The organism is Streptomyces sp. NPDC030245 (assembly GCF_055572995.1).
Map to the genome: position 1 here is coordinate 867,875 of NZ_JBVICF010000002.1, position 57,369 is coordinate 925,243.

The 57,369-nt window shown below is 71.3% G+C and carries 46 protein-coding genes and 1 pseudogene (1 of these 47 running past the window's edge); 29 read left to right on the forward strand and 18 right to left on the reverse strand.

The window, feature by feature from the left end:
• Nucleotides 1–513: 513 nt before the first annotated feature.
• Both ACZ4Z4_RS08300 and ACZ4Z4_RS08305 read right to left on the reverse strand, forming a co-directional pair.
• Nucleotides 514–1,314, reverse strand: a complete 801-nt coding sequence (locus ACZ4Z4_RS08300) for a VOC family protein (RefSeq protein WP_468323925.1) — start codon at nt 1,312–1,314, stop codon at nt 514–516.
• Between the two features lie 147 nt (nt 1,315–1,461).
• Nucleotides 1,462–1,824 carry a hypothetical protein gene (locus ACZ4Z4_RS08305; protein WP_468323928.1) on the reverse strand — a complete coding sequence of 121 codons (363 nt, stop codon included), beginning with the start codon at nt 1,822–1,824 and terminating at the stop codon, nt 1,462–1,464.
• 611 nt (nt 1,825–2,435) lie between these two features.
• Between ACZ4Z4_RS08305 and ACZ4Z4_RS08310 the strand changes: the two genes are divergently transcribed.
• Together ACZ4Z4_RS08310 and ACZ4Z4_RS08315 are read left to right on the forward strand one after the other, a co-directional pair.
• Complete coding sequence (locus ACZ4Z4_RS08310; protein ID WP_468324193.1) at nt 2,436–5,672, forward strand: RHS repeat-associated core domain-containing protein; 3,237 nt, start codon at nt 2,436–2,438, stop codon at nt 5,670–5,672.
• 465 nt (nt 5,673–6,137) lie between these two features.
• Nucleotides 6,138–7,382, forward strand: a complete 1,245-nt coding sequence (locus ACZ4Z4_RS08315; protein WP_468323931.1) for a glycoside hydrolase family 64 protein — start codon at nt 6,138–6,140, stop codon at nt 7,380–7,382.
• A gap of 32 nt (nt 7,383–7,414) precedes the next feature.
• Here ACZ4Z4_RS08315 and ACZ4Z4_RS08320 read toward each other — a convergent pair whose 3' ends face one another.
• On the reverse strand, nt 7,415–8,461 hold the full coding sequence (locus ACZ4Z4_RS08320) for a LacI family DNA-binding transcriptional regulator (RefSeq protein ID WP_468323934.1): 1,047 nt from the start codon (nt 8,459–8,461) through the stop codon (nt 7,415–7,417).
• Between the two features lie 184 nt (nt 8,462–8,645).
• Here ACZ4Z4_RS08320 and ACZ4Z4_RS08325 point away from each other — a divergent pair, with 184 nt between their 5' ends.
• Both ACZ4Z4_RS08325 and ACZ4Z4_RS08330 read left to right on the forward strand, forming a co-directional pair.
• On the forward strand, nt 8,646–9,383 hold the full coding sequence (locus ACZ4Z4_RS08325; protein ID WP_468323936.1) for a VOC family protein: 738 nt from the start codon (nt 8,646–8,648) through the stop codon (nt 9,381–9,383).
• Nucleotides 9,384–9,456: 73 nt separating this feature from the next.
• A complete protein-coding gene (locus ACZ4Z4_RS08330) occupies nt 9,457–10,938 on the forward strand; it encodes a hypothetical protein (protein ID WP_468323939.1) in 1,482 nt (493 codons plus the stop codon).
• A 39-nt stretch (nt 10,939–10,977) separates the two neighbouring features.
• On the opposite strand, the gene ACZ4Z4_RS08335 is transcribed toward ACZ4Z4_RS08330, so the two are convergent.
• Nucleotides 10,978–12,069, reverse strand: a complete 1,092-nt coding sequence (locus tag ACZ4Z4_RS08335; protein WP_468323941.1) for a multicopper oxidase domain-containing protein — start codon at nt 12,067–12,069, stop codon at nt 10,978–10,980.
• Nucleotides 12,070–12,268: 199 nt separating this feature from the next.
• Between ACZ4Z4_RS08335 and ACZ4Z4_RS08340 the strand changes: the two genes are divergently transcribed.
• Both ACZ4Z4_RS08340 and ACZ4Z4_RS08345 read left to right on the forward strand, forming a co-directional pair.
• Entirely contained in the window at nt 12,269–14,794 is a 2,526-nt protein-coding gene (locus ACZ4Z4_RS08340) for a ThuA domain-containing protein (protein ID WP_468323944.1), read from the forward strand.
• 86 nt (nt 14,795–14,880) lie between these two features.
• Entirely contained in the window at nt 14,881–17,028 is a 2,148-nt protein-coding gene (locus tag ACZ4Z4_RS08345) for an OmpL47-type beta-barrel domain-containing protein (protein WP_468324195.1), read from the forward strand.
• Nucleotides 17,029–17,049: 21 nt separating this feature from the next.
• On the opposite strand, the gene ligD is transcribed toward ACZ4Z4_RS08345, so the two are convergent.
• Complete coding sequence (gene ligD / locus ACZ4Z4_RS08350) at nt 17,050–18,081, reverse strand: non-homologous end-joining DNA ligase (protein WP_468323947.1); 1,032 nt, start codon at nt 18,079–18,081, stop codon at nt 17,050–17,052.
• A gap of 74 nt (nt 18,082–18,155) precedes the next feature.
• Here ligD and ACZ4Z4_RS08355 point away from each other — a divergent pair, with 74 nt between their 5' ends.
• From ACZ4Z4_RS08355 to ACZ4Z4_RS08365, 3 genes are all read left to right on the forward strand, one after another.
• Entirely contained in the window at nt 18,156–19,229 is a 1,074-nt protein-coding gene (locus ACZ4Z4_RS08355; RefSeq protein WP_468323949.1) for an ATP-dependent DNA ligase, read from the forward strand.
• Between the two features lie 206 nt (nt 19,230–19,435).
• On the forward strand, nt 19,436–21,256 hold the full coding sequence (locus ACZ4Z4_RS08360; RefSeq protein ID WP_468323952.1) for a hydroxysqualene dehydroxylase: 1,821 nt from the start codon (nt 19,436–19,438) through the stop codon (nt 21,254–21,256).
• A 68-nt stretch (nt 21,257–21,324) separates the two neighbouring features.
• Nucleotides 21,325–22,287, forward strand: a complete 963-nt coding sequence (locus ACZ4Z4_RS08365; protein ID WP_468323954.1) for a DUF3048 domain-containing protein — start codon at nt 21,325–21,327, stop codon at nt 22,285–22,287.
• Here ACZ4Z4_RS08365 and ACZ4Z4_RS08370 read toward each other — a convergent pair.
• Nucleotides 22,217–22,732, reverse strand: a complete 516-nt coding sequence (locus tag ACZ4Z4_RS08370) for a MarR family winged helix-turn-helix transcriptional regulator (protein ID WP_468323957.1) — start codon at nt 22,730–22,732, stop codon at nt 22,217–22,219. The two genes, ACZ4Z4_RS08365 and ACZ4Z4_RS08370, sit on opposite strands and share 71 nt — an antisense overlap.
• Nucleotides 22,733–22,921: 189 nt before the next feature.
• On the opposite strand from ACZ4Z4_RS08370, the gene ACZ4Z4_RS08375 reads away from it, so the two are divergent.
• From ACZ4Z4_RS08375 to pcaDC, 6 genes are read left to right on the forward strand one after another with little or no spacing between them, the layout of a single operon-like run.
• Nucleotides 22,922–23,677: a CoA transferase subunit A gene (locus ACZ4Z4_RS08375; RefSeq protein WP_468323958.1), complete on the forward strand. Its 756-nt coding sequence runs from the start codon at nt 22,922–22,924 to the stop codon at nt 23,675–23,677.
• Nucleotides 23,677–24,339 carry a CoA transferase subunit B gene (locus ACZ4Z4_RS08380; RefSeq protein WP_468323960.1) on the forward strand — a complete coding sequence of 221 codons (663 nt, stop codon included), beginning with the start codon at nt 23,677–23,679 and terminating at the stop codon, nt 24,337–24,339. Before ACZ4Z4_RS08375 ends, ACZ4Z4_RS08380 begins: the two co-directional genes overlap by 1 nt.
• Nucleotides 24,336–25,112, forward strand: coding sequence for a protocatechuate 3,4-dioxygenase subunit beta (pcaH, locus tag ACZ4Z4_RS08385; protein WP_468323962.1), 777 nt, complete (start codon nt 24,336–24,338; stop codon nt 25,110–25,112). The genes ACZ4Z4_RS08380 and pcaH overlap by 4 nt, the downstream gene beginning before the upstream one ends.
• Complete coding sequence (gene pcaG, locus ACZ4Z4_RS08390) at nt 25,112–25,720, forward strand: protocatechuate 3,4-dioxygenase subunit alpha (protein ID WP_468323965.1); 609 nt, start codon at nt 25,112–25,114, stop codon at nt 25,718–25,720. The genes pcaH and pcaG overlap by 1 nt, the downstream gene beginning before the upstream one ends.
• Nucleotides 25,717–27,087 carry a 3-carboxy-cis,cis-muconate cycloisomerase gene (pcaB, locus tag ACZ4Z4_RS08395; protein ID WP_468323968.1) on the forward strand — a complete coding sequence of 457 codons (1,371 nt, stop codon included), beginning with the start codon at nt 25,717–25,719 and terminating at the stop codon, nt 27,085–27,087. Before pcaG ends, pcaB begins: the two co-directional genes overlap by 4 nt.
• On the forward strand, nt 27,084–28,268 hold the full coding sequence (pcaDC, locus tag ACZ4Z4_RS08400) for a bifunctional 3-oxoadipate enol-lactonase/4-carboxymuconolactone decarboxylase PcaDC (RefSeq protein WP_468323970.1): 1,185 nt from the start codon (nt 27,084–27,086) through the stop codon (nt 28,266–28,268). Before pcaB ends, pcaDC begins: the two co-directional genes overlap by 4 nt.
• Nucleotides 28,269–28,730: 462 nt before the next feature.
• Here pcaDC and ACZ4Z4_RS08405 read toward each other — a convergent pair whose 3' ends face one another.
• A complete protein-coding gene (locus ACZ4Z4_RS08405; protein ID WP_468323972.1) occupies nt 28,731–29,657 on the reverse strand; it encodes an SDR family oxidoreductase in 927 nt (308 codons plus the stop codon).
• Between the two features lie 59 nt (nt 29,658–29,716).
• Nucleotides 29,717–30,481: an SDR family oxidoreductase gene (locus ACZ4Z4_RS08410; RefSeq protein WP_468323974.1), complete on the reverse strand. Its 765-nt coding sequence runs from the start codon at nt 30,479–30,481 to the stop codon at nt 29,717–29,719.
• 69 nt (nt 30,482–30,550) lie between these two features.
• On the opposite strand from ACZ4Z4_RS08410, the pseudogene ACZ4Z4_RS08415 reads away from it, so the two are divergent.
• Nucleotides 30,551–31,204, forward strand: a pseudogene (locus ACZ4Z4_RS08415) (enoyl-CoA hydratase family protein); the annotation flags it as partial.
• 129 nt (nt 31,205–31,333) lie between these two features.
• On the opposite strand, the gene ACZ4Z4_RS08420 reads toward ACZ4Z4_RS08415, so the two are convergent.
• Complete coding sequence (locus ACZ4Z4_RS08420) at nt 31,334–32,143, reverse strand: SDR family oxidoreductase (protein ID WP_468323976.1); 810 nt, start codon at nt 32,141–32,143, stop codon at nt 31,334–31,336.
• Between the two features lie 124 nt (nt 32,144–32,267).
• On the opposite strand from ACZ4Z4_RS08420, the gene ACZ4Z4_RS08425 reads away from it, so the two are divergent.
• Nucleotides 32,268–32,576, forward strand: a complete 309-nt coding sequence (locus tag ACZ4Z4_RS08425; protein WP_468323979.1) for a hypothetical protein — start codon at nt 32,268–32,270, stop codon at nt 32,574–32,576.
• Between the two features lie 421 nt (nt 32,577–32,997).
• Here ACZ4Z4_RS08425 and ACZ4Z4_RS08430 read toward each other — a convergent pair whose 3' ends face one another.
• The 7 genes from ACZ4Z4_RS08430 to ACZ4Z4_RS08460 all read right to left on the reverse strand — a co-directional run bounded on the left by ACZ4Z4_RS08430 (nt 32,998) and on the right by ACZ4Z4_RS08460 (nt 42,128).
• Nucleotides 32,998–33,489 (reverse strand): DUF5709 domain-containing protein, encoded by a 492-nt coding sequence (locus tag ACZ4Z4_RS08430; protein ID WP_468323981.1) that lies wholly within the window; start codon nt 33,487–33,489, stop codon nt 32,998–33,000.
• Nucleotides 33,490–33,603: 114 nt separating this feature from the next.
• Nucleotides 33,604–33,990, reverse strand: a complete 387-nt coding sequence (locus tag ACZ4Z4_RS08435) for a VOC family protein (protein ID WP_468323982.1) — start codon at nt 33,988–33,990, stop codon at nt 33,604–33,606.
• Between the two features lie 112 nt (nt 33,991–34,102).
• A complete protein-coding gene (locus ACZ4Z4_RS08440) occupies nt 34,103–34,822 on the reverse strand; it encodes a class I SAM-dependent methyltransferase (protein WP_468323985.1) in 720 nt (239 codons plus the stop codon).
• A 181-nt stretch (nt 34,823–35,003) separates the two neighbouring features.
• Nucleotides 35,004–37,502 (reverse strand): SpoIIE family protein phosphatase, encoded by a 2,499-nt coding sequence (locus ACZ4Z4_RS08445; protein WP_468323988.1) that lies wholly within the window; start codon nt 37,500–37,502, stop codon nt 35,004–35,006.
• Between the two features lie 167 nt (nt 37,503–37,669).
• Nucleotides 37,670–40,129 carry an MFS transporter gene (locus ACZ4Z4_RS08450; protein ID WP_468324198.1) on the reverse strand — a complete coding sequence of 820 codons (2,460 nt, stop codon included), beginning with the start codon at nt 40,127–40,129 and terminating at the stop codon, nt 37,670–37,672.
• A 200-nt stretch (nt 40,130–40,329) separates the two neighbouring features.
• Nucleotides 40,330–40,773: an SRPBCC family protein gene (locus ACZ4Z4_RS08455; RefSeq protein WP_468323991.1), complete on the reverse strand. Its 444-nt coding sequence runs from the start codon at nt 40,771–40,773 to the stop codon at nt 40,330–40,332.
• A gap of 95 nt (nt 40,774–40,868) precedes the next feature.
• Entirely contained in the window at nt 40,869–42,128 is a 1,260-nt protein-coding gene (locus ACZ4Z4_RS08460; protein WP_468323994.1) for an SLC13 family permease, read from the reverse strand.
• An 87-nt stretch (nt 42,129–42,215) separates the two neighbouring features.
• On the opposite strand from ACZ4Z4_RS08460, the gene ACZ4Z4_RS08465 reads away from it, so the two are divergent.
• The 3 genes from ACZ4Z4_RS08465 to ACZ4Z4_RS08475 all read left to right on the forward strand — a co-directional run bounded on the left by ACZ4Z4_RS08465 (nt 42,216) and on the right by ACZ4Z4_RS08475 (nt 44,280).
• Entirely contained in the window at nt 42,216–43,259 is a 1,044-nt protein-coding gene (locus ACZ4Z4_RS08465) for an Rv2578c family radical SAM protein (RefSeq protein ID WP_468323996.1), read from the forward strand.
• Between the two features lie 76 nt (nt 43,260–43,335).
• Nucleotides 43,336–43,734, forward strand: coding sequence for a RidA family protein (locus tag ACZ4Z4_RS08470; RefSeq protein ID WP_468323999.1), 399 nt, complete (start codon nt 43,336–43,338; stop codon nt 43,732–43,734).
• Between the two features lie 9 nt (nt 43,735–43,743).
• Nucleotides 43,744–44,280, forward strand: a complete 537-nt coding sequence (locus tag ACZ4Z4_RS08475; protein WP_468324002.1) for a GNAT family N-acetyltransferase — start codon at nt 43,744–43,746, stop codon at nt 44,278–44,280.
• Between the two features lie 27 nt (nt 44,281–44,307).
• On the opposite strand, the gene ACZ4Z4_RS08480 is transcribed toward ACZ4Z4_RS08475, so the two are convergent.
• Nucleotides 44,308–44,877 carry an adenylosuccinate lyase gene (locus tag ACZ4Z4_RS08480; protein WP_362997546.1) on the reverse strand — a complete coding sequence of 190 codons (570 nt, stop codon included), beginning with the start codon at nt 44,875–44,877 and terminating at the stop codon, nt 44,308–44,310.
• Between the two features lie 351 nt (nt 44,878–45,228).
• On the opposite strand from ACZ4Z4_RS08480, the gene ACZ4Z4_RS08485 reads away from it, so the two are divergent.
• The 9 genes from ACZ4Z4_RS08485 to pssA all read left to right on the forward strand — a co-directional run bounded on the left by ACZ4Z4_RS08485 (nt 45,229) and on the right by pssA (nt 56,141).
• On the forward strand, nt 45,229–47,010 hold the full coding sequence (locus ACZ4Z4_RS08485; protein ID WP_468324005.1) for a 3-hydroxyacyl-CoA dehydrogenase family protein: 1,782 nt from the start codon (nt 45,229–45,231) through the stop codon (nt 47,008–47,010).
• Nucleotides 47,011–47,143: 133 nt separating this feature from the next.
• A complete protein-coding gene (locus ACZ4Z4_RS08490) occupies nt 47,144–47,950 on the forward strand; it encodes a TetR family transcriptional regulator (RefSeq protein ID WP_468324008.1) in 807 nt (268 codons plus the stop codon).
• Nucleotides 47,951–48,344: 394 nt separating this feature from the next.
• Nucleotides 48,345–49,706, forward strand: coding sequence for a crotonyl-CoA carboxylase/reductase (gene ccrA, locus ACZ4Z4_RS08495; protein WP_468324010.1), 1,362 nt, complete (start codon nt 48,345–48,347; stop codon nt 49,704–49,706).
• A gap of 36 nt (nt 49,707–49,742) precedes the next feature.
• The gene (locus ACZ4Z4_RS08500; RefSeq protein WP_468324013.1) at nt 49,743–51,770 is read left to right on the forward strand and encodes a methylmalonyl-CoA mutase family protein; all 2,028 of its coding nucleotides are present in this window, start codon (nt 49,743–49,745) and stop codon (nt 51,768–51,770) included.
• Nucleotides 51,767–52,732 (forward strand): HpcH/HpaI aldolase/citrate lyase family protein, encoded by a 966-nt coding sequence (locus ACZ4Z4_RS08505; protein ID WP_468324015.1) that lies wholly within the window; start codon nt 51,767–51,769, stop codon nt 52,730–52,732. Before ACZ4Z4_RS08500 ends, ACZ4Z4_RS08505 begins: the two co-directional genes overlap by 4 nt.
• A gap of 6 nt (nt 52,733–52,738) precedes the next feature.
• Nucleotides 52,739–53,263 (forward strand): MaoC family dehydratase, encoded by a 525-nt coding sequence (locus ACZ4Z4_RS08510; protein ID WP_468324018.1) that lies wholly within the window; start codon nt 52,739–52,741, stop codon nt 53,261–53,263.
• 4 nt (nt 53,264–53,267) lie between these two features.
• Nucleotides 53,268–54,473, forward strand: a complete 1,206-nt coding sequence (locus ACZ4Z4_RS08515; RefSeq protein ID WP_385941628.1) for an acyl-CoA dehydrogenase family protein — start codon at nt 53,268–53,270, stop codon at nt 54,471–54,473.
• 170 nt (nt 54,474–54,643) lie between these two features.
• Nucleotides 54,644–55,300, forward strand: a complete 657-nt coding sequence (locus tag ACZ4Z4_RS08520) for a phosphatidylserine decarboxylase (RefSeq protein ID WP_268774447.1) — start codon at nt 54,644–54,646, stop codon at nt 55,298–55,300.
• On the forward strand, nt 55,287–56,141 hold the full coding sequence (gene pssA, locus ACZ4Z4_RS08525; protein ID WP_362997565.1) for a CDP-diacylglycerol--serine O-phosphatidyltransferase: 855 nt from the start codon (nt 55,287–55,289) through the stop codon (nt 56,139–56,141). Before ACZ4Z4_RS08520 ends, pssA begins: the two co-directional genes overlap by 14 nt.
• Before the next feature lie 100 nt (nt 56,142–56,241).
• Here the strand turns inward: pssA and ACZ4Z4_RS08530 are convergent, their stop codons facing one another.
• Nucleotides 56,242–57,369: the 3' portion of an ABC transporter substrate-binding protein gene (locus ACZ4Z4_RS08530; RefSeq protein WP_468324022.1), read on the reverse strand. The gene runs 150 nt beyond the window's last position; only the last 1,128 of its 1,278 coding nucleotides appear in the window; the start codon falls outside the window, past its right edge; the stop codon is at nt 56,242–56,244.

The window sequence follows — 57,369 nt, forward strand, 5'->3', positions numbered from 1 at the left end:
CCGCGTGCCGCGGGGCGCCGCCCCAGCTGGGCCGCCCGCCGGTGCCCCACTCCGCCTAGCTATGTCCGGGCTGAGGGCTGCCCACGGCCGGGGGGCGGTGACGCGGGGCGCGTCCCACGCCGCATGCCGCGTGCCGCGGGGCGCCGCCCCAGCTGGGCCGCCCGCCGGTGCCCCACTCCGCCTAGCTATGTCCGGGCTGAGGGCTGCCCACGGCCGGGGGGCGGTGACGCGGGGCGGGTCCCACGCCGCATGCCGCGTGCCGCACACCGCGGGATGCCGCCCCGGCTGGGCCTCGGCGTGCCGGGCAGTGCGGCGCCTGCCATGGAGCGGTGTCACGCGGGCAGCGTCGGGCAGGCAGCGGTGCGCGCGCCGCGAGGTGCCGGGCGGGCACGTGTCGCGGGGCGGGGCCGGGCGGGCGCTGTAGCGCGGGCGGCGGGCAGCGCAAGGCCGGCGGTGTGGGGCCCGGGGCCCGCCCGCCGGGCAGGGCCCCGCCCCCTTCGGCGCCGGCGCGCGCTACGTGCCCTGCTCGCCGCCGGGAGGCGACGGCTGGAGGACCGCGAACCGTGCGCCCGCCGGGTCCGCCAGCTTCGCGAAGCGGCCGACGCCCTCCATCGAGACGGGCTCCATCCGGACCTCGCCGCCGCTCTGCCGGGCCCTGGCGACCGCGCTGTCGCAGTCGTCCACCTGGAAGTACGGCAGCCAATAGGGCCGGTCGCCCTCGGAGGGGTCACTGGCCAGCGGCACGACGCCGCCGAACATGTCGTCCGCCGTGCCGTCCGCGGGGTGCACCATCGTGTACGTCCCGCCGGGGAACGTGGCCTCGGTGGTCTGCCAGCCGAACACCGAGCCGTAGAACCGGAGGGCGGCGGGGACGTCCGGGGTGTACAGCTCGGTCCAGACCAGCCCACCCGGTTCGTTCAGGACATCAAGACCCTTGAGCTCCCCCTGCTGCCACACGGAGAACGGCACGCCCGCCGAGTCGGCGAGGCCCGCCATGCGGCCGAGGTCGAGGATGTCCACTGCCTCGAACAGCGTGCCGCCGCCGGCCTGCTCGGCCGACTTCACCGCGGCGTCCACGTCCGGCGTCCGGAAGTACAGCGTCCAGGACGGCGGCGCTTCGTCCGCCGGCATGGCCATCGCACCCGCGGCGGTCCTGCCACCGAGCTGATACTGGCTGTAGCCGCCCACTTCCGCCGGGCCCCGCTGGAGCTCCCAGCCGAACAGCTCCCGATAGAAGGCGCTGACGCCGTCGAGGTCGGGCGCACACGAGTCCACCCAGACGGGGGCTCCCGTGAGAAAACGGTAATTGAGCATGATCGACTCCTTTGTCGAATCTCTCTTCCGCACTCTTGATTCTGGCACCCGCTACCGAGGAAGCGCTTTGCTTCGCGCACCCCCGGAACATGCTCCGCCCCGGCATGTCGCGTCCGCGTCACAGTGGAAACCGGCCGCAGTACCGCATCAGGTTCGGATATGCCACTCCAGGCAACGGTGCCCTGATGCGTCTTCGAAAGGTGTGGGCCAGTAATTAAGGAACGGACCGTCAAATTCCAAGGCGTCCGCCAAGATGCGAAAGAACTGCGTCAGACTGGTTGCCCATAGGGTTCCGTCCAGGTCTCCGGACCCGATGCCCATCTCATACACGTGACCGTACAAAGGTCCGGGGCGGTGATCGACGAAGGCGACCCCGCCATCGTCGGGCAGCGCGAACGGCACGCAGCGATGCACATTCACAGCCAGTGCATCGCCCTCCCACAGGTCGGCGTCGATGTTGTCATTGCCGACATCCACGAGCACGTCATACATCATCGCGATGTCGTCCACACCGCTGAGCCGGTGCCCCGACGGAAGAAACGCACCAGCGGGAAGGCACCTGCGGGAGCCAGCGGAAGGTCCATCTGTGCCATGCGCTGAACATAGACGGTGGCACTGACAGCCAGCCTCCGGACCAGGTTGCCCGGTCCGACCGACGGGGTGCGAAACATCGACAGCGGGTGCCGGCGCGCAGCGACTGGACCACAACTATCCGGCCACCTTGTGGATGTTCCTGTTTGCGCATAGTGCAACAGCGGCGCGAAGGGAGACACGTCCGCGGCTTTTAAGGCCATTTCCACTACTGAAAGGAGGGGCCAGTTCCGCCCCGTGTGGCACGGATGTTCGGGGGCAGTGCCGCGTGATCTGTGGGGGTCGTGTGGCAACTTGTGTGCGCCTCGTGACCACTGGGGTCTGCGAGATGTGTCTTCCTGTGGGGGGAAGCCTTGACGCAACGCACCGTCGGTGCGCGTATTTCGCGTGCCCGCAAGAGAACCAGCTCCATCACCACCGCCGCCGCTCTGGCGGCCGGCGCCCTGACGCTGTCCCTGCTGCCGGCCACGGGCGCTGTCGCGGCCGATGAGCCGGGGTCGGCATGGGGCGAGCACGCCCCGTCGTTCTCGATGCCGCCGGTGAAGGTCGGCACGAACAAGCCGACCGCGCCGCAGGCCGAGGCCAAGCCCTCCGATGAGGTCGCGCGATGGAGAACCGAGCAGAAGAAGCGGGCCCGGAGCGGCGACATACCCACCGCACGTGTCGCCCCTGCCGAGATCCCGTCGCATGTGCCCGAGGGCCAGGGCGACGTGCCGTGGCACCGGATCAGCGACTTCGCGATCACCGACGCGCTGACGGCCCGCATCGACTTCTCCACCGGCAACCTGATGCTGACCGCCACCGACTTCTCCATCGCCGGCGTCGGCCAGGAACTCACCCTGGCGCGCACCTACAACTCGCTGGACGCGCCGTGGGGCAAGGTCTCCCAGCGCTGGTGGCAGCAGTACGAGCGCTACCTCCAGGTCCTCGAAGGCGAGGTGGTGCTGTACGACGCCTCCGGCGACACCCTGCGCTTCAAGAAGGCCGCCGACGGCTCCTTCACCTCCCCCAAGGGCTACTCCAAGGAGCTGAGGAAGAACACCGACGGCACGTACACCGTCACCAACTGGAAGTCGCACACCAAGGACACCTACGACGAGCACGGCACCCTGACCAAAGTCACCGACAAGAACAAGGGCACCATCACCGTCACCCAGCACGACGAGGGCGACGAGCACAAGGGCTTCAAGCTGACCGAAACCCGCTCGGGCCGCTGGATCGACCTGGTCAAGACCGACGCCTCGCAGTGGCAGGCCAAGGACAACTCCGGCCGCACCGCCGTCGTCGACCTCGACCCGGTCGGCAACCTGCACAGGACCACCGACGCCGAGGGCAAGACCACCACCTTCGGCTACGACACCTCCAACCGTCTGACCAAGATCACCACGGCCGAAGGCCGCGTCACCGTCTTCACCTACGACAGTCACAACCGCGTGACCTCGATGCTGCGGGCCACCGAACTCAACGGCTCCGGCCACACCGGCCCCACCTGGACGTACAAGTACAGCGCGGAGTCGCCGACAGCGGCGGGTACGACGACCGTCACGGACCCCGAGCAGCACGCCACGAAGTACCAGCACGACGGCGACGGCCAGGTCACCGACGTGACCGACGCCCTCGACCGGAACCGGAAGACGTCCTTCGACGCGAACCACAACATCGACACGGCCACCGACGCCATGGGCACCGGCACCACGCCAGGCAACGTGACCGACTACGGGTTCAGCACGCGGAACAACCTGGAGAGCGTGCAGGCTCCGACCGGAGGCAAGGGGGTGGCCAGCTGGCAGACGATCGCCGGCGGTGACGTGCCCAAGGAAGCCACCAACGCCGACGGCGAGAAGACCACCTTCACCTACGACACCGCGGGTAACACCAAGTCAGTCGCCCAGACCGGCACCGGTGGTGGCAGCGTCTCCTACACCTACAACCCCGCGTCCCCGACCTGCGGCGGCTTCGAAGGGCAGCGCTGCACCGCAGAGACGAAGATGTCGTCGACCAGGACGGTCAAGACGTCCTTCAGCTACGACGACAAGGGCAACCTCACCAAGGCCGTCCCACCCAAGCCGCTGGGCCAGACCACCTTCACCTACGACAGCCTCGGACGCACCGAGACCCTCACCGACGGCCGCGGCATCAAGAAGGTTTTCACCTACGACAACCTCGACCGGATCAAGACCGTCTCCACCACCAACGACACGGTCCGCTACTGGTACGACGGCGACGGCAACCTGCGCCAGCGCGACGACTCCACCGGCACCATCAAATACACCTTCGACCCGCTCCAGCGAGAGACCGTCCGCACACTCCAGGACGGCTCCCAGACGCTGCTCGCCTACACTCCCGCCGGCAACGTGGACCACTACCAGGACCCGGCAGGGAAGGTCGACTACACCTGGAACGAGGTCAACAAGCTCAAGGAGTTCAAGGACCCGCAGGGCCGGGTGACGACGTACAAGTACGACCGCAACGACGCGCGCACCGAGACCGCCTACCCCGGTGGCACCGTGCAGACCGTCGACGTCGACAAGTCCGGCCGCCCAGAGACGATCAAGGCGACCTCCGGCAAGGGCACCCTGGTCGACCTCGCCTACACCTACGGCTACGGCACCGACGCCAAGACCGACGGCAACAAGATCCGTACCAGGACCGACACCGTCAGCGGCACGGAGACCAGTTACACCTATGACGGCGCCGGGCGATTCTCCTACGCCGAAGAGAAGAAGGGCGCCACGCTCAACTCCTCCTGGCAGTACTGCTACGACCTGGCGGGCAACCTGACCAGCCAGGGCACCGCCGCAGGCTGCCCGCGCGGCACGACGTACACGATCAACGACGCCCAGCAGATCACCGCGAAGGACGACTCCACCACGAACTGGTCGTACGACGCCGACGGCAACGAGACCGCCGGCGCCTCCACCCCGGAGGGCACCCGGACCGGCGAGAAGTGGTCCGATCACAGCCAGCTCACCACACTGACCGTCGCGGGCAAGACGTACGCGGGCCAGTACGGCTCCACCGACCAGAGCGAGCGCGTCAGGCTCGGCGACACCTACTTCCACAACGGTCCCCTCGGTCTCTCCGCCACCTCGACGGGCGGTGTCGACACCGGCTTCAACCGCGAGCCCGGGGGCACTCTCAACTCCATGACCCGGGACGGGAAGACGTACTTCTACCTCACCGACGCGCTCGGTTCCGTCGTCGCGGTCACGGACGAGTCCGGCACCAAGGTCAACACCTACAGCTACAGCCCCCGAGGCGTGGAGCGGTCGACGACCTCGGAGAAGGTCCCCCAGCCCTACCGGTTCGCCGGCGGCTACCAGGACCCCACCGGCCTGTACCATTTCGCGGCCCGCTACTACGACCCCAACATCGGCCGCTTCAACAGCCCCGACCCCTCCGGCCAGGAGAAGAACCCCTACCTCTACGCCGAGGGCGACCCGGTCAACCGCATCGACCCGGGCGGCCTGGCCTCTATCGGCATCAGTGGCGAGGTATGTGCTTTCGGCGGGTGCGTGGGCGGAGGCGTGGCCGTCAACGACGACGGATCCGTACACCCCAGTGTCTCGGCAGGTGTAGGCAGCCCAGGAGTCAGCGGCGGTATTGACGCCAGCAGTAGTGACGCCACGTCCGGCCCGTCCGCCAGCATCGAATGCTCGGCGGGCCCCTACAAGGCGTCGGTCAGCAACGAAGGCGACACCACGGCCGGCATCAGCACCGAATACTCGAGCCCTGGATGCTCTGCGACGGCTCAGTACACCTTCTAAAAGACGGAGGACAGAAAATGGTGACTCTATCCGCAGCGGGCCGTGGCGGTGGATCCGGCTTTCCCGTGTGGGGCCAGGTTCTCATCGTCGTCTTGGTCGTGATCATTGGAGTCGCCATGGCGACCAAACTGATGCGCCAGCGTAGGAAGTGAGCGAAAAGGGTGCGCTGCCGCATGGCAGCGCACCCTCAGCCTCAAGGCCTCTCCGGATCGCGGTGTTGCTGCGGGTGGGCGTCAGGCGGCGCCAGTTCGACGAGTCCGCATCCGTCCCGAGGTTGGACCCGTCGGAGCCGGGCTCCGGTGCTGCCATGACGTGAAGGAACAACATTTCTGAGAGCGCTCTCAGTCACAACTCTTGACGCCGCATTCCGGCGTGGGGACAGTGGTGCACCACCGCGCACCACCCTGCATCACCTCGGGGCGGCGATGCCCCCGCCCCCTCCCCCCACCGCGCAGGAGACCTTCCGTGATATCGCGTCGAACGTTCCTGACCTCCGCAGCCGGTGCCGCCGGCGCCCTCACCTACCCCCTCTGGGGAAGCGCCCTCAGCCCCGGCGCCAGGGCGGGCGAAACGGCCGCCACCGCCCCCGCCACCTGCGAACTCGCCCTCGCCAACAAGTCGCTGCCCGGCCAGGTCCGCGCCTACGTCACCGGACACGAGCAGGGCACCGGCCGTTGGCTGCTGCTCAAGCCGGACGGCGGCGTCTACCGCCCCGAGTCACCCTCGGCGCCGCAGACCCCGCTGCCCGTCGACTGTGCCATCCCGCTCGGCGCCGCGGGCTCGGCGCCCAGAGTGCTGACGCTGCCCCAGATGTATGGCGCGCGCGTCTACTTCGTACGCGACGACAAGCTGGACTTCTTCCTCAACCCGGGCCCCGCGCTGGTCGAGCCGGCCTTCGCCACCCGCGCGGACCCCAACTACGGCCGCACCTGGTCGTTCTGCGAGTTCACCTTCAACCCCCAGCAGCTCTACGCCAACATCAGCTACGTCGACCTCGTCACCGCCCTGCCCATCGGGCTGACCCTGGAGGGCGACGCCAGGCACACCGTCGCCCCGCTGCCGGACGGGGCCGTCGGCAGGATCGCGGCGGACCTCACCGCGCAGGCGGCGAAGGACGGGCAGCCATGGGACAAGCTGGTCATCCGCGGCGACAACGGGGGCGTACTGCGGGTGATCTCGCCGCAGAACCTCATGGCACCGTACTTCGACAGGCCCGATCAGATGCCGTTCCGCGATGTGTGGAGCGGCTACATCGACAGGGTGTGGGACAAGTACCGCGGCACCGACCTCAGGATCGACCTCCAGGGCGGCCGCGGCGTGTTCACCGGGCGTGTCAGCGGCGACGTACTGACGTTCAACGGCGGCCACTCCTTCGCCAAGCCCACCTCGAAGGACATCTTCACCTGCAACCACGGCCCGTTCGCCAACAATCCGAACGACTCCGACGACAAGAAGGGCCTGCTCGCCCGGCTCGCGGCCGGCTTCAACCGCAGCATCATGCTCACCCACCCCCAGCAGCCGAACGGGACGAGCACGGCCGACTACTACCGGGACGCGGTGACCAACCACTGGTCACGCGTGGTGCACGCCAACTCCCCGATCGGGTACGCGTTTCCGTACGACGACGTGCGTCCCGACGGGCAGCCGGACGTGTCGGGGGCGGCGCACGACGGGAACCCGCGGCGGTTCACGGTGAGCGTGGGATCCTGACGCGCCGCCCGCCCCCGCCGCGGGCGGTCCGGTCACGCCGAGGCCCTGCGCACCAGGGATGTCGGCAGGACCACACCGGCCGGTTCTGTGATGGCGGGCTCCACCCCTCCCCTGTCGCGCAGGAGCATCCCGGCCATCAACCGGCCCATCTCCTCTATCTCCTGACGGACCGTCGTCAGCGGCGGATCGGTCTGCTCGGCCACCGGAAGCATGTCGTCGAACCCGACCACCGCCACGTCGTCCGGCACCCTCCTGCCCCGCTCGCGCAGCACGCGGAGGGCGCCGGACGCGGTCAGGTCGCTGGCGGCGAAGACGGCGTCCAAGTCGGGTGTACGGTCCAGGAGTTCATGCATCGCGCGCTCGCCGCCCGCCGGGGTGAAGTCCCCCTCGGCGATCAGCCCCGGATCGGCGTCGCCCAGCACGTCCTCCAGCACGTCGCGGTAGCCGTCGAGCCGGTCGACGGCGGACGTCTGGTCGAGCGCCCCGGTGATGTGCGCGATACGGCCGCGGCCTAGGCCGACCAGGTGGCGCACGGCCTCGCGGGCACCGCCGCGGTTGTCGCAGTCGACGTACGCGACGCCCGGTTCGCCGGGGCCCGCCTGGGGCCACCCGGGCCTCCCCCCGAACACGGTGGGCACCCCGGCGCGCCGGATGATGCCGGGCAGCGGGTCGTCGAGATGCAGCGAGAAGACGAGGGCGCCGTCGACGTGACCGCCCGCGAGATAGCGGCCGACCCGCTCATGATCGTCCCGCCCCTCGGTGAGCAGCAGCACGAGCTGAATGTCGTTGGCCGTCAACTCCTTGCTGATGCCCCGCAGTTGCAGCGCGAAGAACGGGTCGGCGAAGACCCGTGTCTCCGGTTCGGCGATCACCACCGCGACCGCGTCGTGGCGCCGGGTCACCAGGCTGCGGGCGGCGCGGTTGGGGACGTAGCCGAGCTCGTCGACCGCGTGCCGCACCTTCTCGGCAAGCACCTCCCGCACCCCTGGGTCGCCGTTGACGACACGCGAGACGGTGGCCCTGGAAACCCCGGCACGGGCCGCCACGGCCTCCAGGGTCGGGCGCGGTTCCTCGGTCACCTCGGTCACTCCTCCCTGACGATGTTCAGGAGGCATCTTCCCGTATCGGCTCCCGGGCTGCCGGGCGAGGGTGAAGTCGCCGCCTGCTTCCTCCGGTTGGCCTGCCCGTCCGCGTGGTGTCCTTTGCCTGGCGTCGAGCGGTGCGCCCGCCGCATGCACGCGTCGCCGCCATAGGATCGGCGGCATGGTGACACGGCTCGTACAGATTTCGATGAAGGCCCGGGACAACTCCGCGCTCGGCCGGTTCTGGGCCGCGGCGCTCGGCTGGGAGGTCACCGGCGACGAACCCGCCGGGACCTGCGTCGACCCAGCGGGCGTCACCTATCCCGACCCCACCGCCGTCTGCATCGACCTCCTCGCCGTCCCGGAGCCGAAGACGGTGAAGAACCGCGTGCACATCGACCTCGCCACCACTTCCGAGGCCCACCGGGCCGACCTGGTCGCGCGCCTCCGCGGACTCGGCGCGGCGCCCGTCGACGTGGGCCAGGGCAAGGCCCCGTGGACGGTCCTCGCCGACCCGGAGGGCAACGAGTTCTGCGTGCTGGAGCCCCGGGCGGTCTACCGCGGCACCGGGCCCATGGCCGCGGTGGTGGTCGACTGCGCCGACCCGCGGGCCATGGCCCGGTTCTGGGGCGGTGCGATGGCCTGGACCGTGCACGAAGTGACCGACGAGCACGCGAGGCTGCGCTCCGCCGACGGTGTCGGCCCGTATCTCGAGTTCCTCCGCACACCCGACGCGAAGACCGGGCGGAACCGCGTCCACCTCGACCTCCGGCCCCGGCCCGGTGACGATCAGGCGGCGGAGGTGGCCCGGTTGCGGGCCCTCGGCGCCACCGACCTCGACGTCGGCCAGGGCGATGTGTCGTGGGCGGTCCTCGCGGACCCGGAGGGCAACGAGTTCTGCGTCCTCACCCCGCTCTGACGCCCGCCACCGCCCCTTCCGCCGCCGAGGAAGGGACCACGTGCGCGAGACTCCCTGCGCATACCCTGCCCCCATGTTCAAGAAGCGGAGAGAGCGCAGGCAGGCCGAGCTGCACGAGGAGCTGGCCGGGGCGTTGCGGGATCCGGATGTGGCGGTGCGGGCCAAGGCGGCCGCCGACGCGGCGGAGGGGGCCGACCTGGAGTGGGCGCTGAGGGAGCTGGCGGCGGCCGTGGCGCGGGAGCCGTGGACGGACGACTTCCACGAGACCGTGGTGGACGGCTTCGCCGCCGCGCTGCGCCGCGACGCGGCGGTCCGGAAGCGCCTGGAGCGGATCGTCGCCGAGCATCTGGACGACCCGGAGGGCCTCGTGCGGGCGTGGACCGGGTGCGTGGCGGAGTTCGGCGGGCCCCCGGCGCCGCGCGACATCGGCGACGACCTCTGCGACGACATGCGGGAACGGCTCAGGTATCTGCGCGGCGAGGGCTGGACCGCCGAGGGGATCGACCGGCTCGGGCCGCCCGGCACCTTCCGCCGCGATCTCGCGTTCGACCTCGCCGTCCTCCTCGTCTCGCTCGTGCTGCGCAGGAACGAACCGCTGTCCGCCGAGGAGGCGGAGCGGGTGCGGGACGAGACGCGCGCGGCCCTGGACAGGGCCCTGGCCTTTCCGCAGGACAGTGACGAACGCCTCGCCCTGCTCGCCCCGTTGGTCGACGAGCCCGACGCCGAGTCGTGGACCGACCGCGCCCGGCACGGCGCAGAGGTCGACGAGACGCTGGCGCTCTGCATGAGCGCGGACGACGACCGCATGGTCCTGGGCGTCGAGACCCTGCACCACCAGATCATGCGGGACGACGTGCTCCGGCGCCGGCGGACCCGCGAGGTCCTGGACCATCTGCTGGCGCGCGAGCAGGCGCCGTTCGTCCATTTCCAGCTCCTGGGTTGTTACGTGCAGCTGCACACGGTCGCACGGCTGCCGGATCCGCCGGTGGACCTGTTCCTCGCCAGGATGCGCGACGCCGACGCCGACGTCCGCCTCACCGCCGCGTCGGGCCTGGGGCTGCTGGCCCCCGACACCCCCGCGGAGACCGAGGTCGTGACCGCCCTCGTCGACCGCCTCGACCACGACTCCGACGTCCAGGTGCGCGCTGCCGCCGCCGGCAGCCTGGCCGGCCTGGCCCGCCCCGACCAGCCCGCCGCCCGCACCATCGGGGACGCCATGGCACGCCACGCGGGCTCGCCCGCCCCGGGCATCCGGGCCGCGACCCTCCAGCACGCCCTGGAACACGGCGCCCCCGACGCGTACGACCGGCTGCTCACCGAGTTCGAACCGCCCGACGTGCACTGGGAGTTCCTGTCGGCCTTGCACCTGGCGGCCATCGACGCCCGGTTCAGCCTCCCCGAGGACGTCCGGCCCCGCCTCGCCGAACGGCTGGAGCACTTGAAGGCGAGCGGCTGGGTCGACCGCTGGGAGGATCCGGAGGGCCACCCCGACCTGGACGACCTCGACGAGATGCTGGACGAGCTGCTGAGACGGGTGCGCGCCGCCGGTAGCTGAGGGGGCGGGGCGCGGTCGGTTGCCGGGGGGGCACGGTGGCTAGTGGTGCGCGTGCTCCCCAGCGGCGCCTTCCGAGGACTTCGCGGACGACGTGCCGGAGGGCTCCCTCGCCGACTTGCCGGCGGACTCCTTCGACGACTTCCCCGCCCGCACCCCATGGTGCGGCTCATAGTCCGGAATCGTTCCGTCCGGCTTCTTCACCAGGAACAGCCCCGCCATGCCCATGTCCGAGTGGCTCTGCACATGGCAGTGGTACATCCAGGCCCCCGCCCCCACGCCCTCGCCCGCGACGACCTGGAAACCGAAGGAGTCCCCCGGGCCCGTGATCTTGTCGTCGAGGATCTGGCTCGGGTCGTCGGGGCCGGTCAGCAGGCCCGTGCGGTTGTCCGCCCAGCGATGACCGTGCACGTGGAACGTGTGGTAGTACTCGCCGTGGGTGATCGAGACGAACTCGACCCGGTCGCCCACCGTGGCCTCGAAAGTGGGGCTGTCGTGGCCGGACCTGTTGTTGATCGTCATGTCGTTGAAGACGATCGTGAAGGTCTTGTCCGGCAGCAGGTCGCCCTTGCGGCGCACGATCAGCGGACCGTAGAGCCCCTTGCGCACGCCGCCGGTGCCGTGGTCCGTGCCGACCACGTGGTCGTGGTAGTGCCAGTAGCCCGCGGTGCCGGGGCGCCAGGTGCCGTCCTTGCGGCGGCCCGGGGCGTGTGTGCGCCAGGTGTAGGTGCGCTTTCCGCCCGGCTCGACGTGGCTCCTGGTGTGCTTGGTGCCGTCGCTGGAAATCTCGTAGTCCATGCCGTGCACGTGCAGGCTGGCGGCCACGTCCATCGTGTTCTCGAACTCGATGTGCAGGGTGTCGCCCTCGTTCAGCTCGATGAGCGGCCCGGGAATGGAGGCCTTGCCCTTCTCCAGGCCGTACCCCATCTGCCCGTCGGGGAGCTTCTCCGCGTACATCTTGATGCGCTTGACCTCGCCGCCCGCGGGGGCGGTCCTCGGCGCCTCCGCCGTGCTCGCGTCGGGCGCGCCCGCTATGGACAACGATGTCACACCGGCCGCCGCTGCCGCGCCGCCCACCAGCATCCGCCGGTTGAAGCTCCGCCTGTCGAGATCCTGTCGGTTCCGTCGGCCCATGACGAACTCCCCACTGCGGTACGGCAACTGACGGGGCGCAAGAGGCCCCGGGGACGGCCACACGGTATCGGCCGCCCCTTCGTTTATCCACACGCAGGACAAAGTTCGTGCTATCGCGGTGATACCTATTGGCGAGTTGCGAAAAGAGGTCTAGCTTCGTCGGCGCTGTTGCTGTGACCGACGAGGGGTGGGTGTACTCATGCGGCGCACACCGCATCAAGAGCCCTTGACCGTACGAGGGTCGATCCGAGCACGACACAGACCGTACCGCTCGCGCCGGGCCTGGACGGCCGCGCTGCTGTCCGGAGCCCTGGTCACCGGGGCGCTCTCGGCGCAGGCCGCTGCCGCGCGGCCGTACCCGGAACCGCCGTTGACAACGATGTCCCTTCCCTCGCCGCCCGGCGGGGCCAACGTCAAGGTCCTGGTCTTCCACGGTTCGGCGGCGGGCGGCGACGAGTCCCCTGTGGTCAACGCCGGCATCGAGGCGATCGAGAAGATCGGCCGGTCGGGCCCGGCCGCCGAGCGGTTCAGGATCGAGGCGACGGACGACCCGGCCGTCTTCACGAACGAGGCCAGGCTCGGGAAGTTCAACGCCGTGGCCTTCCTGACCGGCGGCGGAGACGTCCTCGACCCCGAGCAGGAGGCGGGCCTGGAGGCCTACATGGAGGCCGGTGGCGGCTTCCTCGGCATCCACGACGCGGCCCGCGCCGAGCCGTACTCGACCTGGTTCACCGGGCTGATCGGCGCCCGGCCCGCCGACGCTAGCGCGACGGACGTCCAGCGCGCGACCGTCGAGGTCGGCGACCGCGAGCACCCGGCGACCAAGGAGCTGCCCCTCCAGTGGAAGCGCCCCGACCGGTGGCTGAACTGGACGAAGAACCCCTCGGGTGAGGTGCATACGGTCGCCCGTGTCCGGGAGACGACATACAAGCCGGGCTCCGGGGCGAACGGCTGGGACCACCCGGTCTCCTGGTGCCGTGACTACGACGGCGGCCGCTCCTTCTACACCGGCATGGGCGGCACCGCGGCGTCGTACGACGAAGCGGACTTCCGCGGGCATCTGCGGGGCGCCCTGCTGTGGACGACCCGCATCGCGCGCGCCGACTGCAAGGGCACGATCAACGCCAACTACAAGGCGGAGCGCCTCACGCAGGCCAATCAGCCCGGCCGCAACGACCAGATCGGCGAGCCGCACGGCCTGGTCACCGCGCCCGACGGAAAGGTCTTCTACATCGGGCGGGGCGGCGCCGACTCCTCCCAGCCGGTCGTCACCGACTGGAACAACCCGGACATCGGCAAGGGCACGGGCGAGATCCACGTCTACGACCCGAAGACCAAGAAGGTGACCCTCGCGGGCGCCCTGACGGTCTTCGGGAACAAGGGCGGCGGCGACGAGCTCATCAAGGTCGAAGAAGGCCTGCTCGGCATCGAACTGGACCCGGAGTTCGAGGAGAACGGGTGGGTGTACCTGCACTACACGCCCCACTCGAAGATCAACCGCGAGACGCACATGGCCGAACGGTACGTCTCCCGCTTCACGCTCGACCGGGCCACGAACAAGCTGGACATGGGGAGCGAGAAGGTGCTCCTGAAGTGGCCGGTGCAGATCCACAGCTGCTGTCACGCGGGCGGCGGGATGGCCTGGGACTCCAAGAACAACCTCTACATCGCGACCGGTGACAACAACTCCTCGGGATTCACCGGCGGTTACTCGGGCAACAACCCGCAGCCCAACTTCAAGGGCGTCTCGTTCGCCGACGCCCGCCGCACCGCGGGCAACACCAACAACCTCAACGGCAAGATCCTGCGCATCCACCCCGAGCCCGACGGGACGTACACACTGCCCGAGGGGAATCTCTTCACCGGCAAGGAGCAGGCCGAGGGCGGCGGCAAGACGCGCGGAGAGATCTATGTGATGGGCGTCAGGAACCCGGCGCGCATCTCCGTCGACAAGAAGACCGACACGCTGTACGCGGGGTGGGTCGGCCCGGACGCCGGCACGCCGTCGACGACGTGGGGCCCCGCGAAGTACGACACGTTCGCCGCGATCACCCACGCCTCCAACCGCGGCTGGCCGTACTGCATGGGCAACAACCAGCCCTACCGCGACCGGAACCTGCCGGACCCGACGAAGCCGCTGGGCTGGTACGACTGCAAGAACCTCAAGAACGAGTCGCCCAACAACGACGGCCTGGTGAACATCCCGCCGGCCGAGCCCAACAACATCTGGTACTCGCCGCAGGGCGGTGGCGTGGACTACCCGCGCGACGCGAACGGCGTGCCGAGCTACCGGACGTCGGAGCAGAAGCTGCTCCTGCCGTGGCTCAAGGGCGGCGGCCAGGCCACCATGAACGGCCCCGTCTACCGCTACGACGCGGCGAGCACGAGCGCCGACAAGTGGCCCTCGTACTGGGACGGGAAGTGGTTCGTCGGTGACTTCTACGACGGCGACCAGCCGCGGCACGCGGTCGTGACCGATCCGAAGACGGTGGGCGGCGGCGGCCTGCCCGTCCACGCCGAATCCCTGAAGAAGATCATTCCGACCGGCAACGACGGCATCAAGAACCTCATGGACTGGAAGTTCGCGCCGGACGGCTCGCTGTACGTCCTCGACTACGGCCGCGGCTTCTTCACCTCGGACTCCAAGTCGGCGCTGTGGCGCGTGACGTACAAGGGCGGGGCGGCGACCCCGGCCGCCGAGGACCTGGCAAGGAAGGCGGGATGATGCGTACTGCGAACCGACGGGCCGTGCGCAGCCGGCGGAGCATACGGAAACGAAGACTGTGCACGGCGCTGTTCGCCGCGCTCCTGATGGTGCTCGGGCTGACGTCGACCGCGGCGACGGCGCGGCCCGACAACACCGGGCTCGCCGCCGCCCAGACCCTGACCTGGACCGCCGACAACGACATCGCCAAGTACAAGTCGGCGCCCACGACGGCGGTGGCGGGGCCGACGACGATCGTCTTCGAGAACAGCGAGGCGACGGGCAACACGACGGGCATGCCCCACACCCTGACGTTCGACGTCTCCGACCCGGAGTACAACAACGACGTCCCGCTGAACATCCTGGCCAACCCCAACGACGACCAGGGCGGCAAGCACACCGCCGAGGTGACGCTCACCCCGGGCCGCTACCGCTACCACTGCACCATCCCCGGCCACGGTGCGATGCAGGGCATCCTGGTCGTGACCGAGGGCGGCGGCGAGGACACCGCGGCGCCGCAGACCGCGGCGAAGGTGGAGGGGCAGACGAACGCCGACGGCGCGTACGTCGGTTCGGCCTCCGTGGCCGTGACCGCGACGGACGAGGGGTCGGGCGTCGACCGGATCGAGTACGCGGTCGGAGCGGACGGCGCGTGGCAGCCGTACACCGCGCCGGTGGTCGTCGACCGGGTCGGCACCCACAAGATCCGCTACCGGGCCACCGACAAGGCGGGCAACACGTCCGCGGAGAAGGCGGCCGACTTCGTGGTCGTGGCGCCGCCGACGGACGACAGGACGCCGCCGGAGACGTCGGCCACGGTGACCGGTGAGCAGAACGACCAGGGGCAGTACGTCGGGATGGCGACGGTCACGGTGACGGCGTCCGACACCGGTTCCGGCGTCAACAGGATCGAGTACGCGATCGGTGACGGGGCCTGGACCGCGTACACCGCGCCGGTCATGCTCCATGAGGCAGGCACCCACAAGGTCCGCTACCGCGCGTCCGACAAGGCGGGCAACCAGGCGGCCGAGAAGGCCGTCGACTTCACGGTCGTCGCGCCGCCCGTGGAGGACAGGACGCCTCCCGAGACGTCGGCGAAGGTCGAGGGCGACAAGGACTCGGACGGCGCCTACCTCGGGAAGGCGAAGGTGACGGTCACCGCCACGGACGCCGGTTCGGGCGTCGACAAGGTCGAGTACTCCTTGGACGGCGGCCCCTACCTCGCGTACGAGGCGCCGGTCGTCGTCGACCGCGCGGGCCGCCACACGGTGGCGTACCGGGCGAGCGACAAGGCGGGCAACGCCGCCGAGGCGAAGACCGTGGCCTTCACGGTGGCCGAGGGCGGCGGCGTGCCTGCCCCCAACTGCCCCGAGTACGACGAGCGGTTGACGGTGTTCGTGGGCACGGTCGACACGGGCATCCCCAACCGCGTCACGAACAACCGCTGCCGCGTGGGTGAGCTGATCGAGGACGAGAAGGAGTGGACGTCGCACGCGCTCTTCCTGAAGCACGTGAAGAGCGTGACGGACAGGCTCCTGCGGGCGGGCGAGATCGACAGGCGTGAGTACAACAAGATCAACCGCGCCGCCCAGCAGTCCGGCATCGGCAAGCCCGGCCAGACGGAGGGCTACCGCAAGCTCTTCGACGGCACGAAGGAGTCCCTCGACAAGTGGGAGCAGGTGGGCGGCGGCAAGTTCGGCCTCAACGCCGACGGCACCATCACCAGCTCCACCACGGTCCAGGGCATGGGCATGCTCTGGTACCCGCAGCGGAAGTACGGCGACTTCTCGCTGAAGCTCCAGTGGCGGGACGACGCGCCGGGCAACGGCAACACCAACTCCGGTGTCTTCGTGCGCTTCCCGCAGGTCCACGACCACCCGGAGGAGTCGCGTCCCGAGTGGGTCGCCATCAAGTACGGGCACGAGATACAGGTACACGACCGGCCCGACGGCGACATGTACAAGACGGGTTCGATCTACGGCTTCGACCGGGTGGGCCTGGCCGGCGCCGGGGTCACCCCGAAGGGCACGTGGAACGACTACGAGATCCGCGTGGTGGACCAGCACTACTCGGTCTACCGCAACGGCGTCCTGATCAATGAGTTCGACAACACGGGCGGCCAGGACTTCACCCCGCCCCGCGCCGACGACCCCGGCACGGACGGCCGCAGGTACGCCTCCGGCTACGTCGGGCTCCAGGTCCACGGTGTGACGGACGTGGTGTCGTACCGGGACATCCGGATCAAGGAGCTGTAGGTACCGGCCGGGCCGGGCGTCTCACTTCTCGTGCTTCGCCCGGCTCGGCTGGACGCGTTTCGGTTCGCCCGGCATCTTCGGGTACTCCGGGGGGTACGGCAGGTCACCGAGACCGTGGTCCTGTTCGTCCTTGGTGGCCAGTTCCAGGAGGGCCTCCAGGGAGTGGGCGTGGTCGTCCATGGCCGCGTGGAGGTCGCCGACCTCGGCGAAGCGGGCCGGCATGGTGGCGAGGTCGAAGTCCTCGGGGCGGGCGTCCTCGACCTCGTCCCAGCGCAGGGGCGCCGACACGGGGGCGTGCGGGCGGGCGCGGAGCGAATAGGCGGAGGCGATCGTGCGGTCCCTGGCCGTCTGGTTGTAGTCCACGAAGATCCGCTGCCCCCGCTCCTCCTTCCACCAGGCCGTCGTGACCGCGTCCGGCATCCGCCGTTCCAGTTCTCGTCCGCAGGCGATCGCGGCCCTGCGCACCTGGGTGAAGGTCCAGCGCGGCTCGATCGGCACGAAGACGTGCAGCCCGCGCCCGCCCGACGTCTTGGGCCAGCCGACGAGGCCGCCGAACTCGTCGAGGACCGCGCGGAGTTCGTGGGCGGCCCGTACCGCGTCCGTGTAGTCGGTGCCGGGCTGCGGGTCGAGGTCGATGCGGAGCTCGTCGGGGTGGTCGAGGTTGTCGCCGCGGACCGGCCAGGGGTGGAAGGTGAGGGCGTTGTACTGGGCGGCCCAGATGACGGCGGCCACCTCGGTGGGGCACATCTCGTCGGCGGTGCGGCCGCTGGGGAAGGCGATGGTGGCGGTGGGGATCCAGTCGGGGTGGTTCTTCGGGACGCGCTTCTGGTAGAAGAACTCGCCGGCCGCCCCTTCCGGATAGCGCTGCAAGGTCGTGGGCCGGTTCCGCAGCGCGCGGAGGATGCCCGGCCCCACGGCCAGGAAGTACTGGGCGACGTCCAGCTTGGTGAAACCCCGCTCGGGGAAGACCACCCGGTCCGGGCTGGAGAGGCGCACCGTCCGCTCCCCCGTGTCGATCTCCACGGCCGCGCTCCTGCCCTTGGCTGCACCCATGCCAGTCACGCTAAGCGTCCCCGGCATTCCACGCATACCGGGCGGCAAGTGATGTTTCGGAGCAGAATCGGACCATGGATCTGCCGGTGATGCCGCCCGTGAAGCCCATGCTCGCCAAACCGGTGAAGCGGATTCCGCCGGGCATGCAGTACGAGGCGAAGTGGGACGGGTTCCGCTCGATCGTGTTCCGGGACGGCGCCGAGATCGAGCTCGGCAGCCGTACCGGCAAGTCCCTGACCCGCTACTTTCCCGAGCTGGTGGCGGCCCTGCGGGAGCGGCTGCCCGAGCGGTGCGTGGTGGACGGCGAGATCGTGATCGCCAGGGACGGCCACCTCGACTTCGACGCGCTCACGGAGCGTATCCACCCCGCGGCCTCGCGCGTGGCGACGCTGGCCGAGCGCACGCCCGCCTCGTTCGTGGCGTTCGACCTCCTCGCCCTGGCGGACGACGCGCTGCTCGACGCGCCCCTGACCGAGCGGCGCGCCCTGCTGGTGGAGGCGCTGGCCGGTGTCACGGAGCCCGTCCATCTGGCTCCCGCGACCACGGACCCCGAGGTGGCGGAGGTGTGGTTCGAACAGTTCGAGGGCGCGGGCCTCGACGGTGTGATCGCCAAGCCGCTCGACCTGCGCTACCGCCAGAACGAACGCCTCATGTTCAAGATCAAGCACGAGCGCACGGCGGACTGCGTGGTCGCGGGCTACCGCTTCCACAAGAGCGGGCCGGTCGTCGGTTCGCTGCTCCTCGGACTGTACGACGACGGGGGCGCCCTCCAGCACGTGGGCGTGTGCGCGGCCTTCTCGATGAAGCGCAGGGCCGAACTCGTCGAGGAGCTTGAGCCGCTGCGGATGGAGTCCGCGGCCGGGCACCCGTGGGCGTCCTGGACGGACGAGACGGCGCACGAGACGGCCCGCATGCCCGGCGCCCCGAGCCGCTGGTCGGGCAAGAAGGACCTCTCCTGGGTGCCGCTGCGCCCGGAGCTCGTCTGCGAGGTGGCGTACGACCACATGGAGGGCGGGCGGCGCTTCCGGCACACGGCCGCGTTCCGCAGGTGGCGCGCGGACCGGACCCCGGAGAGCTGTACGTACGCGCAGTTGGAGGAGCCGGTGCGGTACGCCTTGGCGGACGCGCTGGGGACCACCACCGGCTGACCTCACGTGCCGGCTCACGTGTCGGCCACGCGCGCCGACCGCATCCGTTTCCCCGCGCCCCTTCACCGCCTCCGTCGCCGCACACCTCCCGGACGCCACAATCACGCCATTGTGTGATGCGCCACCCGGGTACCTTCCGCCCCACCGACGGCGACCGTATGCTCCTGCGACCGATACGTCAGTTACCTGGGGTAAGGGGGCGGGGCATGGGGCACAGCGGTGTCGAGGGAAGCACGCGGCGGGGGTTCGTCGCGGGGGCCGCGGCGGTGGGCGGGGCGGCCGCGCTGGGAGTGGCGGCGGGAGCGTCGCCCGCGGCGGCCGCCGCGCCCGGCGCGACGCCGGCACGGACCGCGCGCGACGCCCCGCGGGCGCGGCAGTCGGTGGCCGTGCTCGGCGGCGGCGTCGCCGGGCTCACGGCGGCGCACGAGCTCGCCGAGCGCGGCTTCGCCGTCACGGTCTACGAGCGCAGGGAGCTGGGCGGCAAGGCCCGCAGCATGGACGTGCCGGGCAGCGCGAAGGGCAACCGCAAGCCGCTGCCCGGCGAGCACGGTTTCCGGTTCATCCCGGGCATCTACCACAACCTGCCGGACACGATGCGCCGCATCCCGTTCCCCGGGAACGCGAACGGCGTGTGGGACAACCTGGTCGCGCCCCGCGAGATGTCGTTCGCGCGCACCGGCCGCGAGGACCTCAGGATGCCGATCCCGTGGCCGGGCAGTGAGCCGGAGAAGCTCACCCTGGACGACATCCGGCGGGCGCTCACCGCGCTGCTCGACACCGCGTTCAACCTGCCGGCCCACGAGGCCGCGTACTTCGTGAACCGCGCCCTGGTCTTCCTGACGAGCTGCGACGAACGCCGTGACGACGACTGGGAGTCGACGCCCTGGTGGGACTTCACCCGCGCCGAGCGCATGTCCAAGGACTACCAGCGCATCCTCGTGATCGGCGTGACCCGCAACATCGTGGCGACGAAGGCGGAGGAGGCCAGCACCCGCACGGTCGGCACGCTCGGCGAGGCGTTCGTCTTCAACGCGCTCGGCCAGGGCGCGGACGGCCCGCCCGACCGCATCCTGAACGCGCCGACGAACGAGGCGTGGATCGACCCGTGGGTCACCCACCTGAAGTCGCTCGGCGTGGAGTTCCGCATCGGCTGGACCGTGCGCGAGCTGGCGTTCGGGGGCGGCCGCATCACGAAGACGGTCGTCGAGGACCCCGACGGCGTACGGCGTGACATCACCGCCGACCACTACGTCCAGGCCATGCCGGTGGAGCACGCGCGCAGGACCTGGAGCAGGGAGCTGAGGGCGGCCGATCCGCAGCTGGCGCGCTGCGACAAGTTGCAGACGGACTGGATGACGGGCATCCAGTTCTATCTGACCGAGCGCCCGCCCGTCGTGAAGGGCCACTTCAACCTCATCGACTCGCCCTGGTCACTGACCGGCATCGCCCAGGCGGGCCACTGGCCCGAGCGCGACTTCCCCGCCGACTACGGCGACGGCGTCGCGGTCGACTGTCTCTCGGTGGACATCTCCGAATGGGACAAGCCCGGCATCCTGTACGGCAAGACGGCCAAGCAGTGCACCCGCGACGAGGTCGCCAAGGAGGTGTGGGCGCAGCTCAAGGCCGCCCTCAACGACACCGGGAAGACGGTCCTCAGCGACAGCAAGCTCCACTCGTGGTTCCTCGACCCGGGCGTCGACGGCCTGGGCACGCCGAACCCCACCAATGAGGACGAGCTCCTGATCCACCCGGTGGGCACGTTCCACAACCGCCCGTCGGCCGCCACGAGGATCCCGAACCTCTTCCTCTCCGGCGACTACGTCTCCGTCGACATCGACCTGGCGACCATGGAGGGCGCCAACGCCTCGGCCCGCCAGGCGGTCAACGCCCTGCTGAAGCAGGTGGGGTCGGACCAGAAGCCGTGCACGGTGCGGCCGCTGCACCGCGTCCCCGCGATCGAGGCCCTCAAGCGCCACGACCGCACCCGCTACCGGCTCGGCCTGCCGAACGCCCTCGATCTCGGCTGACAGAATCTCGGCTGACGGGATCTCGGCCGGCGGGCTGCGACCGGGCGCGTTCGGGGTAGGACTCCCGCATGACACGGCGGACGCGGACGGGGACACGGACCCGGGCACGGGCACGGAGCAGGGCCGGGGCGGCGGTGGCGCTCGCACTCGCCGCCCTGGTGTCCGGTTGCACGATCGAGGGGGCGGACGGAAAGCCTCCGGGGTCGGGCGGTGGCGGTGGCGGCGTGCTCGCCGTGAAGGTCGACAACGTACGTCCGGCGCGTCCGCAGACGGGTCTCGACGCCGCGGACGTCGTGTACGTCGAGCAGGTGGAGGCGGGACTGACCCGGCTGATGGCGGTGTACGCGTCGCGGCTGCCGTCCGCCGTCGGTCCCGTGCGCAGTGCGCGCGAGACCGACCTCGAACTCCTGCGGCAGTTCGACGAGCCCGTGCTCGCGTTCTCCGGAGCGCAGTCCAAGCTCCTGCCGCTGATCGCCGGCGCGCCCGTGCGGGCGCTGCCGCCGGGCAGGGCGCCCGACGGCGCGTACTACCGGGGCAGCGCGAAGCCCGCGCCGCACAACCTCTTCGTACGCCCGGACGCCCTGAAGGCCGACCCGCGCGAGGACGCCCTGGCCGAGGCGGGGTTCCGGTTCGGGCCGCGTCCACAGGGCGGCACACCGCAGACGCGGCGGACGGTCCGCTTCCCCGCGGCGCGCTTCACCTTCGACTGGGTGGAGTACGAGGGGCGCTGGCGCGTCGCGATGGACGGGGAGCGGGCGCGGACGTCCGGCGGGAAGGAGCTGAGCCCTTCGACGGTCGTCGTGCAGTACGTGAAGGTGCGGCCGTCCCGCTTCCACGACCGCTCGGGCAGCGTCTCGCCGTTCACCGAGACGGTCGGCGAGGGGTCCGCGAGCGTGCTGCGGGACGGGCGCGCCTATGAGGCGCGGTGGAAGCGTCCGACGGCCGGGTCCGGCACGGAGTTCACGACGGCCGACGGCGGGCGGCTGCCGTTCGCGAAGGGGCAGGTGTGGGTGGTGTACGCGAAGGCGTGAGGGGGGCCGGGGCGCGCAGCTCCTCCGCCGCGTCCGCGACGCGCTGGATCAGTTCGAGGAAGACGGAGCGCTCGTCGGCGGAGAGCGGGGCGAGCAGGACCTGGTTCATCCGGGCCGTCCGCACGGTCAGCGCGCGGTGCGTGCGCCGGCCGTCGTCGGTGAGGCGCAGCTGGTAGCGGCGGGCGTCCCGCGGGTCGCGCACCTTGGCGAGCAGCTCGCGGCGGATCAGCCGGGCGACGACCTCCGCGATCGTGGACCGGTCGAGGCCCACCCGCTCCCCCACGGTGCGCTGGTCGAGGCCGGGTTCGGCGACGAGTGCGTTGAGCACGGCGTACTGCGGTGATGTGATCTCCTCGGACACCATCGTGTTCCACAGCAGGTGATGCGCCTGCTGAAGCCGCCGGGCCAGGTGCCCGGGGTGGGTGGCAAGGTCCACCGCGGCCATGGGGTCCTCCGTGTCGCTTCGACTCTCCGGCGCTTTTCGTCGGTGCACTGAACAGTACTCGCTTCGCGATCCGAACTGCACAGCTCTTGTGCGGCAGTTCGGGCCCCCCTATCCTCGCCGCAATAGTCAGTGCGCTGATTAATTCGTTGGTTCCGCCCAGTTGCTTCGTGGAAGAAAGGGGCCGCGCGGATGGACAAGGTGGTGGCCACGGCTGCCGACGCGGTGGCGGACGTCCCGGACGGGGCGTCGGTCGCGGTCGGCGGCTTCGGGCTGAGCGGCGTGCCCGCCGAGCTGATACGCGCGCTGCACGCGTCCGGGGTCTCGGGCCTGCGGGTCGTGTCCAACAACTGCGGCGCCATGGACTCGGGCCTCGCGGTCCTCCTGGCGGCGGGCCGCATCGCCCGTGTGACCGGGTCCTACATAGGTGCCAACAAGGAGTTCGCCCGGCAGTACCTGGGCGGCGAACTGGAGGTCGAGATGATCCCGCAGGGCACGCTCGCCGAGCGGCTGCGGGCGGGCGGCGCGGGCATCCCCGCGTTCTACACCCCGGCCGGGGTCGGTACGCAGGTCGCCGACGGCGGGCTCCCCTGGCGCTACGATGGCGAGGGCGGGGTTGCCCTCGCGTCCCCGGCCAAGGAGGTACGGGAGTTCGACGGCACCGCCCATGTCCTCGAACACGGCATCCGCACCGACTTCGCGCTGGTCCGCGCGGCGAAGGGCGACCGGCACGGCAACCTCTTCTTCAGCAGGTCCGCCCGCAACTTCAACCCGCTCGCCGCGATGGCGGGACGGGTGACCGTCGCGGAGGTCGAGGAGCTGGTGGAGCCGGGCGGGATCGAGCCGGACGCGGTGCACCTGCCGGGGATCTTCGTGCAGCGGGTGGTGGCGCTCACCCCCGAGCAGGCGGCGGACAAACCGATCGAGAAGCGGACGGTGGCCGGCTGATGGCCTGGACCCGTGAGGAGATGGCCGCCCGCGCCGCGCGCGAGCTCCGGGACGGCCAGTACGTGAATCTCGGCATCGGACTGCCCACGCTGATCCCCAACCACCTCCCGCCCGGTGTCGAAGTCGTCCTGGAGTCGGAGAACGGCATCCTTGGAGTGGGCCCCTATCCCACCGAGACGGAGGTCGACCCCGATCTGATCAACGCGGGCAAGGAGACCGTCACCGTCCTGCCCGGCGCCTCCTTCTTCGACTCGGCGCTCTCCTTCGGGATGATCCGCGGCGGTCACATCGACGTGGCCGTGCTGGGCGCGATGCAGGTCTCCGCGCGCGGGGACCTCGCCAACTGGGCGGTCCCCGGAAAGCTGATCACGGGCATCGGCGGGGCGATGGACCTCGTGCACGGCGCCCGTACGGTCCTCGTCGTCATGACGCACACCGCCAAGGACGGCTCGCCCAAGATCCTCGACGAGTGCGCGCTGCCGCTCACCGGCAGGCGCTGCGTCGACCGGGTCATCACCGACCTCGGCGTACTGGAAGTGACCGCACACGGTCTGGAGCTGGTCGAGACCGCGCCGGGCGTCACCATCGACGAGATCGCCGCGAAGACCGCGGCGACGATCCACGTCCCGGACAGCCTTGGCACACGGAGCGACGGCACATGACCCTCACCACCGAACCGCTGCCGGACGGGCTCGGCCAGGACGCGATCGACGCCGAGGTCGCCAAGGCACGGGCCGCCGCGCCACCCGGCGCGCACCATCCGCCCCGCGACTACCCGCCGTACCGCAGCACCCGGCTGCGCCACCCGAAACAGCCGCTGGTCCCGCTGCGCGACCCGGAGGCCGTGGAGCTGACCGGTCCCGCGTTCGGCGTCACCGACGTCTCCGCGCTGGACAGCGACCTGACGCGGCAGCACGCGGGTGAGCCGCTGGGCGAGCGCATCACGGTCAGCGGCCGGGTCCTCGACCGCCGGGGGCGGCCCGTGCGCGGCCAGCTGGTCGAGCTGTGGCAGGCCAACGCGTCGGGCCGGTACGCCCACCAGCTGGACCGGCACCCCGCGCCCCTCGACCCGAACTTCACGGGCTTCGGCCGCTGTCTGACGGACGACGAAGGCACGTACTCCTTCACGACGATCAGGCCCGGCGCCTATCCGTGGCGCAACCACACCAACGCCTGGCGCCCCGCGCACCTCCACTTCTCGCTCTTCGGCACGGCGTTCACCCAGCGCCTGGTGACGCAGATGTACTTCCCCGGCGACCCGCTCCTGCCGTACGACCCGGTGCTGAACGCGGTGGCCGACGACTCGGCGCGGCGGCGCCTCGTCTGCGCGTACGACCACGGCCTTTCCGTCCCCGAGTGGTCGCTGGGCCACCGCTGGGACATCGTCCTGGACGGCCCGTCCGCGACGCTCTTCGAGGAGGACGACGACCACTGATGCACGCGCCCACTCCCTCCCAGACCGTCGGCCCCTTCTACGGATACGCGCTGCCGTTCCCCCGCGGCGGTGACGTGGCGCCCTTCGGGGACACGGAGACGATCACCCTGCACGGGTACGTGCTCGACGGCGCCGGACAGCCCGTGCCCGACGCCCTGATAGAGACCTGGCAGCCCGCGCCGGACGGCTCGCGCGCGGGCGTACCGGGCTCGCTGCGGCACGACCCCGTCACGGGGCGGCTCGTGGGGCGCGACGGTGTCGTGTTCACCGGCTTCGGCCGGGTGCCGACCGACGCCGACGGGCACTGGGCCGTGCGGACGCTGCCGCCGGGCGGCGTCTCGTACATCTCGCTCGCCGTCTTCGCGCGCGGTCTGCTGCACCACCTGTACACGCGCGCGTACCTGGTGGACGAGCCGGGTGACGCGCTGCTCGGCTCCCTCGCGGCCGAGCGGCGCGGCACGCTGGTCGCCCGGAACGAGGCGCCGCGCACGTACCGGTTCGACATACGGCTCCAGGGGCCCGAGGAGACGGTCTTCCTGGAGTTCCCGGGGCCTGCGGGGTCTGCGGGGCCTCCGGAGTTTGTGGAGTCCGTGGAGGTGTCCCCGTGACCGGGCTGTTCTCTCCGGGTTGGGCGGGCTCCCCCGCCGCCGACGCGACCTCCGACCTCTCCTTCCTGGAGGCGTTGCTGGCCGTCGAGGCGGCCCTGACCCGCGCGCAGGCCGGGGTGGGCCTCGTGCCCGCGGATGCGGCCACAGCGGTCACGGAGGCGGCCTCGGACGTCGGCCGGTTCGACGTGCGGGACATCGCCCTGCGCGCGCGGGAGGGCGGAAACCCGGTGATCCCGCTGGTGGCGGCCCTGACGGCGGTGGTGCCCGCGGACGCGGCGCCCTACGTCCACCGGGGCGCGACGAGCCAGGACATCCTGGACACGGCCCTCATGCTGCTCTCCGCACGCACGCTGGACCTGATCCTCGCGGACCTGTCCCGCACGGAGCGGGCACTGAGCCGCCTCGCCTCGGACCACCGCGACACGGTGATGCCGGGCCGCACCCTCACCCAGCACGCGGTGCCGACGACCTTCGGCCTGAAGGCGGCCGGGTGGCGCTCCCTCACCCTGGACGCCCGGGACCGGGCCGAGACCGTGCGCGGCAGTCTGCCGGTGCAACTGGGCGGCGCGGCGGGCACGTTGGCGTCGTTCAGGGCGTACGGGGAGGCTCGCGGTGTGGGACAGAGTGACGGTGGTCAGTCGGTCGTGCGGGCCTTCGCCGGAGAACTGGCCCTGCGCGCGCCCGTGCTGGCCTGGCACAGCCTCCGTACGCCCGTCGCCGATCTCGCCTCCGCCCTCGCCTTCACGGCGGGCGCCCTCGGCAAGGTGGCGGCCGACGTCCTCAACCTCTCCCGCACCGAGATCGGGGAGGTCGCCGAGGGGACGGGCGGCGGCTCGTCGGCCATGCCGCACAAGGCCAATCCCGTACGCGCCACGCTGATCGCCGCCGCCGCGCGGCGCGCGCCCGGTCTCGCCGCGACCCTGTACGGCTCGCTGGCGGCCGAGGACGAGCGGCCCGCCGGGGCCTGGCACGCCGAGTGGGAGACCCTGCGCGATCTGCTGCGGCTGGCCGGCGGCGCGGCGCGGGACGCGGCGGAGCTCGCCGAAGGGCTGCGGGTGCGGCCGGAGGCGATGCGGGAGCACCTCGACCTCACCGGTGGGCTCATCGTCTCCGAGCGGCTGGTCGTCGAGTTCACGCCGTCGCTGGGCGCGGCCCGCGCGAAGGAGCTGGTGACCGGGGCGGCGCGGCGCGCTCGCGCGGAGGGGCGGACGCTCGCGGAGGTGCTCGCCGAGGAGCCGGCCCTCGATCACGCCGGCCTCTCGGACGGGCTTGCCGACCTCTCAGACGGGCTTCCTGTGCTGACCGACCCCACCCGCTACACCGGTTTCGCCGGTGAGCTGACCGACCGTGCCCTGGAGCGACGTTGACCGACGAACCGCGCGGCAGGAGCAAGCTGCCGCACCACACCGTCGAAGGAGCCGCGACGGCGCCGCCGCTCCTCCTCGGCCCGTCCCTGGGCACCTCCACCGCCCTGTGGGACGCCGTCGCACCCGAACTCTCCACCGCCCACCGGGTCGTGCGCTGGGACCTCCCTGGCCACGGCCGGTCCCCCGCCGACCTGATCGGTCCCGGCGCGACGGTCGCCGACCTCGCCGGGCTCGTCCTCGCGCTCGCCGACTCCCTCGGCATCGACCGCTTCGCGTACGCCGGGGTCTCGCTGGGCGGCGCCGTGGGGCTCCACCTCGCGGCCCGGCATCCCGACAGGGTGACCGGGCTCGCCGTGCTCTGCTCGTCGGCGCACTTCGGCGGCGCCGAACCGTGGCGGGAGCGGGCCGCGCTGGCGCGCCGCGAGGGCCTGGCCGGGCTGGCCGAGTCGGCGCCGCGGCGCTGGTTCACGCCCGGGTTCACGGTGCCCGCCCTCGTGGCGGACCTCCGGGCCACCGATCCGGACGCGTACGCGGCGTGCTGCGACGCGCTGGCCGCGTACGACATGCGGGACGCGCTGGCGTCGATCGCCGCGCCCACGCTGGTCGTCGCCGGGCGCGCGGACCCGGCGACTCCGCCCGCCCACGCGCGAGAGATCGCCGACGCCGTGCCGGGCGCCTCCCTGGTGGAGCTCGCGGACGCCTCCCACCTGGCTCCCGCGGAACGCCCCGACGCCGTGGCGGCGGTTCTGCGCGCCCACTTCACGGGGCCGCCGGCGAACGGCACGGCCGTGCGGCGCGCCGTGCTCGGCGACGCGCACGTGGACCGCGCGCAGGCGCGCACGACGCCCTTCACGGCGCGCTTCCAGGACTTCATCTCCCGTTATGCGTGGGGCGAGATCTGGACCGACCCCACGCTCGCACACCGCGAGCGCAGCCTGATCACCCTGACCGCGCTGGTCGCCCGCGGCCACCTCGACGAACTCGCGATGCATGTGCGCGCCGCCCGCGGCCTCGGTCTGACACCCGAGGAGATCGGCGCGGTGCTGCTCCAGACGGCGGTGTACTGCGGGGTACCCGCGGCCAACGCGGCGTTCGCGGTCGCCGAGCGGGTGCTCGCCGAGGAGGCCGGGGAGGCCGGGGAGGCCGAGGAGGCCAGGGACGGCGGACACTACGGGGGGTGAGGTGCGGCGCCGGGTGCTGTGCGGCGCCGGGTGCTGTGCGGCGCCGGGTGCTGTGCGGCGCCGGGGGGGTAACGGCCGCGTGAGACGACGGGGCGGCGTGCCGGTGGCGCGGTGCGCTGTCGGGGCGGGGCGGTGGTCCGGTGGCGCGGTGCGCTGTCGGGCGGCACCGCGCCCGGGGTGCGGCGTGCAGCGTCCGGCGCCGCGACATCACGGCCGCACGGCGTCCCGACGCCCGACGTCCCGGCGTCCGGCGCCCAGCGCCCAGCGCCCAGCGCCCAGCGCTACAACATCACGGCGCCCCGACGCCCCGACGCCCCGGCGTGCGGCGTGCGGCGTGCGGCGTGCGGCGTGCGGCGTGCGGCGTGCGGCGGCACGACATCACAGTGCCCGGCGCCCCGGCGCCCGGCGCCACAACATCACGTCGGCCCGGCGGCCCGGCATACGGCGTGCGGCGCCACGCCCTCACCGGGCCCCGTACACCGACCTGGGCGTCTCCGCCTTCGCGAGGAGCTTCAGGGCTGTCTCGCCCGCCTCCGTCGGGGTCCAGCGGGCGCCCTTGTCGGCGGTGGGGCCGGGGTGCCAGCCCTCCATGACGGTGATGCGGCCCCCCTCCGTCTCGAAGACGCGGCCCGTGACCCCGGCGGAGGCGGGTGAGCCCAGCCAGACGACGAGGGGGGACACGTTCTCCGGGGCCATCGTGTCGAAGCCGCCGTCCTCGGGAGCTGCCATCGTGTCGGCGAACGTCTGCTCCGTCATGCGGGTCCGGGCGGCGGGTGCGATGGCGTTCACGCGCACTCCGTAGGAGGCCAGTTCGGCGGCGGCGACCAGGGTGAGGCCGAGGATGCCCGCCTTGGCGGCGCTGTAGTTGCCCTGTCCGACACTCCCCAGCAGGCCCGCTCCGGAGCTGGTGTTGACCACGCACGCGTGCGGGGCCCGGCCCGCTTTCGCCTCGGCGCGCCAGTGGGCGCCCGCGTGCTTCAGCGGCAGGAAGTGCCCCTTGAGGTGTACGCGCATCACGGCGTCCCAGTCGTCCTCCTCAAGGTTGACCAGCATGCGGTCCCGCAGGAAGCCCGCGTTGTTGACGAGGGTGTCGAGGCGCCCGTACGTGTCGAGGGCGGCCCGCACCAGCGAGGCCGCGCCCTCGGACGTGGCGATGTCGCCGCCGTGCGCGACGGCCTCGCCGCCCGCCGCGCGGATCTCCTCGACGACGTCGTGGGCGGGCCCACCGGAAGCCCCCGATCCGTCGGGCCCCACGCCGAGGTCGTTGACGACGACCCGGGCGCCTTCGGCCGCGTACGCGCGCGCGTGCGCCCTGCCGAGGCCGCGGCCCGCACCCGTGACGACCACGACGCGGCCCTCGCAGATCCCGGACTTGGCAGCTGACGTCATGGGGAACTCCTCACGTTGTACGGTCAATTGACGTACGCCTCAATCGCCCTCAATCGCCCTCAATGGTTGACTGACGCCGCATCCAAGAACGCGGGGCGTTCCCCTCCCCCGTGCAGCCGGAGCGCGGCTCCGCTGATGTACCGGGCGCGGTCGGAGGCCAGGAAGACGCAGGCGTCGCCGACGTCGGAGGGGTCGGCGAGGCGGCCGAGCGGGACGGTGCGGGCGACCCGGGCGACGCCCTCCTCGTCGCCATAGTGCAGGGCGGCGCTCTCGGTGCGGGCGAGGCCGAGGACGACCGTGTTGACGCGTACGGCCGGGGCCCACTCGACGGCCATGGTCCCCGCGAGGTTCTCCAGGCCCGCCTTCGCCGCGCCGTACGCGCCGCTGCCGGGCGAGGGCCGGGTCCCGCTGACGCTGCCGATCATCGTGATGCTGCCGCCGGCCTCCTGACCGCGCATCACCTCGTACGCGGCGAGCGACGCGTACAGAGGCGCGAGGAGATTCAGCTCGACGATCTTGGCCTGGCGGGCCGGTGCGGTCTCGGAGAGCAGCCCGAACGGCGTGCCGCCCGCGTTGTTCACCAGGGCGTCCACCGCCCCGTGGGCCGCGGCGACCTCCGCGAAGAAGGCGGTGGCCGCCGCCGCGTCGCGCAGGTCGAGCGCTCTGAACTCGGCGGCGGCGCCCGCCGCTTCGACGGGCTCGTCCGGCGGCCTGCGGGCGCAGACGACGACCCGGGCGCCGGCGGCGAGGAAGCTGCGGGCGATGCCGGCACCGACGCCGCGGGTGCCGCCGGTCACGACGACCACCTGTCGTGTGTCAGTCATCGCTGCTACCTTTCCAACTAACAAATGTTTGGTTGAAGGCGTGTGGGTTGAAAGGTAGCGGATCGTCTGATGTCTGTCTCCACCTCCGCCCCGGACAAGGGCGTCACCGTCGTCACGGTCGACTATCCGCCCGTCAACGCCCTGCCGGTGCGGGGTTGGTACGACGTGGCGGACGCCGTGCGCGCCGCCGGGCGCTCCCCCGAGACGCGCTGCGTCGTCCTGACCGCCGAGGGCCGGGGGTTCAACGCGGGCGTGGACATCAAGGAGATGCAGCGCGACACCGGCCACACCGCGCTGATCGGCGCCAACCGCGGGTGCTACGAGGCCTTTTCCGCGGTGTACGAGTGCGAGGTGCCCGTCGTCGCCGCCGTGCACGGCTTCTGCCTGGGCGGCGGCATAGGCCTCGTGGGGAACGCGGACGCGATCGTGGCGAGCGAGGACGCCACCTTCGGCCTGCCCGAGCTGGACCGGGGCGCGCTCGGCGCCGCCACGCACCTGGCCCGCCTCGTCCCACAGCACCTGATGCGCGCCCTGTACTACACCTCACGGACCGCGACGGCCGCGGAGCTGCACGCGCACGGCTCGGTGTGGCAGGTCGTGCCCCGCGCCGAACTGCACGCCGCGGCGATGGAGTTGGCCCGGGAGATCGCCCGCAAGGACGGCACACTGCTGCGCTTCGCCAAGACCGCGATCAACGGAATCGACCCCGTGGACGTGCACCGTTGGTGCGGGCCGGCGGTCTCCGACGATCCCTTTCCCAGGCAGCACCGGTACCCGGGCCACCGGGTTCGACACGGGCCGCGGGGCATATGGTGCGGGGCGCCGCGGACGCGACGGGCCCGCGGGTCCGCCTCAGGGGCGCCGCCACTCGTCGCTGCGCAGGTGCGAGCCCGCCTGCGGGCCCATGCGCACCATGCCGCCGTCGGCGACCCAGGACGCGCCCGTCACGTACGAGGCGTCGGGCCCGGCGAGGAAGGCGATGACGGCGGCGATCTCCCGAGCGTCGCCGGGCCTGCCGAGCGGAATGCCGGGGCGGTGCTCCTCGTGCACGTCCGCGTCCTCCTGCCCGGTCATGGGCGTGGCGATCTCGCCGGGCGCGACGGCGTTGACGGTGATGCCGTGCTCCGCGAGCTCCAGGGCCATGACCTGGGTCAGCAGCCCGAGGCCGCCCTTGGCGGCGCAGTAGGGGGCAGCCCCGACGCGGGGCTGATGCTCATGGACCGATGTCACATTCACGATGCGGCCGCCGTCGCCCTGCCGGATCATGCGGCGTGCGGCGTGCTGGCCGCAGAGGAAGGGGCCGATGAGATCGACGTCGACGACGCGGCGGACGTCCGCGTGTTCGAGGTCGAGGAAGGGGGTGGCGGTGCCCGTTCCCGCGTTGTTGACGAGGACGTCGATGCGGCCGAGGCGCTCGGCGAGGTCGTCGACGACCCGCGCGGCATCGGGGAGCCGGGTCAGGTCCATTCGGGCGACGGCGGCGCGCCGGCCGTGCCCGCTCACTTCCTCGGCGGTCCGTTCGGCGCCCTCCTCGTCGGAGTGCCAGGTGATCCCGACATCCATTCCGGCCGCCGCGAGCCGGACGGCCGTGGCCCGGCCGATGCCGGAGTCCGCGCCCGTGACGACGGCCACCGGGGTGCCGGGGGCGGTGGGGACGGTCATGGGGTTCCTCCTGTTCGTCGTACGGATCACTCGTCGCCCTCTGTCCAGCTTCGGGCAACCGCGCGCCGCGCGCGCATCACGCGCTCGTACGCTGCTCGTACGCTGGGGGGCGGAGGTGGTCCTGATGGTCCGGTCGGTGAAGTACGCGGTGGCGGCCTCGGGTCAGTGGGTCGACGAGGAGGACGGCCGGCAGCGGCTCCCCGCCGGCGAGGCACACGCGTGGCAGCCCGGCAGAAACGAAACGGTCTGCGGCCTCTCCCTCAGCCGCTCCCGCCTCACCCGTTTCCCACACGTGCCGTGGACCGACGCGATCCCGTCCTCCGGCGGCTCAGCGGACCGCGTACAACGCCTGTGCCACCGATGCGCGTCGGTGGCGGGCCGCACGGGGACTGACGCCCGCCCACCGTGGCGCCGGACGAATCCTCGCCCGTGAGACGGGGGCCGGGGCGGCGCCTCGTCCCGGGCTGGGCCGGTGACGGCGCCTTGGCCGGGGGGGCGGGGCCTGGGAGGCCGAGGCGGCTCCTCGCCCGGGCCGGGGCCTGGAAGGCTGGCGCTTCTGGCCCGGCCAGGCCTAGAAGGCCAGCGGCGGAGCCTCGCCCGGCCAGAGCCGGTGACGGCGCCTCCCCCAGGACCGGGACCTGAAAGGCCGAGGCGGCTCCTCGCCCGGGCCAGGGCCTGAAGGGCCGGTGGCGGAGCCTCGTCCGGCCAGGGCCTAGAGGCCGGCTGCGGTGCCTCGTCCGGCCAGGGCCGGTGGTGGTTCCTCGCCCGAGCTAGGGCCTGAGAGGCCCGTGGCGGATCCTCGTTCGCCCAGGGCCTGGGAGGCCGGCGGTTGCGACTCCCCGTCCGCCCACGCCCTAGAAGGCCAGTGGCAGTTCCTCGTCCGGGACGACGTGGACCGCTGCCTCCTCCGCGCCCGCCGCGCCGCCGTCGATGCCCTCGTCCCTGGCGATCACCTCTTTGGTGGTGTCGGGGTGTGCCCCTTCGTCCGGGGCGACCAGGCGGCCCGCGCGGTCCCGGCCGGCCTCCGGGTCCATGGGCTCGCCCTCGCCGTCCGGCAGGTCGCCGATGGAGTCGCGGACCGGCTGCTCGGGGTCGGGCACCTCCGTGTCGGGCACTTCCTGGCGCAGCCGCTCGTCGAGCGTCTCGCCCTCGTGCTGCTCGGCCGCCGTGGTGCCCGTCTTGGTGACGCCCAGCGGCTTCTCCGGCGGCGAGTAGCCCTCGTCGAGCATGTCGTCGTACGTACGCTCGTCCACCGCGTCCTGGAGGTCCAGCGGCGCCGCGTCCTCCTGCTCCTCGTTGCTGCCGGTGGGCTGGTAGGCGTCGTCCGCCATGTTCTGGTCGCTCATGACTACCTCGCGCTTCGGGGTCTCGGTCGTGTCGCGCTCGCCCTCTCATGGTCGCGCTCAGCGTCCAGGGTTGCCCGCGAGACGTCCCCCAAACGATCTGCCCCGGCTCCGGGCCTACTCGGTGTGCATGATCTGGATCAGGTTGCCGCAGGTGTCGTCCAGGACCGCGACGGTGACGTCGTCCATCCGCACCGGCTCCTGGGTGAAGCGGACCCCGAGCCCGCGCAGCCGTTCGAACTCCGCCGCGACGTCGTCCACGGCGAAGGCGGCGGCCGGGATGCCGTCCGCGACGAGCGCGGCCTTGTACGGCTTCACCGCGGGGTGCCCGTCGGGCTCCAGGAGCAGCTCCGTCCCGTCGGGCTCCTCCGGCGAGACCACGGTCAGCCACCAGTCGTCGCCGATCGCGACCTTGGACTTCTCCACGAATCCGAGGACGTCGGTGTAGAAGGCGAGAGCCTTGAGCTGGTCGTCGACGAATACGCTGGTCAGGTTGATTCTCATGGGGCGCTCTCCGGTGCGTCGGTGCGTCGGGCTTGAGCCGTCCGTGCATGACGCGCTCAAGGTCGAGTATGGCGACGTACCGGCCGAGCGCCACGTCACGCGCCCTGCCGCGTCACGAGGCCCCGAGCACCAGCCACCTCGACGGCAGCTCGATGCGCGTGCCGTCCGCGGCGAACTCCGTCGTCGCCAGGGGCAGCTCGCCCGCGGCGACGATCGTGAGCCCGGCCGACGCGACGTACGCGTCCACCGCCGCGTCGACGACCTCCGCGGGCGCGATCCCGTGGGCGAAGACCGACGCCAGCTTCGGCGGCGGCCCCGCGGGGCTCCGCACCAGGCCCAGCAGCACGGAGCGCGCCGCCTCGGAGAGCTCGACGACGAAGGCGCGCCCGCGCTCGCCGAGCAGCGTGGCGACGCCGTCGAGCAGCGGCTGCCGGCCGGCCGGCTCGCACTGGTGCAGGACACCCCTCATGTACACGTTCACATCGCCGACCTCGGCGTGCAGCTGCTCCGTCGCGCTCTTCTCGCCCGCGTCGAGCCGGCGGTAGTCGACCTGCCCGGCCGCGTCGGCGCGCCGGGCGTGGTCGAGGGCGGCCGCCGACAGGTCGACGCCGAGGACGCGCGGGAAGCGGTCGGCGAGGAAGCGCGTCTGGGTGCCGTTGCCGCAGCCGATGTCGACGACGGGCAGGCCGGCGGTCATGTGGGGTGCGAAGAGGGCGAGGTGCAGGCCCGCGGTGAGGGCCGGTTCGGCGTCCCAGAAGACCGCCCCGGGTTCGTCGGGCGCCTCCCGCCAGAACCCCTCCCACGCCTCTCTGTACCGGCTCGTGACGCTCATGTCCGTACTCCCCGGGGTGCGACGAGAGCCGCCGAAGCCGACGACGAGATCGGTGTATCGCGCCCGGGGCGCACGGACAACCACCCGCGCACTCCTTCGCCGTCCGATCGGCGCGTCGCCACCGGGCGCACGCCCGCGACGCACGGCGCTTCCTACGTACGAGAGGGGCACGGGCCGCCGACTAGCGGCGCGGGAAGGGAAGTTCGCACCAGACCGTCTTGCCCGCGCGTGTGCGGCTCGTGCCCCACTCCGCCGCCAGCGAGCTGACGACGCGCAGGCCGCGCCCGAACTCGTCGGCGGGGCCCGCGCTGAGCAGCGTCGGCAGCGTCTGGTCGTCGTCCTCGACCTCGCACACCAGCGCACCGGAGCGGACGAGCCGCAGGTCGATCCTGCTGCTGCGGGAGTGGCGCACGACGTTGGTGACGAGTTCACTGACGAGCAACTCGGCTGTTTCGGCGAGGGGTTGGAGGGACCAGGCGCGCAGCTGGGCGCGGACCATCTCGCGGGCCCTGCCCACCTCGGCGGGGTCGCCGGCGAGCCGCCAGTGCGCGACGTTCTCCATCGAGATGCCGTTGAGCCGGGCCATCAGGAGCGCCACGTCGTCCTTGCGGCCGCCGCGCGGGTTGAGGGCGCGGATGATCGTGTCGCAGGCGTCGTCCATGGAGGCGGCGGGGTGCGCGGCCGACTCGGTGAGGGTGGCGAGGCCGACGCCGATGTCCTCGCCGCGGATCTCGACGAGGCCGTCGGTGCACATCAGCAGCCGGTCGCCGGGCGCCACGCGCAGCAGCACCGATTCGAAGGGCACACCGCCGACGCCGATGGGCGCCCCGGTGGGCAGGTCGAGGAGTTCGCTGCGGCCGTCCGCGGCGCGGACCAGGACGGGCGGGATGTGGCCGGCGTTGGCGAGGTGCAGCTCGCCCGCGATCGGGTCGTAGACCGCGTACAGGCACGTCGCGAGGTAGTGCTCGCCGAGGCGCTGCGCGAGGTCGTCGAGGTTGCGCAGGAGCTGCTCGGGCGGCAGGTCGAGGGCGGCCATGGTCTGCACGGCCGTGCGCAACTGGCCCATCATCGCGGCCGAGTTGAGGCCGTGGCCCATCACGTCGCCGACGACGAACGCGGTCCTGGAGCCGGGCAGTTTGACGGAGTCGAACCAGTCGCCGCCGACCCGGCCGAGGAGCGTGCCGGGCAGGTAGCGGGTGGCGATGTCGCAGCCGGGCATGCGGGGCTGGATGTGCGGCAGCATGCTGTCCTGGAGGGTGTCGGCGACGCTCTCCTGGTACGTGTACATGCGGGCGTTGTCGAGCACCAGGCCCGCGCGGGCGGCCAGTTCGGCGCCGGTGACGCGGTCCATGTCGTTGAAGACGGGCCGCTCCCGGTGGCGGAGCAGGATCATGAAGCCGAGCACCACATTGCGCGCCTTGAGCGGTACGACGAGCATCGAGCGGTGGTTGATCAGCGGGCGGATGTCGCGCTTCTCGAACTGGGAGGCGATGGCGTTGCCCATCTCCTCGGTGATGCGGGGCACAAGCACCGGGTCGCCGGAGGTCATGCATTGGAAGAACGGCGTGTGCGCGGGGAACGGCATGGACTCGCCGACCGGCACCACGTCGTCCCAGCGGCCCGGCTCGTCGGTGTGCTCGACCGCGACCCGGTGCCACATCGTGGTCTCGTCCGGCGCGCCCTCGGGGAAGCCCTCGCCCGCGACGACCTGCTCGCGGAGGTAGGTGCCCGCCACGTCCGTGAAGCGCGGCACGACCGCCCTGCTCACCTCGATGATCGTCCGCGACAGGTCGAGCGAGGAGCCGATCCGGCCGCTGACCTCGTTGAGGAATTCGAGGCGCTCGCGGACGGCGGCGTACTCGAGGTCCTCGCCCTCGTCGTCCACCGCCTCCGGCGCCACCGGCACTCCGTGGGCCGCCGCCCGTGCGGCGCGCTCCCTGCGCTCCTTGCGCTCGGCCCGGCGGGCGACGCCCCAGTCCGGGGTGACGGGCACCCGGTCGTGCCTGCTGAACTCCAGGACGGGATAGCCCAGTTCGAGAACCTGGGCGACGATGCGGGCGCTTTCGTCCACACTCATGCTGGGCAGGATCTCGGGGAGCCGGGCGGCGAGCTCGTCCGCGCCGGGGAAGTCGGTGTGCAGCGCGAAGCCCGGCGCGATCCGCTCGACCTGCTCGTCCCGCTCGTTCCTCTCGTCCCTCGCGCCCCGCCCGTGCCGCTCCCGCCGCTCGTCGTCCGGCTCGTCGGAAGCGGTCAGCCGCGCGGCGTCGGCGGCGAGCACCAGGAGCCGCTCGGGGCCGGGCCCCACCAGGGGGTACGCCCACCACAGCACGTCGACCCTGGCGCGGCCGCGGGCGCCGCCCGTCCCGCTCACCGAGCCGGTCAGGCGCGCACGCCCGGCGGCGGGGTAGGAGATGCGTCCGTCGAGGGAGGTCTCCAGGTCGGGGCCGAGTCCGTCGAAGGCGCCGTAGGACCCGCGGTCCTCCGGGAGCGCTCCGTGCACCGGCAGCAGATCGCCCACGGGGCGGCCGACGGCCTCCTCCTTGGCGTATCCGAAGAGGCGGCGCGCGCCGACGCTCCAGTGCGAGACGAGACCGGCGCCGTCGACGACGACCACGGCCAGCGGAATGCGGCCGGACGCGGCACTCTGCGCCGGTGGCTCGCCCGGAGTGCCTCGTTCCATGGCTCATGCTCCTTCCCGCGGCAGCGCAAGATTCTGCGCCGCCACCAACCACCGTACGGCCGACGGAGGTTGCCGTGCGGGGCAATACGGGAATTCGCCGGGGCGGCCGGGCCACCGGCGCACGCCCCCCCCGGGCGCGCACCGTCCGGCCCCCGGCCCCGCGCCGCTCAGTCCTCGTGACCGAGTTGCAGGTCCCGCTCGGTGCGGCCGCCGCCCGCGACCTGGAGGACCGTGGCGACCGGCGGGTAACCCGCCGCGATCACGGTGTACTCGCCCGAGGACAGGTCGACGAAGCGGAAGGAGCCGTCCGGTCCCGTGGTCAGGGTGTCGACGACGTTCCCCGCCGCGTCGAGCAGCGTCACGCGCGCGTCCTCGACGGGCCGCCCGCCGCCGGCCCGCACGGTGCCCCGCAGCACGGCGCCGCCCGCGAGCTCCACGTCCTGCCGGGTCTCGCGCGAGGCCTGCACGGAGACGGGCAGCGCGGCGGGCCGGAACGCGGGCGCGCTGGCCGCGAGCGTGTACTCGCCCGCCACCAGCTCCGTGATGACATAGCCGCCTTCGCGGCCGCTGCGGGTGGTGGCGACGACCTCTCCGCGGACGTCGGTCAGGGTGACGGCCGCGTCCCTGACGGGCGTTCCGTCGGCGGTCACCACGGTCCCCGCGAGGCGGCCCGCCCCGCCGAGGACGACGTCGAGCTCGACGGGCCGCTCCCCCACGGTGACGGTGACGGCCTGCGGCTGGTGCCCGCCGGCGGCCGCGATCAGCACGAACGAACCCGAGCCGGGGGTGGCCAGCGCGTACCGTCCGTCCTCGCCGCTCGCGCCGCGCCCGATCTGCTGTCCTGCCACGTCGATGAGGGTGAGGGCGGCGCGGGGCACGACCGTGCCGTCGGGGTGCTGCACGGTGCCGCAGACGGGGACTCCGGCCGCGTACGTCGTCGTACGGGCCCGGGGAACGGCCGTCGGCTCGGCGGCGGGTGCGCTGTGGGGGGCGGTGCTGGACAACAGGGGGGTCTCCTTGAGGAAGAAGGCGAGCAGCATGCCGAGGACGAGCACCGGCACCAGGTAGAGGAAGATCCGCGGCATCGCGTCGGCGTAGGCCTGGATGTAGCCCTCGCGCAGCGGGGCGGGCAGCGCGTGGACGAGCTGCGGGGTGATGGACTCGGCGTCGGGCAGCTCCTCGCCGGACCCGGCGGGGAGCCGGTCGCGGAGCGCGTCGGCGAGCCGGTCGGCGAAGAGCGTGCCGAAGACGGCGGCTCCCACGCTGCCGCCGATCTGCCGGAAGTAGTTGTTGGCGCTGGTGGCGGTGCCCAGGTCGGCGGGGCGTACGGCGTTCTGCACGGCGAGGACGAGGACCGGCATGACCAGGCCGATGCCCGCGCCGAGCACGGCCATCCAGACGCTGTACTCCAGCCGGGAGGTGTCGGCTTCGAGCCGTGCGAGCAGCCACATGCCGACCACGGAGAGCATGCCTCCGACGATCGGGTACACCTTGTAGCGCCCGGTGTGGGTGATGAGGTGGCCCGAGATGATCGACGCGCCGACGATGCCGCCCATCATCGGCAGCATCAGGAGCCCGGACTCGGTGGCGCTCGCGCCGTCGACCATCTGGAGGAAGGTCGGCAGATAACTGGCCGCTCCGAAGAGGGCGATTCCGACGACCACGCCTACAAGACTGGTGATGTTGAAGACCGGATCACGGAACAGGCGCAACGGAATGATCGGTTCTGCCGCGAACCTCTCGGCGACGAGGAAGAGCACACTCGCCACGACCGCACCGGCGCCGAGCCCGAGGATCATCCGGTCGCCCCACGCGTACTCCGTTCCGCCCCAACTGGTCAGCAGCACCAGGCAGGTGGAGGCGGCGGCGAGCAGAAGCGCGCCGAGCACGTCGAGCCGGGCCCTGCGGGTGGGCTTGGGCAGCTTGAGGACGAGCGAGACGACGAGGAGGGTGACGAGGCCGAAGGGCACGTTGAAGTAGAAGCACCAGCGCCAGGAGGCGTGGTCGGTGAAGAAGCCGCCGAGCAGCGGGCCCGCGACCGAGGCGAGGCCGAACACGGCGCCGATCAGGCCCATGTAGCGGCCGCGCTGCCGGGGCGGCACGATGTCCGCGATGATCGCCTGGACGCCGATCATCAGGCCGCCCGCGCCGACACCCTGGAGGGCGCGGAAGGCGATGAGCTGGTCCATCGTCCGCGACCAGCCGGCGAGCGCCGAGCCGATGACGAAGACGACGATCGCGAACTGGAAGACGCCCTTGCGTCCGAAGAGGTCGCCGAGCTTGCCGTAGATCGGCAGGCCGACCGTGGAGGTGAGCAGGTAGGCGGTGATCGCCCAGGACATCTTGTCGAGGCCGTGCAGCTCGCCGACGATCTTCGGGAGCGCGGTGGCGACGATCATCTGCTCCAGCGCGGCGAGCAGCAGCGCGAGCATGAGCCCGACGAACACCATGCGGACGCGGCCGGGGCTGAGCCCGTGCGGCGGGGCCGGATCGGGGGCGGCGGGTGGCGCCTGCGCCTGTCCCGGGCCCTGATCGCCGGGCGTCGAGGGTCCGTTGGCCCCCTCGTCGCGGTGCTGCCCGTTCCGCTCGTCCCGCTCGGCGACCTTCACCAGCGTCGTCCCGCCCACGTCCTGCTCCCCTTCGTCGCGCCTGCGCCGCATTTCTCGCATTACGCGACAACTGCGAGCAAGCGCGACGAGCCGCCCTCGCGCGGGGCCCGGCGGACGTAAGCGCCGGTCGGAGCCCTACGGCGTACAACGGAGCCGAGCGGAAAACCACTCGAAACGGTGAGCGTGACGACAACCCTGATGGACTACAGGGGAGTTGACTACTTCTCGACCTCGGTGGCGAGGTTGGCGAGCACGGCGTCGTAGATCCGGCCGAGGCCCTTGGGGGCGAAGGTCTTCTCGAAGAAGCCGCCGATGCCGCCCGCGCCGTTCCACACCGTGGAGACGACGACGCGGGACTTGCCCTCACCGGCCGGGGTCACCGTCCAGGTCGTGACCATCGAGGAGTTGCGGTCCTTCTCGACCAGTTCGCCGTCGGTCGGCTCGCTGACCTCGAGGAGGCAGTCGCGGATCCGCTTGCTGGTGGCCTGGAGCTTCCAGTGGACGAGGGTGCCCTCGCCGTCGCCGCCCTCGCGCACCTCGTACTCGCTGAAGTGCTCCGAAAGGAGCTTCTGCCGCGTGCCGGTGTAGTCGGCCAGCGCGTCGAAGACGTCGTCCGGCTTCGCCGTGATGATCCGCTCCGTGACTGCCTCGACCTGCGCCATTGCACTTCCTCCAGCACTTGTTTTCGGGGACTTCGCGGAAAGCCAACCACTCGGGCCACCGGCCTCCCAAATCGGGGCCCCCGTGGGCGGCGCGCTCAGCCCGGCAGGAGCCGGAGCGAGACCCACAGCGCGAGGGTCGAGAGGACCAGGGCGGCGGGGGTGGTGAGGAGTCCGAGGCGGGTGAACCGGCCGAGACTGACGTCGTGTTCGTGCTGGTGGGCGATGCGGCGCCAGAGGAGTGTGGCGAGTGATCCGGCGTAGGTGAGGTTGGGTCCGATGTTCACGCCGATGAGCACGGCGAGGACCGCGCCGGGTCCGGACGGAGCGGCGAGCGGGGCCAGGGCGAGGACGGCCGGCAGGTTGTTGATGAGGTTGGCGAGCAGTGCGGCGACGGCGGCGGTGCCGAGCAGCGCGGGCAGCGAGGTGCCGTCGGGGACGACGTGCCCGAGGGCGTCGCCGAGTCCGTTGTCGACGACGGCCCTGACGACGATGCCGAGGGCGAGGACGAAGGCCAGGAACGGCAGCTGGACCGAGCGCAGGAGCGCCACCGGTGTCGTACGACGGCGTGCGAGGGCCCGCACGGCGAGGACGGCCGCCCCGGCCGCCGCGGACCAGGCGGGGTCGACGCCGGCGCCGGAGGCCACGGCGAACCCGGCGAGCGTGGCCGCGACGGTCACCAGGGCGAACCGGGGCATCCGCGGCGGCTCCGCGAAGCCGGCGCCCTCGGCGGGGGCGTCGAGGTCGGCGGCGAAGAACCGCCGGAAGACGGCGTACTCGACGGCGATGGCGACCAGCCAGGGCAACGTCATGAGCAGGGCGAACCGCGTGAAGCCGAGGCCCGTCGCGGTGAAGGCGAGGAGGTTCGTCAGGTTCGAGACGGGCAGCAGGAGGGAGGCCGTGTTGGACAGGTGGGCACTGGCGTAGACGTGCGGCGCGGGGCGGGCGCCCATGCGGGCCGCGGTGGCGAAGACGACCGGTGTCAGCAGGACGACGGTGGCGTCCAGGCTCAGGGTCGCGGTGATCACGGAGGCGAGCCCGAAGACGGCGGCGAGCAGCGTGCGCGGCCGTCCCGCCGCCCGGCGCGCCATCCAGGTGCCGCAGGCGTGGAAGAGCCCTTCGTCGGCGCAGAGCTTGGCGAGCACGAGGACGCCGGCGAGGAAGCCGATGACGGGGCCGAGCCGCGCGGCCTCGTCCCGCACGTCGTTGAGGGGGATCGCCCCGGCCGCGACGACGACTGCGGCGGCGGGCACGGCGAAGGCGGCCTCCGGCCACCGGAAGGGGCGGACGACGGCGCAGACGAGCACCACGGCCAGGGCGGCGACGGACAAGGACTCGACGAGCATGTCTTCGATCATGCATCCCACGCCGCCCTGCCCCGCATCGCTCGCACGATCAAGGGAACAAGTGTTCTATTGTGTGGTCAGTGCTACCGAGGAGGCGTCATGCGCTGGGAGAACCTTTCCGACGGGCCGCGCCGGGGCACCGCGGACGCCGCGCTGTTCGGCGCGGACGCGGTGACCACGCGGACCTTCGACACCCCTGAGTTCGCCGGCATCACCTTTCACGAGATCCGGGCCCGGTCGATCGTGAACCGGGTGCCGGGGGCGTCCCGCATGCCGTTCGAATGGACGGTCAACCCGTACCGGGGGTGCACGCACGCGTGCGTCTACTGTTTCGCGCGCAAGACGCACAGCTACCTCGACCTGGACACCGGCCTCGGGTTCGACAGCCAGATCGTCGTCAAGGTCAACGCCGCCGAGCTCCTGCGCCGCCAGCTCGCCTCGCCCCGCTGGCACGGCGACCACATCGCCATGGGCACGAACGTGGACTGCTATCAGCGCGCGGAGGGCCGCTACCGCCTCATGCCGGGGATCATCGAGGCGCTGCGCGACCGCGGCAACCCCTTCTCGATCCTCACGAAGGGCACGCTGATCCTGCGCGACCTCGACCTGCTGCGGCAGGCCGCCGCGGTGACGGAGGTCGGCATCTCCGTCTCCGTCGGCTTCACCGACGAGGAGCTGTGGCGCACCGTCGAGCCGGGCACGCCCGCTCCGCAGCGGCGCCTGGACGTCGTCCGCACCCTGACCGGGCACGGCATCGGCTGCGGAGTCCTGATGGCGCCCGTCATCCCCTTCCTGGGGGACCACCCCGACCAGCTGCGTGCCACCGTGCGGGCCATCGCCGCGTCGGGCGCGACGTCCGTGACGCCGCTCGTGCTGCATCTGCGGCCGGGCGCGCGCGAATGGTTCATGGCGTGGCTCGGGCGGCACCATCCGCACCTGGTGCGGCGATACGAACGGTTGTACGCCGAGGGCGCCTACGCGCCGAAGTGGTACCAGCGCCGCATCACCCGGCACGTGCACGAGCTGGCCGAGGAGTTCGGCATCGGCCCCACGCGCGCGGGTGCCCGGCGGTTCCGCGCCCCGGAGGCACCCGAGGCCGCGCCCGCGCCGACGGCCGGGCCCACCCAGCTCACCTTGTTGTGAGCGGCCTGACGGGAGGCACCGCCGGACAAGAGGCCCGCGCGCGGGTGTTGTCACACCCATGGTCCACGATGGGTTCATGAGCCGACTGACCCACATCGGCGCCCCCGAGGGCGTCGCCCCCGCCACCGCGTACACCCACGTCGTCATGGGATCGGGCCGCTTCGTGGCGCTATCCGGCCAGCTGCCCCTGGACGAGGCCGGCGAGCTCGTCGGCGAGGGCGACGCGGCGGCGCAGGCCCGGCAGGTCTTCGAGAACCTGCGGCGCTGCCTCGCGGCCGCGGGCGCGACCTTCGACGACGTCGTGAAGCTGACGTACTTCGTGACGGACATGGCGCACATGCCCGCCGTGCGCGCGGCGCGGGACGCGTTCTGCGACCCCGAGCGGCTCCCCGCCTCCTCGGCGGTACAGGTGGTGTCGCTGGTGCGCCCGGAGTTCCTGATGGAGATAGAGGCGTTCGCGGTGGTGCCGGAGTAGGTGATGGACGTGCGGACAGCAGAGGCAGACGTGCTGCGGATACGGGAGATGGGCGAAGCCGACTGCGACGCCGTCGCCGAGCTCCGCGTCCTCGGCTGGCAGTCGGCGTACGCCGGGCTGATGCCCCAGCCGCACCTGGACGCACTCAGCGTCGAGGAGAGCGCGGCGCAGTTCCGCGAGCGGCTGGGGCGGGGCGGGACGGGTGTGGTGGACCTGGTCGCCGTGCGCGCCGGACGGGTCGTCGGCTGGGCCTTCTGCGGACCGGCCCGCGACGCCGATCTCCCGCCCGGTGAGAGCGAGTTGTACGCGCTGTACGCGCACCCGGAGCAGTACTCCACGGGCGTGGGCCGCGCGCTGCTCCTGGAGTGCCTGGAGCGCTGCGCCGCCGTCGGCCACGGCGGGATGCGCCTCTGGGTCCTGGAGGGCAACGCCCGCGCCCGCCGTTTCTACGAACGCGCCGGGTTCACACCGGACGGCGCCCGCGACCCCCAGGAGATGGACGGCACCCCCGTGCCCGAGCTCCGCTACGGCCGCCCCCTCCCCTGACCCCGCCCCTCACTCGGCCCCCGCCCCTCACTCCGGCAGCCGCGCCAGTGCCGCCGAGGCCGCCGCCGCGAGGCGGGGGTGGGCGCGGGCGGCCATCAGGACGGGTCTGGCCCGCGCGTCGCCGAGCGCCCCGAGCCCTTCCACGCAGGCGAGGGCGATCTTGCCGTACGGATCGTGCGGCGCCAGTCTGCGTTGCAGCGTGGTGATCAGCGCGGGCGCCGACTCCGGGGCGCGCAGCTCCGTGAGGAGCCGCACCGGGTACAGGGCGTACGCGACGCGGAGTTCGTTGGTCGCGAGGGCGGCCGCGGCGCGTGCCGTGCGCGGGTCGCCGAGGCGGGCCAGGGCGTGGGCCGCGGCGGCGCACCGCGGCGGGTCACGGTGGTTGAGGAGGAGGACGAGCGACTCGAAGGCCCTGCGGTCCCCGGCGACGCCGAGCCTGATCGCCACCAACTCCCGGGCCCACAGGGGCTGCCCCGGGGAGACGAGCGCCTCGGCGAGCTCATCGAGGTCGTCCGTGGCGACCAGCCTCTCGTACTCCTTCGAACCGCCCGCCTCGGCCCGTAAGCGTTCCGTCACCGTCCGCAACTCCTCATCCATGGTCGCGAGCCTAAGCCTTACGCAGCTCGCGATGTAGATCACAGACATCAAGGAACATCGCGGGCTGGCGCGCTCGTTACTCGCCGGTTAGTCTCATGTGAGCGGGGCACACTCCCCGTAGCAGTTCCTTTCCTCGCCGTGGCCTGGTGACGCAGCCGCGGCGAGTGCAAGTCGGTTCGGTACTTCACGTACCTCAGTACGACGCGGCTCCGGGACAGAGCCGGTCGGCTTCTCACCGGGCGTGCCCCTCGCGCGCCGCCCGGACACGCCACGCACCACTCCCCGCTCGCCGTGCGGCCCTCGCCGCACCCGCGCGCCCCTCAGTCGTCACTCTCTTCCTGGAGTCCACGCATGGACGCTCCCTTGAACACCGTCGCCGTCATCGGTCTGGGCACGATGGGCACCGGCATCACCGAGGTCCTGGCCCGGGCGGGCCGCGAGGTCATCGGCATCGACATCAGCCAGGCGGCGGCCACCCGGGCCGTCGAGTCGCTGGAGGCCTCGACGGCGCGCGCCGTGCACCGGGGGCGCCTCACCGAGGAGGAGCGCCGCGGCGTCCTCTCCCGCTTCCGCACCTTCACCGACCTGCGGGCCGCCGCCGACGCCGACCTGGTCGTCGAGGTCGTCCCGGAGGCGTACGAGGTCAAGCAGCAGGTCTTCCGCGAGCTCGACGCCGTCGTGCGCCCCGACACGATCCTCGCGACCGGCACGAACGCGCTCTCCGTGACCCGGCTCGCCGCCGAATCGGCGCGCCCCGAGCGGGTGTTGGGCCTGCACTTCTTCAACCCGGCGCCCGCGATGAAGCTCGTCGAGGTCGTCTCATCCGTGCTGACGTCGCCCGCCGCCGTCGCCGCGGTCACCGACCTGGCACACGCCCTCGGCAAGGAGCCCGTCGCGGTCGGCGACCGGCCGGGCTTCGTCGCCGACGGGCTGCTCTTCGGCTACCTCAACCAGGCCGCCGCGATGTACGAGGCGAAGTACGCCTCCCGTGAGGACATCGACGCCGCGATGCGGCTCGGCTGCGGTCTGCCGATGGGCCCGCTCGCCCTGCTCGACCTGATCGGCGTGGACACCGCCCGCACGGTCCTCGACGCCATGTACGCCGAGTCGCAGGACCGTCTGCACGCCCCCGCGCCGATCCTGAAGCAGCTCAGTGAGGCGGGGCTGACCGGGCGCAAGGCGGGCCGCGGCTTCTACACGTACGCCGGGCCGGGCAGCGACGAGGTGGTGCCCGACGCGCTGACCCCGGCGACGGGCGAGAAGCGGGCGGGAGGGCGCGCGGTCCGCTCGGTGGGTGTCGCCGGGTCGGGGACGATGGCGTCCGGCATCGCGGAGGTCTTCGCCAAGGCCGGTTTCGACGTGGTGCTCGCCGCGCGGACCGAGGAGAAGGCGGAGACCGCCAAGTCCCGCGTCGGGAAGTCCCTGTCCCGCTCCGTCGACAAGGGCAGGATGACGGCCGAGGCCGCCGCGCAGGCGTTGGAGCGGATCACGCCGACGGGTTCGTACGAGGCGTTCGCCGACGTCGACCTGGCCCTGGAGGCCGTCGCCGAGGACCTGGACATCAAGCGGCAGCTGTTCGCGACGCTCGACAAGGTCTGCAAGCCGGGCGCGATCCTGGCCACCACAACGTCCTCGCTGCCGATCGTCGCCTGCGCCCGCGCCACGTCGCGGCCGCGCGACGTGATCGGCATGCACTTCTTCAACCCGGCGCCGGCGATGAAGCTGGTCGAGGTGGTCCGCACGGTGGTGACCGCCGACGACGTGCACGCCACGGTCCGCGAGGTCTGCGCGAGGATCCGCAAGCACCCGGTGGACTGCGGCGACCGCGCGGGGTTCATCGTGAACGCGCTGCTGTTCCCGTACCTCAACAACGCGATCAAGATGGTCGAGCAGCACTACGCCTCGCTGGACGACATCGACGCCGCGATGAAGCTCGGCGGCGGCTACCCCATGGGCCCCTTCGAGCTCCTGGACGTCGTCGGCCTGGACGTGTCGCTGGCCATCGAGAAGGTCCTGCACCGTGAGTTCCGCGACCCGGGCCTGGCCCCGGCGCCGCTGCTCGAACACCTGGTGGCCGCGGGCTGCCTCGGCCGCAAGACGGGCCGTGGCTTCCGCGAACATGCCCGGCGCTGAGCCGGCGGAGGGCCGCCCGGGCGAACGGACGGACTGGGGCGGGCTGCTCGAACCCTCGGGCGGCCCCCTCCCCCAGAAGCACAGCCCCGTCCCTCAGGAGCACCGCGCCACGCATATGCAGTACGTTCGTGGCATGTCCAAGGCCGCCAAGTCCTCACGCAACACCAGCCCCGACGCCCCCGAGAGCGCCGCGGGCAACCGTGCCGCCGCCCAGCGGCTCAAGATGCGCAGGGAGCTGGCGGCCGCGGCCATGGAGCTCTTCGCGTCCAAGGGGTACGAGGCGACGACGGTCGACGAGATCGCCGCCGCCGCGGGCGTCGCCCGCCGCACCTTCTTCCGGCACTTCCGCTCCAAGGAAGAGGCGATCTTCCCGGACCACGACGACACCCTGATCCGCGCGGAGGCCGTGCTCAACGCGGCACCGCCGCACGAGCACCCGCTCGACACGGTGTGCCGGGGCATCAAGGAAGTCATGAAGATGTACGCGGCGTCGCCCGCGGTCTCCGTGGAGCGCTACCGCCTCACCCGTGAGGTCCCCACGCTCCGGGAGCGCGAGATCGCCTCGGTGGCCCGCTATGAGCGGCTCTTCACGCGCTATCTGCTCGGCCACTTCGACGAGCACGCGCACCACGACGGCAACGACGACCCGCTGCTCGCCGAGGTCGCCGCCTCCGCGGTGGTCACCGCCCACAACCACGTCCTGCGGCGCTGGCTGCGGGCCGGCGGCCAGGGCGACGTGGAGACCCAGCTGGACCACGCCTTCGCGATCGTCCGCCGCACCTTCGGCACGGGGATCGGCGCGGGCCGCGACACCTTGCCCGCCTCGGGTCCCGCGACGGTCTCCGCCCAGGGTGAGGTGCTCGTCACGGTGGCCCGCACGGACGCGCCGCTGGACGAGGTCATGCGCACCATCGAGAAGGCGCTGCGCGAGCGTTCATAGGCGTCGTTTGGGCTGTTTTGTCCTTGGCTTTTACGGGGGCGCTACCGGTCGGTAGCGCCCCCTCTTTCATGCCCGCACCCGCTCTGACCTGCACTGATCGATCATCGGTCAAAAACTTCTGGCACCCAGTGTCTTGCCGACTGGCACGCGGTGCCATACGTTGATGTTGTCCGGGCGGCCGGCGTGCAGAGATCTTCCGTACGTCGGCTGTCCCCTCAGGCCACGGCCCGTGCGCCCGGACGCCTGCGTCACAGGCACCTCCCACGCCCCACCAGGGCGTCGCCGAGCACCACCCTTCGCCGAACCGACGGCACACCCTCCACCGCAACTTCAGCACCCGACGCAACCCTCAAGAGCGTTCCCCCTCGGACGCTTCTTCGCCGGAGGCAAAACCGTGAAGGAAATCCTGGACGCGATTCAGGCCCAGACCGCGACCGCGAACGGCACCGCCGCGGTCACGTCCGCCGACTTCGCCGCTCTCCCCCTGCCCGACTCGTACCGCGCGATCACCGTGCACAAGGACGAGACGGAGATGTTCGCGGGGCTCGAAACCCGCGACAAGGACCCGCGCAAGTCGATCCACCTGGACGACGTGCCGATCCCCGAACTCGGCCCCGGTGAGGCCCTGGTGGCCGTCATGGCCTCCTCGGTGAACTACAACTCCGTGTGGACCTCGATCTTCGAGCCGGTCTCCACCTTCAGCTTCCTGGAGCGCTACGGCAGGCTCAGCGAGCTCACCAAGCGCCACGACCTGCCGTACCACATCATCGGCTCCGACCTGGCGGGCGTCGTGCTGCGCACCGGCCCCGGCGTGAACGCCTGGAACCCGGGCGACGAGGTCGTCGCGCACTGCCTCAGCGTCGAGCTGGAGTCCTCCGACGGCCACAACGACACGATGCTCGACCCCGAGCAGCGCATCTGGGGCTTCGAGACCAACTTCGGCGGCCTCGCCGAGATCGCGCTCGTCAAGTCCAACCAGCTCATGCCCAAGCCCGGCCACCTCACCTGGGAGGAGGCCGCCTCACCGGGCCTGGTGAACTCCACCGCCTACCGCCAGCTCGTCTCCCGCAACGGCGCCGGCATGAAGCAGGGCGACAACGTCCTGATCTGGGGCGCGAGCGGCGGACTCGGGTCGTACGCCACGCAGTTCGCGCTCGCAGGCGGTGCCAACCCCATCTGTGTCGTCTCCAGCCCCCAGAAGGCGGAGATCTGCCGCGCCATGGGCGCCGACGCGATCATCGACCGCAACGCCGAGGGCTACAAGTTCTGGAAGGACGAGCGGACCCAGGACCCGAAGGAGTGGAAGCGCTTCGGCAAGCGCATCCGCGAGCTCACCGGCGGGGAGGACATCGACATCGTCTTCGAACACCCCGGCCGCGAGACCTTCGGCGCCTCGGTCTTCGTCACACGCAAGGGCGGCACCATCACCACCTGCGCCTCCACCTCGGGCTACATGCACGAGTACGACAACCGCTACCTGTGGATGTCCCTCAAGCGCATCATCGGCTCGCACTTCGCCAACTACCGCGAGGCGTGGGAGGCCAACCGCCTGATCGCCAAGGGCAAGATCCACCCGACGCTCTCCAAGACGTACCGCCTGGAGGACACCGGCCAGGCCGCCTACGACGTCCACCGCAACCTCCACCAGGGCAAGGTCGGCGTCCTCGCCCTCGCGCCCGAGGAGGGCCTGGGCGTGCGCGACCCGGAGAAGCGGGATCGGCACATCGACGCGATCAACCGTTTCCGCAACGTCTGACCGCACTGACCTGAACGCACTGAGGAGCAGCGGAACATGACAGAGCGTCAGAAGGACCGGCCGTGGCTCATGCGGACGTACGCCGGTCACTCCACGGCTGAGGCGTCCAACGAGCTGTACCGGCGCAACCTCGCCAAGGGGCAGACGGGTCTCTCGGTCGCCTTCGACCTGCCCACGCAGACCGGCTACGACCCCGACCACATCCTCGCCCGCGGCGAGGTCGGCCGGGTCGGCGTGCCGGTCTCGCACCTCGGCGACATGCGACGGCTGTTCCAGGACATCCCCCTGGAGCAGATGAACACCTCGATGACGATCAACGCCACCGCCATGTGGCTCCTGGCGCTCTACCAGGTGGTCGCCGAGGAGCAGGGTGCCGACATCACCAAGCTCCAGGGGACGACGCAGAACGACATCGTCAAGGAGTACCTCTCGCGCGGGACGCACGTCTTCCCGCCGGGCCCCTCCCTGCGGCTGACCACCGACATGATCACGTACACGGTGGCGCACATCCCCAAGTGGAACCCGATCAACATCTGTAGCTACCACCTCCAGGAGGCGGGGGCCACACCGGTCCAGGAGATCGCGTACGCGATGTCCACCGCCATCGCGGTTCTCGATGCCGTACGCGACTCGGGGCAGGTTCCCGAGGAGAAGTTCGGGGACGTCGTGGCCCGCATCTCCTTCTTTGTGAACGCGGGCGTCCGCTTCATCGAGGAGATGTGCAAGATGCGGGCGTTCGGGCGGATCTGGGACCAGGTCACGCGCGAGCGGTACGGCATCGAGAACCCGAAACACCGCCGGTTCCGCTACGGCGTGCAGGTCAACTCCCTGGGCCTGACCGAGGCCCAGCCGGAGAACAACGTCCAGCGGATCGTGCTCGAAATGCTGGCCGTGACGCTCTCGAAGGACGCACGCGCGCGTGCCGTGCAGCTGCCCGCCTGGAACGAGGCGCTGGGCCTGCCCCGGCCCTGGGACCAGCAGTGGTCGCTGCGCATCCAGCAGGTCCTCGCGCACGAGAGCGACCTCCTGGAGTACGAGGACATCTTCGACGGCTCGCACGTCGTCGAGGCCAAGGTGGCCTCGCTCGTCGACGAGTCACTCGCCGAGATGGACCGCATCGAGAAGATGGGCGGCGCGATGGCCGCCGTCGAGTCCGGCTACCTCAAGTCGCAGCTCGTCTCCTCGCACGCGGAGCGCCGGGCGCGCATCGAGTCCGGCGAGGAGAAGATCGTCGGCGTCAACTCCTACGAGTCCACGGAGCCGAGCCCCCTCACCTCGGACCTGGACGCGGCGATCATGACGGTCGACCCGGCGGTCGAGGCGCGCGTCGTGAGCGCGCTCCAGCACTGGCGGGACACCCGCTACCAGCCGCCGTTCAACCACCCGCGCCCCTGCAAGGCCCTCCAGCGGCTCAAGGAGGTGGCCGCAGGGACGGGCAACCTCATGGAGGCCACCCTGGAGTGCGCACGCGCCGGTGTGACGACCGGGGAGTGGGCGGGGGCCCTGCGGGAGGTCTTCGGGGAGTTCCGGGCCCCCACGGGCGTCTCCAGCGCTCCGGTGGCCGTCGCGGCCGAGGAGGGCACGCCGCTCGCCCTCGTCCGGGAGAAGGTCGCACGGACGGCCGAGGACCTCGGCGGCGGCCGGCTCCGCTTCCTGGTCGGCAAGCCCGGCCTCGACGGGCACTCCAACGGCGCCGAGCAGATCGCGGTGCGCGCGCGTGACGCGGGCTTCGAAGTGGTCTACCAGGGCATCCGCCTCACGCCGGAGCAGATCGTCGACGCGGCGCTCGCCGAGGACGTGCACGCGGTGGGGCTCTCGATCCTCTCCGGCTCGCACGCGGAGCTCGTGCCGGACGTGCTCGTGCGGCTCCGCGAGGCCGGCGCCCCGGACATTCCCGTCATCGCCGGCGGCATCATCCCCAACAGCGACGCCGAGGCCCTGAAGGCGGCGGGTGTGGCCGCCGTCTTCACCCCCAAGGACTTCGGCATCACCGAGATCATCGGCCGTATCGTCGACGAGATCCGGAAAGCGAACCACCTCGACCCTCTGGAGGTCCCCGCATGACCCCGTCCGTGAACCGTCTGCGTCCGCGCCGCTCCTGTCTGGCCGTACCGGGCTCGAACCCCCGCTTCCTGGAGAAGGCCCAGGGCCTCCCCGCCGACCAGGTCTTCCTCGACCTGGAGGACGCCTGCGCGCCGCTCGCCAAGCCGGAGGCCCGGCACACCATCGTGAAGTTCCTCAACGAGGGCGACTGGACGGGCAAGACGCGGGTCGTGCGCGTCAACGACTGGACGACCGAGTGGACGTACCGCGACGTCGTCACGGTCGTCGAGGGCGCGGGCCAGAACCTCGACTGCATCATGCTGCCGAAGGTCCAGACGGCCGACCAGATCGTCGCGCTCGACCTGCTCCTCACCCAGATCGAGAAGACCATGGGCTTCGAGGTCGGCAAGATCGGCATCGAGGCGCAGATCGAGAACGCGCGGGGCCTGAACAACGTCAACGCGATCGCCGAGGCCTCCCCGCGCGTCGAGACCATCATCTTCGGCCCGGCCGACTTCATGGCGTCGATCAACATGAAGTCCCTGGTCGTCGGCGAGCAGCCGCCCGGCTACCCGGCGGACGCCTACCACTTCATCCTGATGAAGATCCTGATGGCCGCCCGCGCCAACAACCTCCAGGCCATCGACGGCCCCTACCTCCAGATCAAGAACGTCGACGGCTACCGCGAGGTCGCGAACCGCGCCGCCGCGCTCGGCTTCGACGGCAAGTGGGTCCTGCACCCCGGCCAGGTGGAGGCCGCCAACGAGGTCTTCTCGCCCTCCCAGGAGGACTTCGACCACGCCGAGCTGATCCTGGACGCGTACGAGTACTACACGTCCGAGGCGGGCGGCAAGAAGGGCTCGGCGATGCTCGGCGACGAGATGATCGACGAGGCGAGCCGGAAGATGGCGCTGGTCATCTCCGGGAAGGGCCGTGCGGCGGGGATGCGGCGCACGTCCAAGTTCGAGGCCCCGGAGGCGTAGAGAATCATGCAGTTCGGCCGCACCTACGAAGAGTTCGAAGTCGGCGCCGTGTACAAGCACTGGCCCGGAAAGACGGTCACCGAGTACGACGACCACCTCTTCTGCCTGCTCACCATGAACCACCACCCCCTCCACATGGACAGCAACTATGCGGAGCGGACGACGGACTTCGGGAAGAACGTCGTCGTGGGCAACTACATCTACTCGCTGCTTCTCGGCATGTCCGTGCCGGACGTCTCCGGCAAGGCCATCGCCAACCTGGAGGTCGAGTCGCTCAAGCACGTGGCGCCGACCTTCCACGGCGACACGATCTACGGCGAGACGACGGTCCTCGACAAGACGCCGTCGAAGTCCAAGAGCGACCGCGGGATCGTGTACGTGGAGACCAAGGGCTACAAGCAGGACGGCACGCTCGTCTGCGTGTTCCGCCGCAAGGTGATGGTGCCCACCGAGACGTACATCAAGGAGCGCGGCGGCGAGCAGCCCGGCCGCCCGGAGCTCGACGCCCCGTCGAAGAACGCGGAGAAGTGAACCCATGAGCCGACTCGCGCAGACCGCCGGTCTCACCGACATCCAGCAGGAGATCCTGGCCACGGTGCGGGACTTCGTCGACAAGGAGATCATTCCTGTCGCGACCGATCTGGAGCACCGTGACGAGTATCCGCAGCAGATCGTCGACGGCCTCAAGGAGTTGGGGCTCTTCGGGCTCATGATCCCGGAGGAGTACGGCGGTCTGGGCGAGTCGCTGCTCACGTACGCGCTCTGCGTGGAGGAGATCGCGCGCGGCTGGATGTCGGTCTCCGGCATCATCAACACCCACTTCATCGTCGCCTACATGCTCAAGCAGCACGGCACGCAGGAGCAGAAGGAGACCTTCCTGCCGCGCATGGCGGCCGGCGAGGTGCGGGGCGCGTTCTCCATGTCGGAGCCGGGCCTCGGCTCCGATGTGTCGGCCATCACATCGAAGGGCGTACAGGACGGCGACGAGTACGTCCTCAACGGCCAGAAGATGTGGTTGACGAACGGCGGTACGTCCACTTTGGTGGCCGTCCTGTGCCGGAGTGACGAAGGACACCCCGAGGGCACGGCGCCCCACAAGTCGATGACCACGTTCCTTGTCGAGAAGGAGCCCGGTTTCGGAGAGGTCCGCCCCGGCCTCACCATCCCCGGCAAGATCGACAAAATGGGTTACAAGGGCGTCGACACGACCGAACTCATCATGGATGGGCTGCGAATTCCGGCCAATCGCGTGCTCGGCGGCGTCACCGGCCGAGGGTTTTACCAAATGATGGACGGTGTCGAGGTCGGGCGCGTCAATGTCGCGGCGCGTGGCTGCGGCGTCGCTCAGCGTGCGTTCGAGCTCGGCGTCTCGTATGCCCAGCAACGTCACACTTTCGGCAAGGCCATCGCCCAGCACCAGGCGATCCAGTTCAAGCTGGCCGAGATGGCTACCAAGGTCGAGGCCGCCCATGCGATGATGGTGAACGCAGCGCGCAAAAAGGACTCGGGGGAGCGAAACGACCTCGAAGCAGGGATGGCGAAGTACCTCGCGTCCGAGTACTGCAAGGAAGTCGTCGAGGACGCGTTCCGGATTCACGGCGGCTACGGCTTCTCGAAGGAGTACGAGATCGAGCGTCTCTACCGGGAGGCCCCCATGCTGCTGATCGGTGAAGGTACCGCCGAGATCCAGAAAATGATCATTGGCCGACGACTTCTCGAAGAGTATCGATTCCAGGGCTAGATGCCCGGTTTGGGCCACTTTCGCCGAGAAGAAGATCACACCCTGTCAACACTCTTCGGCCGCTGACTCGGCTTCCTGGCTTGCCCAGTTGTGGCTCGCAACCGATAACATCCGGAAAAAGCCGCCGTCCCCCGTTCACTGCGCGGCATCATCCGCTACGAAGGTCATCCATGCCCCACAGCCAAACCTCTGCACCACGCGACGGCATTCTTCAGGGACGCCTTGCTCGCGGAGCATCGCCGTGGCTCCTGCCGACCGTCGCCACCGCCGCACTCAGCCTCGCCCGCGCGCGCCGCTCCAAGAGCGCCGCGGCCGTGGCCGTACCCGCCACCGCTCTCGCGGCGGGCATGCTGTGGTTCTTCCGCGACCCCGAGCGCGAGATCGCTCAGGGCCGGGTCATCTCCCCCGCCGACGGCGTGGTGCAGAGCATCATGCCGTGGAAGGACGGGCGGACCCGCGTCGCCATCTTCATGAGCCCCCTGAATGTCCACGTCAACCGCGCGCCCCTGGCGGGCACGGTGACGTCCGTGGAGCACATCCCCGGCGGGTTCGTCCCGGCGTTCAACAAGGAGAGCGAGAACAACGAGCGCGTTGTCTGGCACTTCGACACCGAGCTCGGCGACATCGAGATGATCCAGATCGCGGGCGCGGTCGCGCGGCGCATCGTGCCGTACGTGCCGCAGGGCACGAAGGTGGAGCAGGGCGAGCGGATCGGTCTGATCCGCTTCGGCTCGCGCGTCGACATCTACCTCCCCGAGGGTGTCGAGGTGGACGTCGAGGTCGGTCAGAAGACCGTGGCTGGGGTGACTCGCATTGACCGTGGTTGATCCAGAGACACAAGCGGGCTGGGTGCCCGAGGCGGTGCAGGACGAGGCCGACGAGGAGATGCCTCTCTCACTGCGCCTGTCGATAGCGGACACCCTCACCCTCGGCAACGCCACGTGCGGGTTCATGGCGGTGTACTTCACCACCACGGGCATCCTCATCCCGTACGTGCAGGGCAGCACCGAGAGCGGCATGGCGCGGCACTCCGCCGCGACCGCCGTGATCCTGATGCTCTGCGCGGCCGTCTTCGACCTGTTCGACGGGCTCGTGGCCCGCAAGCTGCGGTCCTCGCCGATGGGCGCGGAGCTGGACAACCTGTCGGACCTGATCAGCTTCGGTCTGGCGCCGGCGTACTTCGTCCTCGTCTACGGCATGGTCGCCGACGACGCCCACCAGCGGGTGGCGGCGGTCGGCGCGATCGTCGTACTGCTGGCGGTGGTGCTGCGGCTTGCGCGGTTCAGTTGCGTCACCGTGAAGGACGGCACCTTCCAGGGCATGCCGTCGCCCTTCGGGGCGCTCACGGTCGTCTCGATCGTGCTCCTGGAGCTGCCGTTCGTGGCGACGCTCCTCGCGATCATCGGCACGGCCTGGCTCATGGTCAGCCGCGTCGAGTACCCGAAGCCGCGGGGCCCCCTCGCGGTGGCCATGCTCTCCTGGATCGTCGCGGCCATGGGGCTCCTCGCGGCCTGGGCGTTCGACGCGCCGGGCGGCCAGCTGCTCCTCCAGACCGGCTGCGCGCTCCAGCTCGTCCTCGGGGCGGTCATTCCCCTCTTCGCCACGGCTCGGAGGGTGAACAACTTCCGGGGCAACCGGCGTGAGGCGCGGGCCGCGCAGTTGCCGTAGCGGCGCGAGTGCCGGCGGCGCTTGTACGTAGCCCAGGGGGCCTGAACCGGATGGTTCAGGCCCCCTTTGCGTACCGTCTTGTCGCCCTCCGGGCTCGTCCTCAATCGCCGGACGGGCTGAAATTCGCTGCCTGTTCCGCCGCCGTCGGCTGCCGGACGACCTTCATGCCGCCCGTCGCCTTCTTGTCCGGCTGGAGGATGACGCTCTCCTTGGAGGAGGGTGCCTTCGGGTCGGTGAAGTTCTGGGTGACGCCGAAGCCGGAGTCGAAGCCGTCCAGCGTGAGGAGGGCCTTGTCCACGCCCTCGCGCGTGAGGTCCTTGTCCTCGCACGCCTTCTTCAGGGCCTCGCCGAAGACCGACGCGGCCGTCCAGCCCGCCACGACGCCGTTGTCCAGGGAGTCCTTCGGGTGGGCCTTCTTGTAGTCGGCGACGAGCTTCTTCGCCGCCGTCGTGTCCGCGCCGATCGGCAGGGTCGGCGAGGCCACGTAGTAGTTCTTCATGAGCGCCGGGCCCGACTGCGTGGCGAGGAGCTGCGGGGCGAATGCCGAGTTGTTGCCGATGACGGGGACGTCGAAGCGCCCCGCCGCCGCGACGCCGACCAGGGACGCGGCCTGGCGGGGGCCCGCGCTGATGACGACGGCCTTGACGCCGGCCTTCTTCAGGGCGGAGACCTGGGCGGTCATGTCGTTGTCCGTGGGCTTGATCTTCTGCTCGACGACGGTGAGGCCCGCCTTGTCGGCCATGTGCTTCGAGCCCTTGAGGGCGCTCTCTCCGTAGTCGCCCTCGAAGTAGACGTGGCCGAGCTTGTCGCCCTTCTTGAGGCCCTTCTCCTTCATCAGGAAGTCGATCGCGTTGATCGTCTCCAGGTCGTACGTGGAGCCGATCACGCGCACGTAGGGGCTGCCCAGCAGGTTCGCCGACCAGGCCTGGGGCAGGACCAGGCTCTTGTCGGCGTCGATGCGCTGCTTGACGGCGGCGACGAACGGGGAGCCGATGAACTGGGCGAAGCCGAGGACCTTCGGCTCCAGCTCGGTGTAGGCGGCGACGGCCTTCTGCGGGTCGTAGCCGTGGTCGCGGACGGTCAGCTTCAGCTTGCGGCCGCAGATGCCGCCGTCGGCGTTGGTCTGGTCGACGTAGAGCTGCTGGGCCTGGGTGACGCTCTTGCCGAGGGTGGCGTAGACGCCGGTCATGTCGGTGAGCACGCCGAGATCGATGGTCTCGCTCGTCAC

Excerpts from the sequence above, each read along its gene's own strand:
- ACZ4Z4_RS08300 (WP_468323925.1), bottom strand. The coding sequence starts at position 1,314 with ATGCTCAATTACCGTTTTCTCACGGGAGCCCCCGTCTGGGTGGACTCG.
- ACZ4Z4_RS08310 (WP_468324193.1), top strand. The coding sequence starts at position 2,436 with ATGCCGCCGGTGAAGGTCGGCACGAACAAGCCGACCGCGCCGCAGGCC.
- ACZ4Z4_RS08325 (WP_468323936.1), top strand. The coding sequence starts at position 8,646 with ATGGTGACACGGCTCGTACAGATTTCGATGAAGGCCCGGGACAACTCC.
- ACZ4Z4_RS08330 (WP_468323939.1), top strand. The coding sequence starts at position 9,457 with ATGTTCAAGAAGCGGAGAGAGCGCAGGCAGGCCGAGCTGCACGAGGAG.
- ACZ4Z4_RS08335 (WP_468323941.1), bottom strand. The coding sequence starts at position 12,069 with ATGGGCCGACGGAACCGACAGGATCTCGACAGGCGGAGCTTCAACCGG.
- ACZ4Z4_RS08340 (WP_468323944.1), top strand. The coding sequence starts at position 12,269 with ATGCGGCGCACACCGCATCAAGAGCCCTTGACCGTACGAGGGTCGATC.
- ACZ4Z4_RS08345 (WP_468324195.1), top strand. The coding sequence starts at position 14,881 with ATGGTGCTCGGGCTGACGTCGACCGCGGCGACGGCGCGGCCCGACAAC.
- ligD (WP_468323947.1), bottom strand. The coding sequence starts at position 18,081 with ATGGGTGCAGCCAAGGGCAGGAGCGCGGCCGTGGAGATCGACACGGGG.
- ACZ4Z4_RS08355 (WP_468323949.1), top strand. The coding sequence starts at position 18,156 with ATGGATCTGCCGGTGATGCCGCCCGTGAAGCCCATGCTCGCCAAACCG.
- ACZ4Z4_RS08360 (WP_468323952.1), top strand. The coding sequence starts at position 19,436 with ATGGGGCACAGCGGTGTCGAGGGAAGCACGCGGCGGGGGTTCGTCGCG.
- ACZ4Z4_RS08365 (WP_468323954.1), top strand. The coding sequence starts at position 21,325 with ATGACACGGCGGACGCGGACGGGGACACGGACCCGGGCACGGGCACGG.
- ACZ4Z4_RS08370 (WP_468323957.1), bottom strand. The coding sequence starts at position 22,732 with ATGGCCGCGGTGGACCTTGCCACCCACCCCGGGCACCTGGCCCGGCGG.
- ACZ4Z4_RS08375 (WP_468323958.1), top strand. The coding sequence starts at position 22,922 with ATGGACAAGGTGGTGGCCACGGCTGCCGACGCGGTGGCGGACGTCCCG.
- ACZ4Z4_RS08380 (WP_468323960.1), top strand. The coding sequence starts at position 23,677 with ATGGCCTGGACCCGTGAGGAGATGGCCGCCCGCGCCGCGCGCGAGCTC.
- pcaH (WP_468323962.1), top strand. The coding sequence starts at position 24,336 with ATGACCCTCACCACCGAACCGCTGCCGGACGGGCTCGGCCAGGACGCG.
- pcaG (WP_468323965.1), top strand. The coding sequence starts at position 25,112 with ATGCACGCGCCCACTCCCTCCCAGACCGTCGGCCCCTTCTACGGATAC.
- ACZ4Z4_RS08405 (WP_468323972.1), bottom strand. The coding sequence starts at position 29,657 with ATGACGTCAGCTGCCAAGTCCGGGATCTGCGAGGGCCGCGTCGTGGTC.
- ACZ4Z4_RS08410 (WP_468323974.1), bottom strand. The coding sequence starts at position 30,481 with ATGACTGACACACGACAGGTGGTCGTCGTGACCGGCGGCACCCGCGGC.
- ACZ4Z4_RS08420 (WP_468323976.1), bottom strand. The coding sequence starts at position 32,143 with ATGACCGTCCCCACCGCCCCCGGCACCCCGGTGGCCGTCGTCACGGGC.
- ACZ4Z4_RS08425 (WP_468323979.1), top strand. The coding sequence starts at position 32,268 with ATGGTCCGGTCGGTGAAGTACGCGGTGGCGGCCTCGGGTCAGTGGGTC.
- ACZ4Z4_RS08430 (WP_468323981.1), bottom strand. The coding sequence starts at position 33,489 with ATGAGCGACCAGAACATGGCGGACGACGCCTACCAGCCCACCGGCAGC.
- ACZ4Z4_RS08435 (WP_468323982.1), bottom strand. The coding sequence starts at position 33,990 with ATGAGAATCAACCTGACCAGCGTATTCGTCGACGACCAGCTCAAGGCT.
- ACZ4Z4_RS08440 (WP_468323985.1), bottom strand. The coding sequence starts at position 34,822 with ATGAGCGTCACGAGCCGGTACAGAGAGGCGTGGGAGGGGTTCTGGCGG.
- ACZ4Z4_RS08445 (WP_468323988.1), bottom strand. The coding sequence starts at position 37,502 with ATGGAACGAGGCACTCCGGGCGAGCCACCGGCGCAGAGTGCCGCGTCC.
- ACZ4Z4_RS08455 (WP_468323991.1), bottom strand. The coding sequence starts at position 40,773 with ATGGCGCAGGTCGAGGCAGTCACGGAGCGGATCATCACGGCGAAGCCG.
- ACZ4Z4_RS08460 (WP_468323994.1), bottom strand. The coding sequence starts at position 42,128 with ATGATCGAAGACATGCTCGTCGAGTCCTTGTCCGTCGCCGCCCTGGCC.
- ACZ4Z4_RS08465 (WP_468323996.1), top strand. The coding sequence starts at position 42,216 with ATGCGCTGGGAGAACCTTTCCGACGGGCCGCGCCGGGGCACCGCGGAC.
- ACZ4Z4_RS08470 (WP_468323999.1), top strand. The coding sequence starts at position 43,336 with ATGAGCCGACTGACCCACATCGGCGCCCCCGAGGGCGTCGCCCCCGCC.
- ACZ4Z4_RS08480 (WP_362997546.1), bottom strand. The coding sequence starts at position 44,877 with ATGGATGAGGAGTTGCGGACGGTGACGGAACGCTTACGGGCCGAGGCG.
- ACZ4Z4_RS08485 (WP_468324005.1), top strand. The coding sequence starts at position 45,229 with ATGGACGCTCCCTTGAACACCGTCGCCGTCATCGGTCTGGGCACGATG.
- ACZ4Z4_RS08490 (WP_468324008.1), top strand. The coding sequence starts at position 47,144 with ATGTCCAAGGCCGCCAAGTCCTCACGCAACACCAGCCCCGACGCCCCC.
- ACZ4Z4_RS08500 (WP_468324013.1), top strand. The coding sequence starts at position 49,743 with ATGACAGAGCGTCAGAAGGACCGGCCGTGGCTCATGCGGACGTACGCC.
- ACZ4Z4_RS08505 (WP_468324015.1), top strand. The coding sequence starts at position 51,767 with ATGACCCCGTCCGTGAACCGTCTGCGTCCGCGCCGCTCCTGTCTGGCC.
- ACZ4Z4_RS08510 (WP_468324018.1), top strand. The coding sequence starts at position 52,739 with ATGCAGTTCGGCCGCACCTACGAAGAGTTCGAAGTCGGCGCCGTGTAC.
- ACZ4Z4_RS08515 (WP_385941628.1), top strand. The coding sequence starts at position 53,268 with ATGAGCCGACTCGCGCAGACCGCCGGTCTCACCGACATCCAGCAGGAG.
- ACZ4Z4_RS08520 (WP_268774447.1), top strand. The coding sequence starts at position 54,644 with ATGCCCCACAGCCAAACCTCTGCACCACGCGACGGCATTCTTCAGGGA.